This window comes from Streptomyces cucumeris (genome assembly GCF_024295805.1).
Lineage (GTDB): Bacteria > Actinomycetota > Actinomycetes > Streptomycetales > Streptomycetaceae > Streptomyces > Streptomyces cucumeris.
In genome coordinates, this window is the sequence record NZ_JANCLX010000030.1 from 9380 (window position 1) to 67050 (window position 57671).

The 57671-nt window shown below is 70.3% G+C and carries 49 protein-coding genes (1 of these 49 cut by a window edge); 16 read left to right on the forward strand and 33 right to left on the reverse strand.

What is annotated here, in order from left to right:
- Positions 1-331 precede the first annotated feature (331 nt).
- Both NMK44_RS31900 and NMK44_RS31905 read right to left on the reverse strand, forming a co-directional pair.
- Positions 332-1375 carry a TerC family protein gene (locus NMK44_RS31900; protein WP_254739432.1) on the reverse strand — a complete coding sequence of 348 codons (1044 nt, stop codon included), beginning with the start codon at positions 1373-1375 and terminating at the stop codon, positions 332-334.
- 406 nt (positions 1376-1781) lie between these two features.
- Entirely contained in the window at positions 1782-3116 is a 1335-nt protein-coding gene (locus NMK44_RS31905) for a GH1 family beta-glucosidase (protein WP_254739430.1), read from the reverse strand.
- Positions 3117-3183: 67 nt separating this feature from the next.
- Between NMK44_RS31905 and NMK44_RS31910 the strand changes: the two genes are divergently transcribed.
- Entirely contained in the window at positions 3184-3831 is a 648-nt protein-coding gene (locus tag NMK44_RS31910) for a TetR/AcrR family transcriptional regulator (protein WP_254739428.1), read from the forward strand.
- Between the two features lie 201 nt (positions 3832-4032).
- Here NMK44_RS31910 and NMK44_RS31915 read toward each other — a convergent pair whose 3' ends face one another.
- On the reverse strand, positions 4033-6099 hold the full coding sequence (locus NMK44_RS31915) for a discoidin domain-containing protein (protein ID WP_254739426.1): 2067 nt from the start codon (positions 6097-6099) through the stop codon (positions 4033-4035).
- A 239-nt stretch (positions 6100-6338) separates the two neighbouring features.
- Positions 6339-7001 (reverse strand): TetR/AcrR family transcriptional regulator, encoded by a 663-nt coding sequence (locus NMK44_RS31920; protein WP_254739424.1) that lies wholly within the window; start codon positions 6999-7001, stop codon positions 6339-6341.
- Positions 7002-7064: 63 nt separating this feature from the next.
- Between NMK44_RS31920 and NMK44_RS31925 the strand changes: the two genes are divergently transcribed.
- Positions 7065-7691 carry a class I SAM-dependent methyltransferase gene (locus tag NMK44_RS31925; protein WP_254739422.1) on the forward strand — a complete coding sequence of 209 codons (627 nt, stop codon included), beginning with the start codon at positions 7065-7067 and terminating at the stop codon, positions 7689-7691.
- A 473-nt stretch (positions 7692-8164) separates the two neighbouring features.
- Here NMK44_RS31925 and NMK44_RS31930 read toward each other — a convergent pair whose 3' ends face one another.
- Positions 8165-8935, reverse strand: coding sequence for an HAD hydrolase family protein (locus NMK44_RS31930; protein ID WP_254739420.1), 771 nt, complete (start codon positions 8933-8935; stop codon positions 8165-8167).
- A gap of 217 nt (positions 8936-9152) precedes the next feature.
- Here NMK44_RS31930 and NMK44_RS31935 point away from each other — a divergent pair, with 217 nt between their 5' ends.
- Complete coding sequence (locus NMK44_RS31935; RefSeq protein WP_254739489.1) at positions 9153-9509, forward strand: hypothetical protein; 357 nt, start codon at positions 9153-9155, stop codon at positions 9507-9509.
- Between the two features lie 414 nt (positions 9510-9923).
- Positions 9924-11756: a TerD family protein gene (locus NMK44_RS31940; RefSeq protein ID WP_254739418.1), complete on the forward strand. Its 1833-nt coding sequence runs from the start codon at positions 9924-9926 to the stop codon at positions 11754-11756.
- Positions 11757-11866: 110 nt separating this feature from the next.
- On the opposite strand, the gene NMK44_RS31945 is transcribed toward NMK44_RS31940, so the two are convergent.
- The 3 genes from NMK44_RS31945 to NMK44_RS42490 all read right to left on the reverse strand — a co-directional run bounded on the left by NMK44_RS31945 (position 11867) and on the right by NMK44_RS42490 (position 14383).
- Positions 11867-12178: a putative quinol monooxygenase gene (locus NMK44_RS31945; RefSeq protein WP_254739416.1), complete on the reverse strand. Its 312-nt coding sequence runs from the start codon at positions 12176-12178 to the stop codon at positions 11867-11869.
- A 145-nt stretch (positions 12179-12323) separates the two neighbouring features.
- Complete coding sequence (locus tag NMK44_RS31950; protein WP_254739414.1) at positions 12324-12767, reverse strand: hypothetical protein; 444 nt, start codon at positions 12765-12767, stop codon at positions 12324-12326.
- A gap of 23 nt (positions 12768-12790) precedes the next feature.
- On the reverse strand, positions 12791-14383 hold the full coding sequence (locus NMK44_RS42490; RefSeq protein WP_254739412.1) for a restriction endonuclease fold toxin-2 domain-containing protein: 1593 nt from the start codon (positions 14381-14383) through the stop codon (positions 12791-12793).
- Positions 14384-14663: 280 nt separating this feature from the next.
- Here NMK44_RS42490 and NMK44_RS31960 point away from each other — a divergent pair, with 280 nt between their 5' ends.
- Complete coding sequence (locus NMK44_RS31960; protein ID WP_254739410.1) at positions 14664-15206, forward strand: class I SAM-dependent methyltransferase; 543 nt, start codon at positions 14664-14666, stop codon at positions 15204-15206.
- 27 nt (positions 15207-15233) lie between these two features.
- On the opposite strand, the gene NMK44_RS31965 is transcribed toward NMK44_RS31960, so the two are convergent.
- Positions 15234-16256, reverse strand: coding sequence for a helix-turn-helix transcriptional regulator (locus tag NMK44_RS31965; protein WP_254739408.1), 1023 nt, complete (start codon positions 16254-16256; stop codon positions 15234-15236).
- A 102-nt stretch (positions 16257-16358) separates the two neighbouring features.
- On the opposite strand from NMK44_RS31965, the gene NMK44_RS31970 reads away from it, so the two are divergent.
- Complete coding sequence (locus tag NMK44_RS31970) at positions 16359-16757, forward strand: VOC family protein (RefSeq protein ID WP_254739406.1); 399 nt, start codon at positions 16359-16361, stop codon at positions 16755-16757.
- A gap of 24 nt (positions 16758-16781) precedes the next feature.
- Here NMK44_RS31970 and NMK44_RS31975 read toward each other — a convergent pair whose 3' ends face one another.
- Entirely contained in the window at positions 16782-17825 is a 1044-nt protein-coding gene (locus NMK44_RS31975; RefSeq protein ID WP_254739404.1) for a saccharopine dehydrogenase family protein, read from the reverse strand.
- Positions 17826-17952: 127 nt separating this feature from the next.
- Between NMK44_RS31975 and NMK44_RS31980 the strand changes: the two genes are divergently transcribed.
- The 7 genes from NMK44_RS31980 (at position 17953) to NMK44_RS32010 (ending at position 23706) form a co-directional block, all read left to right on the forward strand.
- Positions 17953-18891 carry a helix-turn-helix domain-containing protein gene (locus NMK44_RS31980; RefSeq protein WP_254739402.1) on the forward strand — a complete coding sequence of 313 codons (939 nt, stop codon included), beginning with the start codon at positions 17953-17955 and terminating at the stop codon, positions 18889-18891.
- A 358-nt stretch (positions 18892-19249) separates the two neighbouring features.
- Positions 19250-19621 carry a hypothetical protein gene (locus tag NMK44_RS31985; RefSeq protein ID WP_254739400.1) on the forward strand — a complete coding sequence of 124 codons (372 nt, stop codon included), beginning with the start codon at positions 19250-19252 and terminating at the stop codon, positions 19619-19621.
- Between the two features lie 123 nt (positions 19622-19744).
- Positions 19745-20221 (forward strand): 6-pyruvoyl trahydropterin synthase family protein, encoded by a 477-nt coding sequence (locus NMK44_RS31990; protein ID WP_254739398.1) that lies wholly within the window; start codon positions 19745-19747, stop codon positions 20219-20221.
- 49 nt (positions 20222-20270) lie between these two features.
- Complete coding sequence (gene folE / locus NMK44_RS31995; RefSeq protein WP_254739396.1) at positions 20271-20918, forward strand: GTP cyclohydrolase I FolE; 648 nt, start codon at positions 20271-20273, stop codon at positions 20916-20918.
- A gap of 1 nt (position 20919) precedes the next feature.
- Positions 20920-21393 (forward strand): nucleoside deaminase, encoded by a 474-nt coding sequence (locus NMK44_RS32000; RefSeq protein WP_254739394.1) that lies wholly within the window; start codon positions 20920-20922, stop codon positions 21391-21393.
- 75 nt (positions 21394-21468) lie between these two features.
- Entirely contained in the window at positions 21469-22896 is a 1428-nt protein-coding gene (locus NMK44_RS32005; protein ID WP_254739392.1) for an FAD-binding oxidoreductase, read from the forward strand.
- Positions 22897-23100: 204 nt separating this feature from the next.
- Positions 23101-23706 (forward strand): phosphatase PAP2 family protein, encoded by a 606-nt coding sequence (locus NMK44_RS32010; RefSeq protein WP_254739390.1) that lies wholly within the window; start codon positions 23101-23103, stop codon positions 23704-23706.
- 7 nt (positions 23707-23713) lie between these two features.
- Here the strand turns inward: NMK44_RS32010 and NMK44_RS32015 are convergent, their stop codons facing one another.
- The 22 genes from NMK44_RS32015 to NMK44_RS32120 form a co-directional block, all read right to left on the reverse strand.
- Positions 23714-25039, reverse strand: coding sequence for a glutamate-1-semialdehyde 2,1-aminomutase (locus tag NMK44_RS32015; RefSeq protein ID WP_254739487.1), 1326 nt, complete (start codon positions 25037-25039; stop codon positions 23714-23716).
- Positions 25040-25046: 7 nt separating this feature from the next.
- The gene (rfbC, locus tag NMK44_RS32020; protein ID WP_254739388.1) at positions 25047-25598 is read right to left on the reverse strand and encodes a dTDP-4-dehydrorhamnose 3,5-epimerase; all 552 of its coding nucleotides are present in this window, start codon (positions 25596-25598) and stop codon (positions 25047-25049) included.
- Positions 25595-26827, reverse strand: coding sequence for a polysaccharide pyruvyl transferase family protein (locus NMK44_RS32025; RefSeq protein ID WP_254739386.1), 1233 nt, complete (start codon positions 26825-26827; stop codon positions 25595-25597). Before NMK44_RS32025 ends, rfbC begins: the two co-directional genes overlap by 4 nt.
- Complete coding sequence (locus NMK44_RS32030) at positions 26824-27771, reverse strand: glycosyltransferase family 2 protein (protein ID WP_254739384.1); 948 nt, start codon at positions 27769-27771, stop codon at positions 26824-26826. Before NMK44_RS32030 ends, NMK44_RS32025 begins: the two co-directional genes overlap by 4 nt.
- The gene (locus tag NMK44_RS32035) at positions 27768-29066 is read right to left on the reverse strand and encodes an MATE family efflux transporter (protein WP_374215243.1); all 1299 of its coding nucleotides are present in this window, start codon (positions 29064-29066) and stop codon (positions 27768-27770) included. Before NMK44_RS32035 ends, NMK44_RS32030 begins: the two co-directional genes overlap by 4 nt.
- Positions 29063-30346 carry a DUF4910 domain-containing protein gene (locus NMK44_RS32040; protein WP_254739382.1) on the reverse strand — a complete coding sequence of 428 codons (1284 nt, stop codon included), beginning with the start codon at positions 30344-30346 and terminating at the stop codon, positions 29063-29065. The genes NMK44_RS32035 and NMK44_RS32040 overlap by 4 nt, the downstream gene beginning before the upstream one ends.
- Positions 30334-31359, reverse strand: a complete 1026-nt coding sequence (locus NMK44_RS32045) for an NAD-dependent epimerase/dehydratase family protein (RefSeq protein WP_254739380.1) — start codon at positions 31357-31359, stop codon at positions 30334-30336. Before NMK44_RS32045 ends, NMK44_RS32040 begins: the two co-directional genes overlap by 13 nt.
- Before the next feature lie 3 nt (positions 31360-31362).
- Positions 31363-32022, reverse strand: coding sequence for a PIG-L deacetylase family protein (locus NMK44_RS32050; protein WP_254739378.1), 660 nt, complete (start codon positions 32020-32022; stop codon positions 31363-31365).
- A complete protein-coding gene (locus tag NMK44_RS32055; protein ID WP_254739376.1) occupies positions 32019-32813 on the reverse strand; it encodes a glycosyltransferase family protein in 795 nt (264 codons plus the stop codon). The genes NMK44_RS32050 and NMK44_RS32055 overlap by 4 nt, the downstream gene beginning before the upstream one ends.
- Entirely contained in the window at positions 32810-34045 is a 1236-nt protein-coding gene (locus tag NMK44_RS32060) for a class I SAM-dependent methyltransferase (RefSeq protein WP_254739374.1), read from the reverse strand. Before NMK44_RS32060 ends, NMK44_RS32055 begins: the two co-directional genes overlap by 4 nt.
- A gap of 63 nt (positions 34046-34108) precedes the next feature.
- Entirely contained in the window at positions 34109-35323 is a 1215-nt protein-coding gene (locus tag NMK44_RS32065) for a glycosyltransferase (RefSeq protein ID WP_254739372.1), read from the reverse strand.
- 1 nt (position 35324) lies between these two features.
- Positions 35325-36566, reverse strand: a complete 1242-nt coding sequence (locus tag NMK44_RS32070) for an O-antigen ligase domain-containing protein (protein ID WP_254739370.1) — start codon at positions 36564-36566, stop codon at positions 35325-35327.
- Position 36567: 1 nt separating this feature from the next.
- Positions 36568-38088 carry a right-handed parallel beta-helix repeat-containing protein gene (locus NMK44_RS32075; RefSeq protein WP_254739368.1) on the reverse strand — a complete coding sequence of 507 codons (1521 nt, stop codon included), beginning with the start codon at positions 38086-38088 and terminating at the stop codon, positions 36568-36570.
- A gap of 8 nt (positions 38089-38096) precedes the next feature.
- Entirely contained in the window at positions 38097-40067 is a 1971-nt protein-coding gene (locus NMK44_RS32080) for a heparinase II/III family protein (RefSeq protein WP_254739366.1), read from the reverse strand.
- Between the two features lie 2 nt (positions 40068-40069).
- The gene (locus tag NMK44_RS32085) at positions 40070-42265 is read right to left on the reverse strand and encodes a bi-domain-containing oxidoreductase (protein ID WP_254739364.1); all 2196 of its coding nucleotides are present in this window, start codon (positions 42263-42265) and stop codon (positions 40070-40072) included.
- A 16-nt stretch (positions 42266-42281) separates the two neighbouring features.
- Positions 42282-44216, reverse strand: a complete 1935-nt coding sequence (gene asnB, locus NMK44_RS32090; RefSeq protein WP_254739362.1) for an asparagine synthase (glutamine-hydrolyzing) — start codon at positions 44214-44216, stop codon at positions 42282-42284.
- A 3-nt stretch (positions 44217-44219) separates the two neighbouring features.
- Positions 44220-45746, reverse strand: coding sequence for a Wzz/FepE/Etk N-terminal domain-containing protein (locus NMK44_RS32095; protein ID WP_254739360.1), 1527 nt, complete (start codon positions 45744-45746; stop codon positions 44220-44222).
- Positions 45743-47140, reverse strand: coding sequence for a Wzz/FepE/Etk N-terminal domain-containing protein (locus tag NMK44_RS32100; protein ID WP_254739358.1), 1398 nt, complete (start codon positions 47138-47140; stop codon positions 45743-45745). The genes NMK44_RS32095 and NMK44_RS32100 overlap by 4 nt, the downstream gene beginning before the upstream one ends.
- Positions 47137-48375, reverse strand: a complete 1239-nt coding sequence (locus tag NMK44_RS32105; RefSeq protein ID WP_254739356.1) for a glycosyltransferase family 4 protein — start codon at positions 48373-48375, stop codon at positions 47137-47139. The genes NMK44_RS32100 and NMK44_RS32105 overlap by 4 nt, the downstream gene beginning before the upstream one ends.
- Positions 48365-49690 carry a nucleotide sugar dehydrogenase gene (locus tag NMK44_RS32110; protein ID WP_254739354.1) on the reverse strand — a complete coding sequence of 442 codons (1326 nt, stop codon included), beginning with the start codon at positions 49688-49690 and terminating at the stop codon, positions 48365-48367. Before NMK44_RS32110 ends, NMK44_RS32105 begins: the two co-directional genes overlap by 11 nt.
- Positions 49691-49763: 73 nt before the next feature.
- Positions 49764-51242, reverse strand: coding sequence for a sugar transferase (locus tag NMK44_RS32115; protein ID WP_254739352.1), 1479 nt, complete (start codon positions 51240-51242; stop codon positions 49764-49766).
- Between the two features lie 551 nt (positions 51243-51793).
- The gene (locus NMK44_RS32120; protein ID WP_254739350.1) at positions 51794-52516 is read right to left on the reverse strand and encodes an SDR family oxidoreductase; all 723 of its coding nucleotides are present in this window, start codon (positions 52514-52516) and stop codon (positions 51794-51796) included.
- Positions 52517-52674: 158 nt separating this feature from the next.
- Between NMK44_RS32120 and NMK44_RS32125 the strand changes: the two genes are divergently transcribed.
- Positions 52675-53559: a helix-turn-helix transcriptional regulator gene (locus NMK44_RS32125; RefSeq protein ID WP_254739348.1), complete on the forward strand. Its 885-nt coding sequence runs from the start codon at positions 52675-52677 to the stop codon at positions 53557-53559.
- 235 nt (positions 53560-53794) lie between these two features.
- Positions 53795-54643, forward strand: coding sequence for a putative RNA methyltransferase (locus NMK44_RS32130; RefSeq protein WP_254739346.1), 849 nt, complete (start codon positions 53795-53797; stop codon positions 54641-54643).
- Between the two features lie 46 nt (positions 54644-54689).
- Here NMK44_RS32130 and NMK44_RS32135 read toward each other — a convergent pair whose 3' ends face one another.
- Positions 54690-55886 carry a hypothetical protein gene (locus NMK44_RS32135; RefSeq protein ID WP_254739345.1) on the reverse strand — a complete coding sequence of 399 codons (1197 nt, stop codon included), beginning with the start codon at positions 55884-55886 and terminating at the stop codon, positions 54690-54692.
- 206 nt (positions 55887-56092) lie between these two features.
- On the opposite strand from NMK44_RS32135, the gene NMK44_RS32140 reads away from it, so the two are divergent.
- Positions 56093-57671 carry the beginning of an nSTAND1 domain-containing NTPase gene (locus NMK44_RS32140; RefSeq protein ID WP_254739343.1) on the forward strand. It continues 2237 nt past the right edge of the window, so only the first 1579 of its 3816 coding nucleotides appear in the window; it begins with the start codon at positions 56093-56095; the stop codon falls past the right edge of the window.

Sequence of the window (57671 nt, forward strand, 5' to 3'; positions counted from 1 at the left end):
AGGTCGGTGACGGCGTCCCTCCGGGGGCGAAGATCCTGTCCGGTGTGCGGTGACTTCATGCGGTTTCTGCAGTGCCCGATCGGTGCCGCTCGCGCTGCTCTCCGGCCCGATGCCGCAGTGGCCGGCCGACCCCGATCACGCACCGTCCGGCGCCGACGTGGTGGCCGAACTGCGCTCCCTGACAGAAGAGTTGTGAACGGCTGGCTACTTCGACCCGAAGCGGCCGTGCCACTTGGACCGCAGGGGAGGCATGCCCCGGCCCGGGCGGAGCTCAACTCAGTTGTTTCTCGGGGCCAGGGGTCAGGGGGCAGGTGGCATACGGTCACGTGGTTCAGGGCGGGTCGTCGCGTGGCTCCCGCTCCGCGCCCAGGGGGCTGCCCGGTCCAGGGCGCATGGTTGCCGGATCCTCCTGTTCGTCTTCACCCCCGGGGGCCGGGTGGGCCGGGGCGGGGCGTAGCAGGCTGAGGGCGACGGATGCGGCCAGAACGATCACGATGACCGCGAGGCTGATCGGCGAGGGGATCTCCGGGATGCTGCTACTGATCATCTTGTGGGACGCCTGGAGGATGAGCTTGACGCCGATGAAGCTGAGGATGATCGCGAGGCCCTTGTTCAGGTAGTGGAAGCGGTCCAGCAGGCCCGCGAGCATGAAGTACAGGGCCCGCAGGCCCAGGATCGCGAACGCGTTGCTGGTGTAGACGATGAAGGCGTCATCGCTGACGGCCAGGACGGCGGGAACACTGTCGACCGCGAAGATCAGGTCGGCGCCCTCGATCGCGGCGACCACCGCGAGGAGCGGGGTCGCCACGCGTTTGCCGGCCTCCTTGACGAAGAACTTCATGCCCGCGTACTCGTCCCGCACGGGGACGATCTTGCGCAATAGTCGCAAGGCGAAGCTCTTGTCCGGGTCGAAGGTCTCCTCGTCGCCTTTGAGGAGCTTGTAGGTGCTGTAGAAGAGCACCGCGGCGAAGGCGAACAGCACGGCGGTGAAGCGGCTGACGACGGCGACGCCGAGCGAGAGAAAGATCCCGCGGAAGATCAGGGCGCCCATCACGCCGAAGAACAGGACCCGGTGCTGGTAGGCACGAGGGACCTTGAAATAGGCGAAGATCACTGCGAAGACGAAAAGGTTGTCCACCGACAGGCTCTTCTCCAGCAGCCACGCGGTGGTGTATTCGGTACCGGCCTTTGTGCCGAGGACGAGAAAGACGACACCGGCGAAGGCCAGTGCCAGGCCCACCCACAGGCAGCTCCAGGCAGCAGCCTCCTTGAAGCCGATGACGTGGGCGGTGCGGTGGGCCAGCAGGTCTACCGCCAGCGACCCCACCACTGTCGCGGCGAACGCTCCCCAGAGCCAGAGTGGGACCTCGAGCACGTCAGCCACCTTCTCCGTGTCCTGCCCTTGCGAACGCGCAGACCCTCATACAGGAGTTTGCGGCAATTCGCCGGACCCAGCGAGTGCAGCAATGCCCTCGGAGCGAGAAATTGAACGAGACACTACTTTTATCACCCGAGGCGGCTATTATTAAAGAATGAGTAAAGTAAAGCGTAGGGACGGCCCGCAGGAGGCGCTTGCATGCCCGGCCTGCAAGGGCGCCCTGGACACGGTCATCAAGCGGCACAAGACTCTCGGGATCTTCGTGCCCGTGTGGAGCCCCGGCCCGTGCCGCAACCCTGACTGCCCTGAGTATCGGGAAGAATCGGAGCGCGGGCGTCTGGGCTGAGCCGGCGCGAACGCCGCTGGGAGCTGCCTGACCTGTGCTGCGTCCTGTTCCGGGAGCTCAGCCGCGGTGCGCGCGGATGAGGTCGCGGTACCACGCGAAGGACGCCTTCGGGGTGCGCACCTGGGTGTCGTGGTCGACGTGGACGAGTCCGAAGCGCTGGTGGAAACCCTCGGCCCATTCGAAGTTGTCCAGCAGGGTCCAGGTGAAGTAGCCGCGTACGTCCACGCCCTGGGCCACGGCGGCGTCGACGGCCCGGAGGTGGGTGTCGAGGTAGTCGATGCGGTCGAGGTCCGCGATGGTGCCGTCCGCGGCGACGACGTCCTCGGCCGAGCAGCCGTTCTCCGTGATGTGGACCGGCGGGAGTGCCGGGTAGCGCTCCTTGAGGCCGACGAGCAGTTCCCGTAGACCGTCGGGGACGACGGGCCAGTCGAAGGCGGTGCGGCGGTAGCCCTCGATGGGGGCCTCTTCGAACGGCAGCCCCTCGGACGTCGGTGTCCGGATCCGGGTCGGGTTGTAGTAGTTGATACCGAGCGCGTCCAGGGGTGCCGAGATCAGTTCGAGATCGCCGTCCCGGACGGAGCGGCCGAGCGAGGCGTCCGAGCCGAAGGCCGACAGGTCGGGGTAGGTGCCCATGAGGATCGGATCGTTGAACAGCCGGTTGTGCAGGCTGTCATAGGCCCGCGCGGCGGTGCGGTCGGCGGGGGTGTCCGAGGCGGGCCAGACCGGGGTGCAGTTGTTGGAGATCATCACCTGGAGGCCGCGCGCCCGCAGTTCCCTCAGCGCCAGGCCATGACCGAGCAACTGATGGTGGGCGACCGGCAGGCAGTCCAGGAACAGAGTGCGGCCCGGTGCGTGGGTGCCGAGGCCGTAGCCCCAGACCATATGGATGAACGGCTCGTTGAGCGTGATCCACTTCTGGACGCGGTCTCCCAGCTTGTCGGCCATGACGGCGGCGTACTCGGCGAAGCGGTGCGCGGTGTCGCGGTTCAGCCAGCCGCCGTCGTCCTCGAGGCCTTGCGGGAGGTCCCAGTGGAACAGGGTCGGGACGGGTTCGATGCCGTGCACCAGCAGGCCGTCGACCAGCCGGTCATAGAAGTCCAGGCCCCGGAGGTTGACCTCGCCCCTGCCGGTCGGCTGGATCCGGGGCCAGGCGATGGAGAAGCGGTAGCCGGTGAGGCCCGCCTCGGCCATCAGCGCGAGGTCCTCCTCGTACCGGTGGTAGTGGTCGCAGGCCACATCACCGGTGTGCCCGTCGCGGATCGTGCCGGGGCGGGCGGTGAAGGTGTCCCATACCGACGGTCCGCGACCGTCCTCCTCGGTGGCGCCCTCGATCTGGTACGACGCCGTCGAGACACCCCAGATGAAGTCCACGGGCAGATGGTCCAGTGTCACGCACACCCCCCGAAACGCGAAACATGAGTGGTGCTCATGTTAGCCGTTGCGATGGGATGCTGGAAGCATGAATCAAGACCGCGCTGCGGGGGCGCTGCGACGGCTGCCGGTCCAGAAGCGCAGCGTCGAACGCTTCGAACGGCTGCTGGATGCCTGCGCCGAACTCCTGGACGAGGCCGGCTATGCCGCGCTGACCACCAAGGAGGTGGCACGCAGAGCGGAGGTACCCATCGGCACCCTCTACCAGTTCTTCTCCGACAGGGAGGGGCTGATCGGCGCGCTCGCCGCCCGCAATCTGGAGTCCTTCCTGGCGCGGGTCGCGGACCGGCTGGAGCGCGAGGCGCCCGCCGGCATCCCGGGCATCGTGGAGGTGACCGTCGACGAGTACATCGCCATGCGCCGGACGATCACCGGGTTCGGCGTGGTCGACTTCGGCGTGGTGGGACAGGGCCACATCCTGGAGCCGAACTGCGACAACAACACCGCGGTCGCCGGGTCGCTGCGCACACTGACCGCGTCCCTGACCGGTGTCCAGGACAACGCCGAACTCGAGATCGCCGTGCGGGTGGCCCTTGAGTGCGCGGACGGTGTGCTGCAACTGGCCTTCCGTACGGATCCGCAGGGCGACCCCCAGCTGATCGCTGAGTGCAAACGAGTCCTCATCAGCTATCTGAACGATCGCATCCGGCACCTGGCGACCCGTCAGCAGGACTAGGCCGTGGCTTGTGGATCACCTCGGGTCCGCGACGTCCGGCAACGGCACCTCCCAACTACCCCTGGGAGGTGCCGCCTGCACCAGATGCCGCGGGCTGATCCGGTAGCCGTCCGGGAAGGCACGCGGCGAGCATCGAAGAACGCTCCACCGGAGCCGGGCCAGGGCCAGGGCCCGGGCCCTGGACACCGACTCGTCGGTGCCTCAGCCGCCGTAGACGCCGACCTCGCGAAGCGAGTAGCCCCACTGGGTGCCGCGCTCCAGCCCCTTGACGCGTACGTAGCGCGCCTGGGCTTCGGTGAAACGGGCCGTGTCCAGGCCGCCGTCGCCGGAGGCCGTGGACCACACCGACTTCCAGTTCGTGCCGTCCTCCGACACCTCGACGCGGTACGACTTCGCGTACGCTCGCTCCCAGTCGAGGGTGACGCGCTTGACCGGCTGCGCGGATCCGAGATCGATCCGCAGCCACTGGTCGTCGTTCCACTCGCTGGCCCAGCGGGTGCCCGTGTCGCCGTCCACCGCCTTCCCGGGCTTGAAGCTGACGACCGGGTTCCACCACTCCGACGAGGACGCCGTCGCGGCCGCGCCCGCGGCGAGGTTCTTCCCGGCCTGGTACTTCTCGGAGTTCCCCCAGGTGCGGAGGTAGGACTCGGCTCCCGAGAAGAGGTCGTCGACGACCCCCTGACCGCCGACGATCCGGATGTCCTCGATCCAGTCCGGCACCAAGCCGTAGTGCGCGCCGCCGGCGGTGTTGAAGTCCCATGTGCGTTCGCCGGTGGTCTGCTTGTCGATCACCGAGCCGCCGTCCGTGCTGCGGAAGGGGTACTTCACCGGGTTCGGGGTGTCCCCGCCCCGTGGCGCCGGCCAGCCTCCGACACCGTTCATGTCGGTGCCGTAGCCGTAGCCGACGTTGTACTTCTCGCGCAGCGCGTCCGTGCGCTTGGCCTCCGCGCTGAAGGCCTCGGAGCCGCTCATGTACTGGGCGGCGAACCCGCCGAGCTTGTAGAGGCGTTCGGTCCAGCCCAGGTCCATCCAGCTGTGCGAGGAGATGGCGCCGGGGTACGACTCGGATTCGAGGATGTCGAAGGCCTGATCAGCGGCCTTGACGCTCATATGGTCAAGCTCCAGCATCATGTTGCGCTTCATCATGCCGCGCACCGCGTACGCGCCCAGGTCGGTCAGTCCGCGGGTGTTGCACTGCGCGCCCGAGGCGTACGAGGGGACGGCCACGCCCTTCGGGAGCCGCTTCTCCGCCTCCGGTGCCGCCGCGTTGCCGATGGGGTTGTCGTGCTGCGGGCCGCGGCAGGTCTCCGTCTTCCAGAACGTGCCGGTCGACAGGAACTGGCCCACGTTGATGGCCGTACCGAGCGTGCCGGAGTCGAAGCGCACCCCGCACAGTGCGTTGTCGAACTTGTGGCACAGGAACATGCTGCTGACGCCCAGTTCCTTCAGCTCGTCCAGGCCCCGGTCGATATCCCCCTTGCTGCACTGCGCGACGTCCAGGATCTGCTTGCAGCCGAACGGCTCCGAGGTCTCGACGCCCAGGACGACGGCCAGCTTGCCCTGCTCGATGACCTTGCGGGCCTGCGCGCTGTCCGTGACGATCCGGAACCAGCCCTTGCCCGGGCCGCCGTACATCTTGTCGATGAAGGCCTGCATGTCGTACGTCTTCTTCGCCTCGAGACGAATGGCGGTCATCTCGTCACAGCCGCGGTCCTTGAAGAAGTACACCGAGCAGATCACGCCGTTGGTGACCAGGTCGTTGACCAGCACCCGCTGGCCGCCGCGCCATGCCCGCTCGATCCAGGCGTAGTAGTTCTGCTGATGGGTCAGCGAGTCATGGGCGGGCCAGTCCTTGAAGGTGGGCCACCCATTGGGGTCGTGCTTGCCGTCGCCGCCCTTGGTGATCATGTCGAAGATGGCGAGCGAGCCGTCGGGGTAGTGCTCGGGGCAGTCCTTGAGCGCATCGGTGACGCCCTGGTCCGAGAACGGCTTGCCGCAGATCAGCCGGCCGCCGAAGCCCTCATTGGACATGATGTGGTCGTGGGCGTCGACGAAACCCCTGACGCGGCCCTGGGAGTCGGTGCCCTTGAAGGGCTCGCCCGTGACGTTGATCTGCGAGTCGGGTGCGGGCCTCGCGGACGGATCCCACCAGTTGGACTCCGCCGCGGAGCTGGGCGCCGGACCGAGCACCAGGGCGGTCACGGCGAGAAGCAGCGACACGACCGCGAGCGATCGGAGTCCGCGGCGCAGAGGTTGAACGATGGCCATCGCGTGATCCTTAAATGTGAGCGGTGCTCATATTCCGCTCTACGTTAGGGACGCGAGCCCGCAACGCCAACCCCCTGGCGGCGTTCACGTTCGGGAGTTCACCAGTCCTTGGTGCGCTTCCACGCTTGAGGTCGTCGTGAACAGCCCAGGCTGTTTCTTGAGGGTGTTTCAGGCGCCCGGTTCTCAGCGACGACTCATGAAGACGGGCGCTTGTTCACGGCGCCCCAAGGGTCGGTGGCCTACGCGTGATCAGCGCAGAGGGCGGTCGTGAGGGCCGCGCGGGCCCACTCCTCCCAGGCCTCGGGGGACCAGCCCCGGTTGTGGACGAAGAGCAGGTACAGCTCCGGGCTGAGCAGCCCGTACAGCAGGTCGGCGGCGCGGGCGGTATCGATGCCGGGGCGGACGTCGGGCTTGGAGATCAGTGCCTCCGCTGCCGCGTGCTGGACGGTGTAGCGCGGGTCGGGGTCGGCGGGCCACTGCGCGGCGATCTCCGGGTCCGTGGCCGCCGCAGCCGCGATCAGCGGCATGATCGGGGCGACACGGCCGAGGATGTCGCGTACGCCCCGCAGGTGCGCGCGCAGTTGCCCGGCCGCGGTGGGTTCGGCGCACGCGGCGCGGAACCAGTCGCGGTCCATCGTGGCGATCGGTTCGGCATCGCCCGCGATGGACGTGTCGACGACATCTTTGAACAGCGCGCGCTTGTTGCGGAACACGAAGTACACGGTCTGAACGGCCACGCCCGCGCGATCCGCGACCTCCTGGAGGCTTGTCGCGCCGTACCCCTGCGCGACGAACAGGTCCCGCGCCGCCGCGACGATCTTCTCGCGGGTGCGCCGCGAGCGCTCGGCCCGCTTGTCGGGGCGCTTGACGTTCTGTCCGTCGGATCCCTTGACCGCATCCATATCGGGAGTCTATCTCTAGAGTCAGTCACTAGAGGAAGACTCTAAATTCTTGGAGGGGTAGTGATGAGTAAGACCTGGACGGCAGCGGAGCTCGACCAGGAGGCGGCGGTGCGCCGTGAGTTGGAGGACTTCTACCGGGACGGCAAGCCGCCGTGGGACAGCGGCATCACGCCGCCCGAGCTCATGGCCCTGGTGGAGTGGCCCGGCGCGCTGATGCCGGGCCAGGTCCTCGAACTCGGCTGCGGAACCGGAACCAACGCGGTGTATCTGGCCCGGCATGGCTGGCGGGTGGCGGCCGTCGACCTGGTCGACCGCGCGGTCCGGCAGGCGAGGGAGAAGGCTGCCGCAGCCGGAGCGGATGTCACGGTGCTGTGCGGCGACGCCACCCGACTCGACGAGGTGGGCGTGCCCGGCCCGTACGATCTGTTCTTCGACCTGAGCTGCTACTGCGGGATCCCACCGCACCGCCGCGACGCCTACGCGGCCGGCCTCACGCAGCGTGCCGCGCCCGGCGCACGACTGCTGATGTTCGGGTACGGGCCCGAGGCGTTCGACGACCCGATCTCCGGCGTCACCGCCGACGAACTCAGCGCCAGGTTCACCGGGTGGCAGCTGGTCGACGTGACACCCGGCACCAACCCGGTCCCGACGTTCTGGTTCACGCTGCACCGCGCCGCCGCCGCGGCGTGAGCTCAGCCGCACCGGGCGCCGTCGGGCCGCGGATGTCGGCTGCGGTCGTTCTCATACGTGTTCATCTCGTGCGCGACGCGGAGTTTCCGCCGACGGCATGGGCGACGAGCTGGCCGGCGCGGACACGTGTGACGAGGAGGCGCCTGCCACGGACCGTCAAGTCCCGCGGACATGGCCGGACATGGCGACGCGGTACGCATCGACGTGTCGGCCTTGCGTGCGTGGGCCGCTGCCGTCGGTGCCGGTGCCGGTGCCGGTGCCGGTGACGCGGATCGCGCGTACTCGTTCCGCGTGATCCGGGATTGCCTGCGTCGACGGCACATCCGCGCGGTCTTCCCGCGGCTGGTGCACCAGATCACCAGATCCGCAACAGCCTGCGCCGGGTTCAGTGTGGCGGACGACCGCCCGGAGGCGATCGCGAGGCGTAGCGGCCATCCTCGATCGGGATGCCCAGTTGACCGACGGTACAGCCCTCAGGCCGCAGGCGTCGCGGCGGCCAAGAGGGAGATCTCGGCGGCGACGGCGTCCGGGTCGGGGGCGACGGTGACACGGGCGACGCCGTCCAGGCCTGGGTGGGTACCGACGCGGACCCCGTGCTGTGCGTTGCGCAGCAGGTCGAGGTCGTTGATGTCGTTGCCGAAGGCGTTGTACTGGTCGATCCCCAGCGAGACCAGCGCCTGCCACTTGTTCGTGGCGCCCGGGGCGAAATCGATGATCGCCTCGTCGAGGTGGTGGTTGACGGTCATCCCGAGGGTGCGGCCGGCCTCTGCGAGGGCTGTCATATCGGTCGCGTCGACCACGAGGAACTTCACGACGGCAGGGAGATCGGTGAGTTCGACCTGGCGGGCGAGGCGGCCCTGGTCGACACGGCTGAGGATCGGGTGGTCGGCCGGACCGGTGTAGGCGTAGTCCCAGGGGCCGTCGGCGAGGTAGCCGGCCCGGAACCGCTCGGCTTCCGCCAGCAGTTGGCCGAGTTCGTCGGTACCGAACGCGGCACGTGCTCGGATCTGGCCGCCGACCGAGACAAGGCTGCCGTTCCCGCCTATCAGCGTGGCGGTGGGGAACGCCCCGTCGAGGACGGGCAGAAGGTCGCGGACCGGCCGGGCGGAGGCGAAGACCAGTTGGTGGCCGACACGTTCGCAGTCCTCGATGGCTGCCAAGATCTTGCTGTCGATCATCCGTCCGTCGAAGCAGAGAGTACCGTCGATGTCGAAGACCGTGGTGCTGGCGCTGGAAATGATCACGGCGAGATGATATCGAGCCGACGCCGTACACGGCCTGTTGTCCGCTGAGGTCACGGCTCCGCACCGATACCTGCCGGCGTGCGAAGAGCACAGGAGACACGGCCGAAGGATGGTCCCGTAACGACCGGTCAGGGTGCGGAATCGCGTGGCCGCCGAGTTCGCTGCCGGTATCGTCCGCTCTCCCACCTTTCGTACGGTGACCCACGCTCAGGGAGCGATGCAGATGACCGGCCGGCAAGCAACAACTCTGTGGCGTCCCACCGGCCCCGCGGAGCTGGATCTGGTTCGGGAGCTGAACTGGCGTGCCTGGCCGCCCCGGCTGCCCGAGCAGCCGATCTTCTACCCGGTCCTCAACGAGGACTACGCGGTCAGGATCGCGCGAGACTGGAACGTGAAGCACGATGGCGCCGGCTTCGTCACTCGTTTCGAGGTCGAGTCGGGGTTCTTGAGCCGGTATCCCATCCAGCAGACCGGCGGGCAGACGATTCTCGAGCTCTGGGTTCCGGCCGAGGACCTGGACGACTTCAACGCCCACATCATCGGCGAGATCCAGGTGATCCACGAGTTCCGCTGAGGCGGGGAGACTCACTGAGTGACACGCTGACCCGGTGCGGTGATCTCGGTGTGGCTGGTGTGATCTGTGCTCGTCGCGGACTGCATCCTGGTAGCCGCACCACGACACACCATCGCTGCCCGGCCTGGCGCTGGTCCGTGTCGGCGCGGAGGGCGACATCCATGAACGCCGACTCACACATCGCATGATGCGCAGGCAAGTTGGCGAGCTGCGGGGCGCAGGGTGCGGGGCGGAAGCAGGCAACACTGCCTCTCAGCCGTCGCCGAGACCGAACGATGACCGGGACGAGCCCGATCTGCCTTCCCATCACGGATTCACCACGAACAGCACGCGAGACATGCGAAAATCCGACCCCGCCGACCTCACCACGGAGAGGCCGAGCGCGCCGCTGTTTCCGGGGGGGGGAGGCCACCTATGACCCTGCCGTCGTCGAGGCCGAAGTGGCCGACGCTGCCTGACTTCTTCCACGACTGGGTGCTCGTGGACGTGGAGACCTCCGGACTGAGACCGGGACGGGACCGCGTCCTGTCCCTGGCGATGCTCACACTGGACGCACACGGCAATCAGACGGGGGAGTTCTTCACTCTCCTCAACCCGGGCTGCGACCCCGGTCCGGTCCACATCCACGGCCTCACCCCCGAGCGACTCGCCGACGCCCCCACCTTCGAACAGGTCGCGCCGCAGGTGGGGGCTCTGCTCAGCAGTCGGGTCATGGTCGCCCACAACGCGCAGTTCGACTACGACTTCCTGGCCCATGAGTTCGCCCATGTCCGCTCCTGGGCCCCGGTCAGCAGACGGTTGTGCACACTGGCCCTCAATCGGCTGGTCGGGCCCGCGACGTCCGACCTCAAGCTGGGCACCCTCGCCGCGCACTACGGCGTGCGCCAGGAGAAGGCCCACGATGCACAGGACGACGTCCGAGTGCTCTCCGGCATCCTGCGCGGCTCGCTCGGCGCCGCCGAGCGACTGGGCTTGTCCCTGCCGCTGCTGGAGTGCCCGCCCCGCCAGGACTACAGGCCGTACGTTCCCAAGACGCCCTGCCCGTATCGCAATCCCGGCCGTATGAAGTCGGGTGGGTCGCTGGTGCAGGGCATGAAGGTCGCCATCACCGGGGACACTCAGATCTCCCGCGAGGAACTGGTCGCCCGCTCGGTGGCGGCCGGCTTGAACATGATGACCTCGGTCAGCGGTCAGACCAGCGTCGTCGTCACCAATGACCCCGGCACCGCATCCGGGAAGCTGCGTCGCGCCGCGGACGAGGGCGTTCCCCTCGTGGACGAGCCGACCTACCTGCGGCTGCTGGGAAATGTACAGCCCGGCCGCGCCAAGGGCACCGCCCGTCGGCGTCCCGCAGCCGAGATGGCCGCGAGCGAGACGACCGCACAGCCGGGACCCGGACTGAGTGTCCCGGCACCGCCTACGGCCATGCCGGTCGCGCCCACCGCCGGTACGGCCCGGTCGCTCACCGGACGCAGGGTCCTGGTCCTCGGCGGCGCCCACGACGCGGCTGCAGAAGCCCGTGCCCGTGCCGTTGCCCTTGGTGCGTCCGCGGCGGTCAATCTCTCCGCCAGTGTGACCGATGTCGTCGTGCTGTCCGGCGGCGAAGCGGATCGCCGTATGCCGCGCATCACCGCCCTCGGCCTCCCTGTCCACGACGCCGACTGGCTGCTCGCCCCCACGCCTCCGCCGGCACAGAGCGCGGCTGGGAGCCGGCCGGAGACGGGAGAGGTACTGGTCCGAGGCGCCGTCATCGACCTGCCCGGCACCGGCACGGCCTGGACGGTTGCCGCCACATGGCGTCAACAGACCGTCTGCGAAGTGGACGTCGTCGCTTTCGCGGTCGACGCGCAGGAACACGTGGCCGGGGACGAGGACTTCGTCTTCTACCGCACACCCGAGCACCCGGACGGCACCGTGCGGCTCGCCACGGACGGCCCCACGGAGCAAGCCGTCATCACGGACTTGGAGCGCCTGCCCGTGGAGATCCACCGGGTCGTCATCGCCGCCGCGATCGATGGCACCGCGACCTTCTCAGACGTCGGGGCCATCGAGATCACCGCCAGCTGCGGGATCGGCGCGGCTCCGACCGCCCGAGCCACCCTCGACGCCGCCACCACAGAGCGCACCATGATCCTCGCTGAGCTCTACCGCCGAGGAGAGAGCTGGCGGCTGCGCGCCGTCGGCCAAGGCTACGACCATGGTCTGGCCGACCTCGCCCGCGGCTACGGAGTCGATGTCACCGACTGACCCACGGGCGTTCTCCGGGAGATCCGAGCCCGTCGTCGCGCACCCGGACTCGCGGCTGGGCGCTCCCGGTCACGGGTGTCCGCCGAGCCGGTCGGACACCCGTGACGGATTCACTCGGTCACCGCTTCGTGCGGGCGATGCACGCGCATGCTCGGATGCACTTCGCGCTCGATGTGCGGCATGATCTCCGGGATGTAGATCTTCTGGATGGCGTCACCGGCGTCGTGTGCCTCCCAGTCGGCGCGGCTGGCCCAGTGCTCGACCAGGACGAAGCGGTGGGGGTCCTGGTGTGACTGGTACGCCTCCCAGCTGACGCAGCCGTCTTCTGCCAGGCACAAGGGACGCATCCGGGACAGGGCGTCGGCAACAGGATCGATGCTTGCGCCCTCGGAGACCCGGATGATGACGATGAGGTCGAACAACGTGCTCCTCAGAGGTGGGCTGTGTCTTTGCCGGTAGCGCGGAGGCTCGGACAACCAGTCACGGTAGGCGATCTTTCATCGTGCGTCCCGTTCTGTCGGTTGGCCCGCCGCGAATCCAGGTCCCCCCAGGCTGCCGCCGACGGCTTCACTCCTCGAGGAGCGCTCCGGCCAGATGCGTGGCCAATGCCTCGGCCATGGGCCGCACGCCCATCGAACGCGGCAGAACGTGGTCGTCGTAGTCGCCGTCCTCGATGGACTCCGCGTTGTTGAACAGGACACGCAAGTCGGGCTCGAGCATGGTGACAAACCAGGACATGAACTCGGCTGCGTCCAAAGCTGTGTGACCGTAGAGACTTAGCCCGTGGCTTGGGTTGTAAGCCCCATGCCGTTCGGCCTCGTTGCTGAAGGTCATCGCAAACTCAACTTCCAGGCCAGTGCTGACTTCGCTCGCAGCAGTGTTGGTTGTGCAATTGGGCCACCGATCCTCGGCTTCCTGGGCGAATCGTTCAGGAGTAACCTGCCACTGCTCACCTTCAGCTGGGGCGAAGTAGTAGTTCGTGATGACGAGTGCGGCTTCATCGGGAGTCATTGATCGCTCTCTCTTCGGTCGTTCTAACCGGGGTGGTACCGAACGCTTCCCGGCACGCCCTGTTTTGCCATCAGGTACTGCCAATACGCCATGGTTTCCGGGCCGTTCGTGATGACTTCGAGGCCTTTGACCTTGCTTCCATCAGCATTGATCGCGCGACCGTAGTCCCTGATCTCACGGTTATCACCCCCATGGTTGCTGATTTCCCATGGCTTCTTAACGTCGTCGGGGAGTTGGAGCTTTTCCAGTGTGCGTGGCGATTCGCATGAATTCGGCTTCTTGACATACTTGGCGTCGAGAGCGTATCCGTCTTCTGCTCGCAGTCCATCCGCTTGCTGGACGTTCTTCTTGCCTCCGTCAGGTGGCAAGGGAAGATCGTACTCAGGATAGCCCGCGGTATCGGCCTGATAGCGGTTGGCTGGGTCCTTCTCGGTTCGATTGTTAGCGAAGTCGTGTTGATGGAGGCCGGACATCCACTTACGGAAACGGGCCTGCTCCGCTGGGCTCAATCTCTTCGCGCCGGGCTCCGGGGGGATCGGGCCCTTGGGGTTCACGCCGGGGCGTGGCGGTTTTGGCTTCAGATGGTCAGGTCGCTCGTAGAACGCTAGCAAGACGCTGCTTGGGCCCGGGGTTCCGCCCGGAGCCTTCGCTGCCACCGGGATCGCGGGCATCGGCACACGCAAGGGAGGCGCCGGGAAGATGGACGGGAGGCCCGGGTCCCAGGGAGCTGAAGGTTCGGGCAGCTTCGCCCGGCGGCCCGATCCGTCGAGAATTCCTGGAATCCGTCCCAACCCGTTGATCTTCGTGTCGGCGCAGACTGCCTCGTTGAGGCCATGGTCGTTGTCGTTGTCATACACGGAATCGGGGGGAGACCACAGCTTATCGTTCTTGGCGTCCTCCACGTGCCCGGCGTAGGCGTCGCAGGAGTCCGCAATCTCATGGCAAGCCGTGGCGATATTCGCCAACAGTGCCTCGTTCTGAGTTGTTTTTGAGGGGCGGTCACCCCTGCCTATGAAGATGTCGAAGTAGCTGACAAATCCCGTGACTGCTTGTCCGGCCCAGTCCTTGACCAGTATCTGCTGGCCTGTCTGCGCGCTGATTCGCGTCTCATCCAGTAGTTCCCCAGCTTTACGCCAAGCTTTCCCTGCCTCCTTGGCCCTGCTCGGGTTTCCGCGCGGCCCTGTCGTGGTGAAGTCGTCCCACCAGGTCTCTTTGTCGACGACTTCCGGGAGGTCATCCTCACTGCCGGTCGGGTCGCACTGACTCGGAGCTGGACTTCTGAGCATATTGATGGCTTCGTCCGGCGAGAACTTGTTCAGCATCGATGCTGCGACCTTGCTGTCCGTCCGCAGGAAGTCGAAGGCCATTTGCATCACGTTGGCGGAGAGGTTGCCCATGGTGTACGTGGAGAAAGCCATCTGAAACACTGCTTCACGTGCGGCACCCTGGTACAACTTCGCGAAGTTGCGTCCCCCCTCGTCATCGCCGGCCATGCCTTTGGAAGCCCCCAACGCCACTACCAAGGCGTTGACGACCTCCACGAGGAAGTTCATGTGCTTGTTGAAACCGCCGGAAATGCCCACTAACTGGTCTGATTTGACGTGTACGTCTGCCACTGCTGCTTCTCCCCCAGAGCCGAACCACAACCCGAACAGCTTATCGAGAGCAACTCACGGGACCCCTGTGCGACTTGCGGAGAGGCGGGTCTGGTTCGACGCGGGCTTCCTTTCTGGCGGATAGGGGGAAAGTGCGTACCGAGGGAGAGCCCCGGCACACCAACATGGGTGTGTCCAAAGCGAGGTGCTGGGCCGTTGCTTCCTCGGGCGGGCCTGGAGCGGCAAGTGGCGTGCGACGCCGGGTCCTCGCGCGCGTCCATGCGTATGACACTCTGGCCGCATGACGTGGAACGGTGACGAGTACCAGTCGCGGTTCGACCGCATCGCCGCCGAGGGTGGGGACATTCACGGTGAAGCCGCGCTGGTCCGCTCCTTCGGGCCCAGCACGGTCCTCGACGCGGGGTGCGGCACCGGACGGGTGGCCATTGAGCTGGTGCGTCACGGGATCGAGGTGGTGGGCGTGGACACCGATGGGTCGATGCTCGCCACCGCCCGGCGGCTGGCGCCGGAGATCCGCTGGTATCAGGAGGACCTTGTCCACCTCGACCTGGCGTTGTCGTTCGATGTCGTCGTGCTGGCGGGCAATGTCCCCCTGTTCACCCCGCCGGGAACGGAACCGGCCCTGGTGGCCGGGGCGGCGGCCCATGTGCGTCCGGGCGGCCGTCTCGTCGCGGGTTTCGCCCTGGACCGCGGTTACACGCTGGACGACCACGACGCGCACTGCCGCGCGGCGGGGCTCACCCTGGAGGCCAGGTACGCGACGTGGTCCCGTGATCCTTACGCCGACGGGAAGTACGCCGTTTCCGTGCACCGGAAGCCCTGAGTGCCCGATGCCACGGGCGGTGGCATCTCAGGGGACGGGGCCTTCCTCCTGGTCGCCGTGCGCACGGGCGCGGGTCGCGAGGCGGTCGGCGAGTGCGATGACGAGGTCGCGCAGTTCGTCGGGGCGCTCGATGATGAACGGCCGGTCGAGGGCGGCGAGGAGCGGGGGCAGCCAGTCGAGTCGCTCCGCCCGTAGTTCCACGTGCCGCCAGCGCTCGGTCGCAGGGGCCGTGCCGGGTGCAGAGGCGGGGTCCTCCACGCTCGCGACGCCAGCCGGAAAGCGGGTGCGGATCTGCTCGACCGTTCCGTGGATCCGCAAGGTCACCTCGTGCCGGTACGCCGCGGTGGCGAACCCGGACAGGACACGCTGAGCCGGGTCCACTCCGGCGGGTGCCTCGAACGACCCGGGAAGGGTTCTGGCGTCCGTGATGCGGTCGAGCCGGAAGGTACGGTCCTCGTCCTCCCCGATCCCGGGATCCGTACCGGTGACGTACCACCGGCCCGAATGGGCCACGAGTCCGTACGGGTGCAGGGTGCGGTCGCTGCGGCGGCCGTCGCGGTCGGTGTACCTGATCGAGACCGGTCGGCGGTGACGCACCGCATCGGCGACGGTGAGCAGGACCCCGGCGTCGGGGGTGGCGAACTCGCCGGACGGTTCCGTGAAGGCGAGGGATTCCAGGACCGTGGCGAGCCGGCGGGCGAGGCGCTCGGGCAGTACCCGCCGGATCTTGGCCGCCGCCGTTTCGCTCGCGGTGGCTGTCGTCGTCATCAACCCCGTTCGGCGGCCGGCGACCAGTCCGAGCAGTACGGCGAGCGCCTCGTCGTCGCTGAGCATGAGCGGAGGTACGCGGTAGCCGGGGGCGAGGCGGTAGCCGCCGTAGCGGCCGCGCACCGCCTCGACGGGTACGTCGAGGTCGATCAGCTGGTCCACGTATCGCCGCACGGTGCGTCCGTCCACGCCGAGCCGGTCGGCGAGTTCGGCCATCGTCCGGGTGCCGCCCGACTGCAGCAGTTCCAGGAGCGTGAGCACGCGGCCGGTGGGTCGGGACATGTTCCGAGGCTAGCGCGAATACTGGACGGAATCTGTCCAGTATGTGTTCTAGCGTCCGAGGTGCAACGGCTCAACGCATCTCACGCATCCAGGGAGAGCATCATGGACTTCGTCTCGATCCGGGTCATCACCGGTGATGTCGCACGCCTCGTCTCGTTCTACGAGAAGGCCACCGGGGTCTCGGCGGCCTGGGCCACCGAGGACTTCGCCGAACTCAAGACGCCCGGCGCCACCCTCGCCATCGCGAGCACACGTACCGTCCCGCTGTTCGCGCCGGGCTCTTCCCGCCCGGCCGACAACCACAGCGTGATCATCGAGTTCCTGGTCGATGACGTGGACCGCGTGTACGAGAACCTGACCGGCTTCGTGTCCGACTTCGTCAACGAGCCGACCACGATGCCCTGGGGCAACCGGTCGCTGCTGTTCCGTGACCCTGACGGCAACCTCGTCAACTTCTTCACCCCGGTCACCCAGGCGGCCATGGAGAAGTTCGCCCGTTGAGACCGGGCGCACTCGCGGGCGGGATCAGGCGTTCTGCTGCTGCGGGTGCAGGTCGAGCGCGAAATGCGGGGCGAGCGCCCGGAGGAAGTCGGGGGCATCGAAGACCTCGCCGGCGGTGACGACGCCGACGGCCTTGGTGCGGCCGGTCAGGACGCGCTCGAGGGCCTCGGCGACGAGGGGTGCGGTGACGGCGTAGATGTCCTGGCCGGCGGCCGTGGCCCGGCGTTCGGCTCCGCCGGAGCGCACGACCACGTCGACGAGGAAGGTCTGGTCGGAGCGCCCGCTCTCGTCGGCGGCGGTCGGGGCCGGTGTGTGGGAATCCGCGATGTCGCGGACCGCCTCGGCGCTCATGTAGGTGGTCACCTCGGGGATGGACAGATGCTGGGGAACGGTGACGACGTCCGCCATCGTGAACTCCCCGATCACCTGCCGGGGGCCCATCGGTTCCGGGAAGGCCCACTCCAGGGTGGGCGCGGCGTCGGTGCGGCGCTCCCACTGTCCGCCGCTGTAGCGCAGGCGGTGGTCGCCGCGCCGCTCGCGGGAGACCGCGCCCGACAGCCGGGTGCCGGTGGTGGGGTGCCAGCTGCTGAGCCCGTAGACGATGTGGGCCTCGTCGGCCTCGGTCCAGTCGCCCATCGCCGCGGTGGCCAGCAGGTCGCCGAGGCCGCCGAAGAAGGCCATGGCCGGGACGATCACCGCGCCCGCCTCCCGGGCCCGCTCGCGGTAGTGGGCGAAGGTGTCGAGGTTGGCCTCGAGCTCGGCGGCCACGTCCAGGTAGGGGATGCCCGTGCGGAGCGCGGCCTCGATGACGGGGCCGGTGGTCGAGGCGAAGGGGCCGGCGCAGTTGATGACCGCCGCCGTGCCCGCCAGGGCCCGGTCCAGCGAAGCCGGGTCCTCGACCGATGCCACCCGGGCCTCCAGCCGGTGCTCGCGGGCCAGTTCCTCCAACGGCTGCGCGTTGCGCCCGGACAGCACCGGCACGAACCCACGCGCGGCAAGCTCCGCGACCACGAACCGCCCGGTGTGACCGTACGCGCCGAACACCGCCACCAGCTGACCTGACCCCATGACACTCTCCTGTGCACTCGAACGCCCGCCGCGATGTCGAGCCGCCGCGGTCTGACACCCACATCCTGTCCGTGCGGCGGCACCCCTCACGAGTGTCGGAAACGACATGCCGCGTACAGTTTCGGACATGGCTGCTGTCGCCCTCGCCGTCACCGACGGCATGCTCCACTACGAACTGTCCGTGGCCGTCGAGATCTTCGGATCCGACCTGACCCACATCGTGGATCCCTGGTACGACTTCACCCTCTGCGGAAGCGGTCCGGTACACGTCGGCCGTTTCCGTCTCGAACCCGACCACGGATTCGACCACCTCGCACAGGCGGACACGGTGATCGTCCCCGGCTGGGCCGACACCGACCGCGAACCGCCCGCCGAGCTGGTCGAGGCGGTACGTGCCGCCCATGAGGCCGGTGCCCGGGTGGCCTCGCTGTGCACGGGTGCCTTCGTCCTCGGCGCGGCGGGACTGCTCGACGGCAGGCGCGCCACCACGCACTGGGCCCACACCGATGAGCTGGCCCGGCGCCACCCGGCGGCCACCGTCGATCCGGACGTCCTCTACGTCGACAACGGCGACGTCCTCACCTCCGCGGGCAAGGCCGCCGCCATGGACCTGTGCCTGCACCTGGTCCGCCTCGACCACGGCTCGGCCGACGCCAACAAGATCGCCCGACGTCTGGTCATCCCACCCCATCGCGACGGCGGCCAGGCCCAGTTCATCGCCACCCCCCTCCCCGCCCCGGGCAGCAACCATCCGCTGGACGGGCTCTTCCCCTGGGCGCTGGAGCGGCTGGACCAACCGCTCACCGTGGAGGATCTGGCCCGCCAGGCCCGTATGAGCTCCCGCCACCTCGGCCGCCACTTCAAGCACCTCACCGGCACCACACCACTGCAATGGCTCCACGCCCAGCGCATCCGCCACGCCCAGGAGCTACTGGAGACCACCAACGCCACCGTGGACACCATTGCCGCCGCCACGGGCATGGGCACCGCCACCACCCTGCGCCGCCACTTCCACCGCAGCGTCGGCGTCCCGCCCGATGCCTACCGCCGCACCTTCCGCCCCTGAGGCGGCGGTAAATCCTAGAAAGAACCCCACTGTTCAAGCACCCCTCACATGTGTCGGCAACGTCCCGGGACACGCTGTCCGGAGTGTCCGCGGTGGCGGGCCCGCCAGGTGGCACGGCGATGCGGAATCCCGCGACACCGCAGGTCACGGCGGCGACGTTGCCGCGGATCGCGGTGGACGCGGGACGTCGTCACCCGGCGGGACGCGGTCGTGTGTACCTGATGAGCCGCTCCGGGTCACCGAGGCGAAGGCTGAACCGATGGGAATCAGTCACCATCATCCAGTTCGGCTCGCAGCTTGATGGCGAGGAATCGACCCTCCTGCGACACATGTCGCACGGCTGATTGGGGAATTCGCGATGACCGATGCACTGCCGGGTCGCGCCGTGAGGTCGTCGGTGTGGGTGGAGGAACGTCTGCCCGGCTACCACCGCTACCCGGCCGCACCGCCCGCGCGCTCTCATCTCGCCAGCCGGCATCGGCATGTCTTCCGTGTGCGCGCGGACGTCCTGGTCCGTCATGACGACCGCGATATCGAGTTCATGGATCTGGCGGAGGAGTTGCGGCAGTGGTGGGGCGCCGGGGAGCGGGAGTTGGGCTCGGCGTCATGCGAGGCCGTGGCGCGGGAGCTCGGCGACTACCTGATCGGCAAGGGACTGCCCGTGCTGGAGACCGCTGTGGCGGTGGTCGACGAGGGCGGAGCCAGGGTCACCTGGAGCGTCGCCGACTGAGTCGCGGTGCCTGCGCGACGGGTCGAGTACAGGTGGGCTCCCGTCGGCGTCGGTCCCGATGCACGTGCGCACCCCCACCACATCGCGGCCTCTCCGGCCGACTGACACCGTACGGAGGTGCGCATGACGCACTCGGTAACCGTTCGCCACAACTTCGAGACAGCTCATCGACTGCCCCATCTCGGCGGTAAGTGCACGAACCTCCACGGTCATTCCTGGTGGTGTGAGGTCACGGTGTCCGCACCGCGGACCGACCGCGGCACCGTGGCCGAGTTCGGCGACTTCAAAGCCGGGATCAGGACGTGGATCGACACATGGCTCGACCACGGCACCATGCTGGGTGCCGCTGACCCCCTCGTCGGCGCACTCGGCGAGGAGAAGTGCAAGATCTTCCGGTTCGGAGCGCAGGACGATCCCACCGATGCCGAGAAGCTGGCGGCGGATCTGACAGCTCCCACCGTGGAGAACGTTGCCGAGCTGGTGTTCCGCGTGGCCCGGGCAACCCTGGAATCGATCTCCCATGCCAGCGGTGCGTCGATCACCCAGGTCAAGGTGTCCGAAACACACGTCAATGCCGCGTCCTACCGACCCGTTCCGTAGGACGCGTAGGACGCGGCATGGACTTCGCATTCCATCCGAGGAGGGCACGATGACATCAGTCGCCAACGACCCAGTGGTGCAACTGGGTGCGGAGAGCGGGCTGTCGAACGGTATCGACGACGGGAACCGGCAGATCGAGACGCTCGTGCGTGAGCTGATCGGCTTGATCGGTGAGGATGTGGAACGGGAGGGTCTGAGAAAGACTCCTGAGCGGGTGCGCAAGGCGATGCAGTTCCTCACGGAGGGGTACGGCGTCAAGGTCTCCGACGTCATCGGGGACGCGATATTCGAGGAGGACACCCACAATCTGGTGGTCGTCCGCGACATCGAGTTCTACTCGCAGTGCGAGCACCACATGCTGCCGTTCTTCGGCCGCGCACACATCGCCTACCTCCCCACCGGAAGGGTTGTCGGGCTCTCCAAACTCCCGCGGCTGGTCGACATGTTCGCCCATCGCCTCCAGGTCCAGGAGCGCCTCACCGAACAGATCGCGGACGCGCTCGACGTGGCCCTCGCCCCGGCCGGTGTCGGAGTCGTCGTGGTCGCATCCCATATGTGCATGATGATGCGGGGTGTGGAGAAGCAGTGCTCGTCGACCTACACCTCCTCCTTCCGCGGGCTGCTGGAGACCGGCCCCGCACGCTCGGAATTCCTGCACCTGGTCGCTCCGGCCGGCGCGCGATATGAGCGGAGTTGAGATGTCGTATTCCGATGAGGACACCAGCCTCATGCGCATCGCGCTCGATCAGGCACACAGCGCCATCCGGGCCGACCAGTTGCCTTTCGGGGCCTGCGTCGTCGTGGCGGGGCAGGTCATCTCCGCCGCACACAACACGGTGTTCGCCGATCAGGACGTCACACGGCACGCCGAAGTCAACGCGCTCCGGGAAGCCTGCCGGGCGCTCGACCGGATCGACCTGGCCGGCGCGACGGTCTTCACCTCCTGTGAACCGTGCCCGATGTGTCTGGCCGCGTGCTTCTGGGCCGGTGTATCCCGGATCGTGTATGCGGCACGGGTGGCCGACGCCCAAGCCTGCGGCATCCGCCAATTGGCCAACGCCCCGGAGCATCTGACCGCACTCGCCGAAGCGGGGATCGAGATCATCGGCGATGTCCTGCGGGAAGAGGGACGGGCTGTCTTCGCCGGACTGGAGACCGTTCCCGTCTGCTGATGTCCGGACCAGGCAGGAACGGTGACGCAAGAACACCCACGCGCATGCTGACATGCTGAGGAGATCCCGCGCGCTATGAGCAGCACACTCCTTCCCCCGGACAGCCGCGGCCGGGAACTGTGGTGCGGCGAAGCCGGCTACGAGACCGCTCGGCGCGACGCGGTGTGGAACGCCCGAAAGCCCGACCGTGGCCCGGACCTCATCGTGCAGGCCGCATCGGAGCAGGATGTCAGCGCGGCGATGGACTACGCCCGCGGCCGGGGAATGAAGGTCGCGGTCCGGGCAGGTGGCCACAGTCTGTGGGGCTCGGCCTTGCGGGAGGGCGGGCTGCTCATCGACCTCTCCCGGATGCGTGAGGTCTCGATCGACCCGCGACAGCGCACGGCCACCCTGGAGCCCGGCGTCACGGCGCTGGACCTCGCCACGGCGCTGGCCGAGCACGGGCTGGCCTTTCCCGTGGGGCACTGCGCCACTGTGGCCCTCGGCGGGTATCTGCTCGCGGGCGGGCTGGGATGGAATCTCGGCACCTGGGGCCCCGCCTGTTCCAGTCTGGAATCACTGGAACTCGTCACCTCTGCAGGTGAGGTGGTCACTGCTGATGCCCACCACAACGCCGATCTGTTCTGGGCGGCCCGGGGGGCGGGAACCGGCTTCTTCGGTGTCGCGACCCGGTTCACGGTGCGGCTGTATCCCGCACCACCGGCCATCCGGACCAGTTCCACGGTCCATCCACTGACAGCGGCCCCGGCTGTGGGTGCCTGGCTCGACCGGGTCGCACCGGTCCTCCCGGACTCGGTGGAGCTACGGGTGCTGATACGCGCGAACGCCCCGGCCACCGGCTCCCTCGGCGGGACCGGCAGCCTCGAGGTCGGCGCCATCGCGTTCGGCGACTCGGCCGGCGAGGCCGACGGCTCACTCCACCAGGTCTTCCATCAGCTCATGGCCGAGACCGGGGCGGCCAGGGCCCCCAGCGCGACGACCACACTGCCCGGACTGCTCGACGCGAGTCCGCCACTCCTGCCGGACGGCCGACGCTACAGCGGAGACGCGCTGTGGTCCGACGCACCCGTAGGGGATCTCCTCCACCACATCGCCCGGGCGGCAGCCGACGCGCCATCCGATGAGTCGGTCATCCTCGTCTGCCCCTCGCCACCGTCCCTCCACGGCGGTCGCCTGCCCGACGCCGCCTTCTCGATGGCCGGGAAGACTCTGGTCCTGCCGTATGCGATCTGGGCCGACGAGACCGCCGACCAGCGGAACCGAGAGTGGCTGAGCGCCCTCACCACCACCCTCGGACCCCTCGCCCACGGCCACTACGTGGGTGAGGCCGATCTCGATCGCGACCCGTCGCGCAGTGTCCGCTCCTTCGCGTCGGCGAACTGGGAGAGGCTGCAAGCCCTGCGGGCCGTACACGACCCGCAGGGCATCTTCCACTCGTTCCCCGGATCGGACGGGCAGCCCCGGCAACGACCGGCCAACATCCCGTCATCATGGGAGACTTGAGGCACGACAAGCCCCGACATATACGTCCAGTCGTGCGTGGTCTTCAAGAGGGCCTGGAGCAGGGGAACAGGAAGGCGCTGATGTATGGCTGCCCACCGGTCGGCTGAGAAGCCGCACCCTCATCCGGAACACCGACAGCCGACCGGGGGCGGCAGGCCGTCGGGGTCCGCCGGCCTGGCCCCGGCGCCGCGTGCGTGGCTCGGGATGATCGCGGCTCTGGCCGCGCTGGTGGTCGTCGTGCTCGGGGTGCTGTTCGCCGGGCAGAGCGAGCCCGGCACGGTGGACCGGTGGATCGTCGAGCCGACGGCGGACAGTGTGCGCGGGCCGTGGCGGAACGTCGCGCTGGCGATGGACTTCTGGGGGGAGCCCGCCGGGGCGGCGATGCTGGTGCCGGCCGCCGTGGCGGGCTGTCTGCTGCTGCGGCGTCCTCGCGCGGCGGTGTTCATCGTCGGCGCCGTCGGGATGGCCGTGGGGGCGACCACACTGCTCAAGCATCTGATGGGGCGCACCATCCACGGCGACGACAACCTGTCCTACCCGAGCGGGCACACCGCCTTCCTCACCGCGCTCGCCCTCGCGGTGGCGCTGCTCGCCACCGGCCGGTTCGGCCTCGGCAGGGTGGCCGGCACATCACTGGTGCTCGCCGTCGCGCTGGTGGCCGGTGCCGCGATGGGATGGGCGCAGGTCGCCCTGGGGGCGCACTACCCGACCGACGTCCTCGGCGGCTGGTGCACCGCGCTGGCGGTGGTACCGGCCACCGCGTGGGTGGTCGACCGGGTCGCCGACGACGTTCGGTGGGAGGGCCGCTGACATCGCCTCAGGCCAGTCGGCGGAAGACCGGCCTCACCGGCCGTCCGCCCAGCCACGGCGTGGGGTCGGCGGCGTCCAGCGCCTTCCGGTACACCGCACACGCTTGGGCCACCACATCGACGGTGTGGTCGATGTCGGCGTCGTCGAGCGCGCTGCTCACCACGAACGACGGGGCCAGCACCCCGCCCGCGAGGAGTTGTCGCAGGAACAGGGTGCGGTAGTGCTGTGACGGCTGCCGGTTCTCGTCGAGGGTGGCGAAGACCAGGTTGCTGGCCCGGCCCCGGACGACGATGTGGTCGCCGACGCCCATACTGGCCGCGGCGTCGCGCACACCGGCCGCCAGCCGTTCGCCGAGGGTGTGCAGCCGCGCGGTGATGCCCTCCTCGGCATACGTGGTCTGCACGGCCATCGCGGCGGCCAGCGAGTGCGTTTCCGCGCCGTGCGTGGTGGACAGCAGGAACACCCGCTCGCCGGAGTGGCGCAGCCCGCCCCGCTCCATCAGATCGCGCCGTCCGGCCAGCGCGGAGACGGCGAATCCGTTGCCCAGCGCCTTGCCGAACGTGGAGAGGTCGGGGACGGCGCCGTACAGGCCCTGCGCGCCCGCCTCGGACCAGCGGAAGCCGGTGATCATCTCATCGAAGATCAGTACGCACCCGTGCCGGTCGGCCAGCTCACGCAGGCCCGCGAGATACCCGGGCGGCGGCTCGGTGTGGGTGGCGGGTTCGAGGATCAGGCAGGCGATCTCCCCGGCGTACCGGGTGAGCAGTTCCTCCGTGGCGGTCAGGTCCCCGTAGGGGAACGTCACGGTGAGTTCGCCGGTCGCCGCCGGAATGCCCGCGGACATCGGCGTGGTGCCGATGAACCAGTCGTCGACGGAGAAGAACGGATGGTCGGCGCAGAGGGCCACCCGCGGGCGCCCGGTGGCGGCGCGGGCGAGGCGCACCGCGGCGGTGGTGGCGTCGGAGCCGTTCTTCGCGAACTTCACCATCTCGGCGGTCGGCACCGTGGCCAGGAAACGTTCCGCGGCCTCGACCTCCATGATGGACGGCCGGACGAAGTTGCTGCCGCGGTCGAGTTCCCGCCGCACCGCCTCGGTCACGCGTGGGTGGGCGTGGCCGAGGCTGACCGACCGCAGGCCGGAGCCGTACTCGATATAGCGGTTGCCGTCGATGTCCCACACATGAGCGCCGCGGCCGTGGCTGATGACGGGGGCGAGGTTCTCCGGGTACTGGTCGTCGCCCTTGGCGTAGGTGTGCGCGCCCCCGGGGATCAGGGCGTGCAGCCGCTCGTTGGCCGCCTTCGACCGGGGCAGCCCGAACTCTTCGGTGTCCACGCTCACGTCAGCTCTCTTTCTGCTTCAGGGCCTCGGCGAGGCGCGGAGCCTCCCGGTCCCGCCGCGACATCGAGACGGCCGGCAGCGGCCACGCGATGGCGAGTTCCGGGTCGTCGAAGGCGATCGTCACATCCTCGGCCGGATCGTGCGGGCGGTCGATCCGGTACGAGGTGTCGGCGGTGTCGGTCAGCGCCTGGAAGCCGTGTGCGCAGCCCGCCGGGATGTACAGGGTCTTCTGCGTCTCACCGGACAGCTCGAAGGTCGCGACGTTGCGGTACGTCGGTGAGTCCGGCCGCAGATCGATGACGACGTCGAAGATCTGTCCGTACGAGCAGCGCACCAGCTTGGCCTCACCCGCGCCGGAGCGCAGATGCAGACCGCGCAGTACGCCCCGGACCGAGCGCGACACGCTGTCCTGGACGAAGGCGTCCGGGTCCAGGCCCACCGAGCGGACCACGTCGGCGTCGAAGGTGCGGCAGAAGAAGCCGCGTTCGTCGGCGTACGGGGTCGGTTCGAAGAGGTACGCGCCGGAGATCTCCGGGATCGCGGTCGCTTTCATGATGTCTCCTGCCGGGCGTGTGCGTGTGCGTGTGCTTGGGCGGCCTTCGGGAAGAGTGCCTTGGTCAAGGCGGTGAAGTGGTGCTCGAGTTGGCGGGTGACGGCCGCGTTCCGCTCGCTGAGGGTCCGCCGCAGCTCGGCCGATCGCTTCTCCAGCGCCCGGAATTGCTCCAGCAGCCGGTCGGCGTCGACCTCGCGGGCCGGGTGGCAGTAGGTGTCCAGCCCCATCCGGGCCATGAGCGAGTCGCTCTTCGCCGCGTAGGTGAGGGCGAGCGTGGGTGTGCCGGTCTTCAGCGCACAGATCAGGTTGTGGTACCGGGTCGCCACCACGGTGTCCGCAGCGGCCATCTCCGTCATCAGGTCGGCCAGCGAGGCCGCCTCGGCAGCGGTGACCAGCGGCGAGTCCACCGCGTCGAGGATGGCGGCGACGACCGTGGCATCGCATGCGTCACCGGTGAGCAGCCGGACCGGCCTTCCCTCCTCGGCCAGCGCGCGGACGAAGCGGATCGTGCCGTCGAGATAGCGGCGGTGGATCTCCTCGGCACGGGCGCGGTCGTCGTTGCCACCGTGGAAGTCCATGACACCGACACAGACCAGGCCCGGCGGGCCCGAGGGCGCCCCCGCCGGTGACGTCGGCAGGGCGAACGCGAGGTCCGGGTGGACCTCGTCGCGCGCGGTGTCCACGCCCATCTCCCGCATCGCGTCACGGGACAGGGTGTCCCGGTACGACCGGTACGCGGCCAGCCGCGCGGACCGGCGCACCAGGGCCCGGGTCGCCCGGTCGCGGATCGCGGCGGCGCCGACGCCGACCAGCGCGACCTTGGTGCCGAACAGCCGGCCGGACGCGCAGAGCAGGAACAGCGCGTACGGGAAGCCCCACGGCCGCAGCGGCAGCGTGGCCTCCAGGACGCCCATGCCCGGCACGATCACGACGTCGTGCCTGCGCACCCAGGCCGCGGTGCGGACCGCGTCGACCAGCTTGCCCAGTCCCTTCCCCGCGATCGAGCCCGCACGGGACGCGGTCCGGTACTCCCCGCGGTACCAGTGCAGCCGGGTCGCGGGGATCCCGTACCGGGCCGTGACGACCTCGGGTCCGCCGCACAGCGCGTCCACGATCGCGTCCGGGTGCTCGGCGCGCAGATACCCGAGCACGGCTTCCAGCGATCCGTCGTTGCCGAGGTTGCCGGAGCCGAGCAGGCCGAACACCCCGACGCGTACGGGGGGTCTCATGGTCGCCGCCCCTCACGTCCCGCGACGAGGTCGTCGACGGAGACGGTGAGCCGGTCCGGATCGACCGGGGCGCGGTCCTCGACCCGCTCACCGGCGCCCGGCCGGACCCGGCTCGTCATCCAGTCGCCCAGGTGGCGGTAGCACGCGCGCCGGTCGGCCGCGGACAACGGCGCCCGCCGGATCGCCGAGACGAAGCCCAGGACATACTCGGCGAGCAGCCGGGGCGTCGGATGCAGCGCGCCCGCCCGGCGCGGATCCAGATTGACGCACCGGGAACGCTTGGAAGGGTTCGCCCGCTCGGCGCGGGTGGGGTGGTCGCGGCGGAAGTACAGCAGCTCCGGCACCTGATGGAAGGGGCCCTGGAGGACGAGCTGGGCGACGAACGTGCGGTCCGCGTGGTGGTAGCTGTCATGCGGCCGCACCCGGCGCAGCATGTCGGCACGCATCACCCCGTAGAAGTCGTCGCCACCGGGCTCGAACAGGAAGCTGCGGAAACGCTCCGGAGCGTCGGGCGAGGCGGTGGCGAGCTTGTACTCGTAGGGGACCTTGACCTGTCCTTCGCCGTCGATGACCGCCTGGTCGGAGTGGGCGAGGACGATCTCCGGCCGTTCGTCCAGCGCCTCCACACAGCGGCGCAGCAGGTCCCGGGCGTAGAGGTCGTCGTGCGAGGCCCACTTGAACAACTCGCCGCGGCACCGGGTGAAGACGTAGTTGTGGTTCGGCGCGGCGCCGATGTTCCGGGTCAGCCGCAGGTAGCGGATACGCGAGTCCTGCGCGACGTACTTGCGGCAGATCTCCTCGGTCCCGTCGGTCGAGGCGTTGTCGGAGATGACCAGCTCGAAGTCCTCGTAGGTCTGCCCGAGGAGGGCGTCGAGCGACTCCGCGAGGTACTCCTCGCCGTTGTACACGGGCAGGCCGATGCTCAGCCTGGGTCGGGCGGTCATGGCGTCCTCACTTCGGGAATGGAGTCCTGGTGGTGCCCGCGCAGGGCGGAGCGGAGCTGGAGCCACCACACGGCGGAGCCGGTGAGGGTCGCGGTGGCGACGCCCCAGGCCGAGCCGACCGTGCCGGCCAGGGCCGCGCCGCCGAGCCCGCCCGCCACGTAGCAGGCGGACGCGAAGAGCTGGCAGCGCAGACTGCGCCGGGCCGCGGCGAGCGCGCGCAGCCCGGCCGCCGCGCCGGTGCCGAGGCCGGCGCCCGCGACACCGAGGGTGACCGGCACGATGAGCTGGGCGGCGGACGTCCAGACGTCGCCGAGCACAAGCTCACCGAGCCGGTCCGGCATCAGCAGCAGCGCCCCGCCCCAGAGCAGCGCGGCGACGGCCTGCCCGCCTCCCAGCAGGAAGCAGAATCTGCCCAGGCGGTCCGGGGCCTGCCGCAGCACCCGTGCCGCCTCCGCGACGGTGACCAGCGAGAGGCCCATCAGCACGGCGAGGAACGGGCCGAGCAGCAGCTCGGCACCCCGGACCGCACCCACCGCGCCGACCCCGGCGATCGCGCCGAGCCCGTACGCACGCAGCTGGCTCGCGCCGCTGAGGCTGACGTTCTCGACGAGGTACCGGTAGCCGAGGTCGCGCTGCTCGCGGAGCCATACGCGGGCCTGGGCCGTGCGGGGCAGGATGCCGGACTGGACGTAGCCGTACCCCGCGGCCACCGTGGCGGACGCGCCCCAGGCGAGCACGAAGGCGGCCACGCTGCCCACCCGGGCCGCCACCACCATGGCCGGGACGAGCGCGACGCCCCACACGAGGTCGTTGACGAACGCCTTCTTCCCCGTGCCCGCGGCGAAGAACGCGTACCGCCAGGCGTCCTGGAGCAGCAGTCCCGGCAGCATGACGCCGAGACAGGCGAACGCGGGCCCGACCTGGCCGCCGAGGGCGAGGCCGGCCACCAGACACCCCGCGCCGATCGCGGCACCGACGCCGAGCGCGGTGCCCGACGACCGGGCCACCGCCCCGCGCCAGGCCGTGTCCGGCACACCGCTGAAGCGCACCACGAGCGGGTCGGTGGCCAGGCCCCGGGAGACGTTGAGCACCACGCCGTAGGTCACCCAGGCGAGGCTGAACACGCCGAACGCGGTCACCCCCAGCGAGCGGGCCACGTAGATCCCCACCGCGAAGTTGCTGATGCTGGAGGCCGCCTGGTCGGCCAGGCCCCAGGAAAGACGGCCGGCGAAGGCCCGCCGGGTGGATCCCGCCGGTGCCGTCGCCCTCTCCTCCTCGGTGGTCATCCGCGTCATGCCTTGATCAGACCGGCGCCGTGCAGGGCGTCGGCCGCGGCGGCGACGGTGTCGAACGGCAGCCCGGACCGCTCGGCCACGTCCAGCAGACCGTGCTCGCCGTCGGAGAGGCTGAGCACCCAGAGCATGGCCATCTGGGCCTGCTTCGCGTCGCTGCGGCCACCAAGGGAGTCGTACAACCCGCGCCGCCCCAACTGCGGTTCGCCGTACGGGCTGAGATTGACGTACCGCCGGTTGCGGTCGAGTACCGCGAACGCCTCGCGGCAGACGGCGAGCGTGTCCGCCATCGCCTCCGGGGAGACGAAGTCCGGGTTGTCCGCCGAGGTGTGGTACTCGGGGTACCCGGCGTACGGGGTCCGGCTGAGCGACCCCACACCGAGGTCGAACCCGGGGGAGCAGTACTGCCGCTCGTCGTAGCCGTACGGGGTGAACTCGTCCACGCGGTGCGGGCGTTCGGACGCGGCGAGCACATACTGCAGCACCCGGTCGATCTCCGCGTCGCCGCGTCTGCTCCGCTTGTACGTCAGATGGCCCGTATCGCCGGCGCAGGCCAGCACCAGCCCGTGCTTGACCTGCTCGATCCGCTCGGCGTTGCGGGCCAGCCAGGTGATCGCCCCGATGGTGCCGGGCGCGTAGATGAACCGGTAGGTGTAGTACGGCGTCTCCCGCGCCAGCGCACGGGCCAGGAACGTGGCCACCGCGATACCGGCCAGGTTGTCGTTGGCCAGCGACGGGTGGCAGACATGGCAGGAGACGATCACCTCGTCGGGGACCTGACCGGGGATCACATGCTCGGCATAGGTGAGGTGGCCGTCGGCGAGCGTGGAGTCGATCCGCACCTCGTAGTCCCCGTCCGGCAGCGCGTCCAGGGTCTCCTGGGCCAGACAGAACCCCCACTGGGGTGTGTAGTAGCTGGTGCGGTACGGCACCAGCGACGGCTGGTCCGGAAGGGTGTGCAGATGGGCGCGCAGCTCGGTGAGCGGCATGGTCCGCGCCACCGGCACGCTGTAGCCGAGCACATGCAGACTGGACGCCCGGAAGTCGACGACCCGGTGGCCCGTGGAGTCGGCGATGTACGCGTCCCGGATGTTCCACTCCTGCGGGACCGTCCAGTCCAGCACCTGGGTCCCGGTCGGCACCTCGTGCATCCGCAGCGGGACATACTCGCCGACGATCTCCAGGGTGGCGCGCACCCCGTCGCCGGTGATGCTCCGGCACAGCGGGTACAGCCGCTCCACCAGTGCGTGCATCTCCTCGCCGACCGCCGTCACCGGCGCCACCGCAGGGTGTCGTCGACGGCGCCGGACCCGGACGCCGCGCGCAGCACGGCCAGCCGGGTGAAGCGTTGCTCGAAGTCCTCCCGGGTCAGACCGAACTTCCGGTAGGCGTCGGCGAGTTCGAGTGCGCCCCGTTTCACCGTCCACTCGCATTCGAACCCGGGTATCGCGGCGCGGAACCGGGAGAAGTCCACCCGGTACGAGCGCGGATCGGCACCGGTCTCCCCGGTGATCACCACCTTCGCCCCGGACACCGCCTCGGCGACCTGTTCGGCGATCTCGGCGACCGTGACGTTGTTGGTCTCGCTGCCGATGTTGAACGCCCGGTCGTGCACGGCTTCCCGCGGCGCGGTCAGCGCGGCCGTGAAGGCCCGGGCGATATCGGCGGCGTGCACCAGCGGGCGCCAGGGGGTGCCGTCGGAGAGCACCAGCACCTCGCCGGACAGCAGCGCGTGGCCCACCAGGTTGTTCAGCACGATGTCGGCGCGCAGCCTGGGGGAGTGGCCGAAGGCGGTGGCGTTGCGCATGTACACCGGGGTGAAGTCACCGTCGGCCAGGGCGTGCAGATCGTCCTCCACCCGCACCTTGGACTCCGCGTACGGCGTCACCGGGCGCAGCGGGGCGTCCTCGGCCACCAGGTCGTCCCCGCCGGCGGCGCCGTACACCGAGCAGGTCGACGCGTACAGGAAGCGCCGCACCCCGGCGTCGCGGGCGAGCCGGGCCAGCCGTACGGACGCCCGGTGGTTGATGTCGTAGGTGAGCTCCGGCGCCAGCGATCCCAGCGGGTCGTTGGAGAGCGCGGCCAGATGGATCACGGCGTCCACCCCGGCCACGTGGTCGGCCGTGACATCACGCAGGTCCACCCGGTGCCCGGAGGGGTCCGCGGGTGACGGGCCGAGGACGCAGTCGGCGAACAGTCCGGCGTCGAGACCGACGACCTCGTGTTCGGCGGCCATGAGGACCGGGGCCATCACGGTGCCCAGATAGCCCTGGTGTCCGGTGAGCAGTACGCGCAAGGTTCAATCCCCCAGGTCGAGAGCGAGGTCGAGAGTGAGTTTGGTGACGGCGAACGCCTCGGCGTAGCGCTCCTGGCATTCGATACCGCGGATCCGTGCGAGACCGAGGAAGGCTTCCCGGTCGTACCAGGGCCGGTGCCGCTGCGAGGGGTAGTGCTCCTGCAGCAGCCGCACCTTCTCCTCCGCGGTCCGAGGTGACAGCGGCTGGTAGGCCACCGGACGGCCGAGATCGCCGTCCCATTTGACGATCTCGTAGCCGAGCACCAGGTGGTCGCGGAACGCGGTGGGCAGCAGCCGCGCCAGGCCGCGGTGGTCCTGGTGGGCGTCATCGGTGCGCGGGGCGAGGATCAGATCCGGTTCGGTCCGCCCGCGCAGTTCCTCGACCGCGGCCTTGGCCTCCTCCCAGTGCGCGGGGATCCGGCCGTCCGGCAGCTTGAGGACGGTCAGCCGCAGGTCGGCACCCGGGCAGAAGGCGGTGAGCGCTGCCCGCTCCTCCTGCTCCCGGTCGGTGCCACCGCCGGAGAGCACCAGCGCGTCGACGCGGATGCCCGGCCGTGCGCGGCACATCGCGAGCAGGGTGCCGCCCGCGCCGATGGCGATGTCGTCGCAGTGCGCGCCCACCGCGACGATCCGGTCCGGGCGCCCGGCGCCGAGCCGGATCACGCCCGCGCCCCGGCGGTGTCCCGCTCCCACACGGCCCACGGGCGGTCGCCCCGGGCGTAGGCGTGGTCGAGCGCGGCCCGTTCCTTCACGGTGTCGGTCGGCTTCCAGAAGCCGCGGTGCTGATGTGCCACCAGCCGCCCCTGCTTGGCCAGTCCGCCACATCCGTCGGCGACCAGGTCCCCGTTCTCCGGTATGTGGTCGAAGACCTCCTGGCGGAGCACGAAGTAGCCGCCGTTCTCCCACAGCGGCAGTTCGCTCACCGCGGTGATGCCCCCCACCAGGCCGTCCTCGCCCAGCTCCACGCAGTGGAACGAGGACTGCGGCGGCACCACCATCATCGACGCCCCGGCGTCGCGCCAGGCGAACCGGTCGATCATCTCCGGCAGCGGGGCGTCGGTGAGCACATCGGCGTAGTTGGCGAGGAACATCTCGTCGCCGTCCAGATGGTGCCGCACCCGGCGCAGCCGCTCGCCGATCGGTGACTCGATACCGGTCTGCGCGAACGTGATCGTCCAGTCCGAGATATCGGTGGACAGCAGCTCGGTCCGGCCGCCGCGCAGCACGAAGTCGTTGGACGTCGTCTCCTCGTAGTGGAGGAAGAAGTCCTTGATGTGATGGGCCCCGTACCCCAGGCACAGGATGAACTCGGTGTGCCCGAAGTGCGCGTAGTAGCGCATGACATGCCAGATCAGCGGCCGCGGGCCGACCATGGCCATCGGCTTGGGCACATCGTCCGCGGCACCGCTGCGCATCCGCATCCCGTAACCGCCGCAGAACAGTACGACCTTCATCGCTCGACCTCGACAATGCTCAGTTCCGGGATGGGGAAGACCAGCCGGCCGCCCCACTCGTGCACGAAGGACAGCTGCTCGACCAGCTCGTCCCGCAGGTTCCACGGGAGGACGAGGACGTAGTCCGGCCGGTCGGCGGCTATCCGCTCGGGCGGCAGGATCGGGATACGGGTGCCCGGGGTGAACCTGCCGTGCTTGTAGGGGTTGCGGTCGACGGTGTACCGGAGCAGATCGGGCCGGATACCGCAGTGGTTGAGCAGGGTGTTGCCTTTGCCGGGGGCGCCGTAGCCGACGACCGTCTCGCCGCGCTCGGCCGCGGTGATGAGGAACTTCAGCAGGTTCCGGCGCACCGTGGCCACCCGGGCGGAGAACTCGGTGTACCCGGACAGCTCCTGGAGCCCGGCGGCCTTCTCCCGGCCCAGCACATCGGCCACCGCCTGCGTCGGCTCACCGGCCACCTCGGCCGGCCGGGCCCACAGCCGGATGGAACCGCCGTGCGTGGGCAACAGCTCGACGTCCACGAGCGTGAGCCCGCCGCTGGCCAGCGCCCGGATCGCGGACGCGACCGTGTAGTACTGGAAGTGCTCGTGGTAGATGGTGTCGTACTGGTTCTCCTCGATCAGGGTCAGCAGATGCTGCACCTCGATGGAGACCCAGCCGTCGTCGGCGACCAGGGCGCGCAGCCCCTGGGTGAACCCGACCACGTCGGGGATGTGCGCGTACACGTTGTTGGCCACGACCAGGTCCGCCGGGCCGTGCTCGGCGCGTACGGCCGAGCCGGTGTCGGGGCTCAGGAACTCCGTGAGCGTGGGCACACCCGCGTCCCGCGCCGCGGCGCCGACGTTCACCGACGGCTCGATGCCCAGACAGCGGATCCCCCGGTCCACCACATGCCTCAGCAGATACCCGTCGTTGCTCGCGACCTCGACCACGAAGGCGTCGTCGCCCAGGCCCACCCGCTGTACGGCGTCGGCCACGAACGTGCGCGCGTGCTCCACCCAGGAGGTCGAGTACGAGGAGAAGTACGCGTACTCCTTGAACGTCTCCTCCGGCGTGATCAGCGGCGGGATCTGCGCCAGCCAGCAGTCGGTGCAGACCCGCAGGTGCAGCGGGTACGCGGGCTCCGGCTGGTCGAGTCGGTCCGCGGCGAGAAAGCTCTCACACGGCGGCGTCGCCCCCAGATCGACGACGCTGGTCATCGCTTCCGAGCCGCAGAGTCGGCATCGTGTCATCTACGTGTCCCCATCCCCCCGCCCGCGCGGGTGTCCCCGCCGCGAGCCAGTGTGTGTCGTCCCCTACCGGCGGCGGGCTGTCCCCGCCTCGCCGGACCGCCCCGCGATCGCGGTGCGGTACCCCTCCACCAGGCGTTCCAGCCCGACGGCCGGGCTGAAGCCCTGCTCGTACCGGCTCCGGGCCGCCCGGCCCATCTCCCGGTTGCGGTCCTGATCGGCCGCGATCCGGCGTATGCAGGACGCGAGCGAGGCGGCCTCGCCCGGCCGGTGCAGCAGCCCGGTCCTCCCGTCCTCGACAAGTTCGGTGAAGGCGCCGTGACCGGCGGCGACGGCCGGGACCCCCGCCGCCATCGCCTCCACGACCACCAGGCCGAACGCCTCCAGCCACGTCGAGGGAGCCACCACGGCCACCGACCTGGCGAGGGCCTTCCGGGTCTCCGCCGTGTCGTACAGGCCGGCGTAGCGCACATCGTCCCGGCCCGCCGCCCAGGCGGTCACCTCCCGCTCCAGCGGCCCCGCCCCGGCGATCACGAGCGGCACCCCCACACCGCCGCCCGCCGCGATCTCGTCCCACGCGGCCATGAGCAGCCGCACCCCCTTGGCCTCCGCGAGCCGGCCCAGATAGAGCAGATGCTCACCGGCGCCCGTGCGGCGGTCCTCCGGGTCCGGCACGAAGTTGTGCTTCACCGCCAGCCGCTCGGCCGGCATACCGGACCGCACCAGGACGTCGCGCTGCGCCGCGGAGATGCAGAAGAACCGGTCCACACCGGACCACCACCGCCGCCGGTTGACCGACAGGCTGACCGCGAGCGGCACCGTCGCGAGGCGGGAGCTCCGGTAGCAGCCGTGCCGGACGGCGGGCAGCGGCGCCCGCCCGACGCACTCGGTGCACGGCCGGCCATCGCGCTGCAGTGTGCCGGGCGGACAGACCTGGGTGTAGTTGTGCAGGGTGGCGACGGTGGGCACACCGGCGTCGGCGCAGGCGGCCAGCACCGCGGGCGACAGCAGCGGGAAGACGTTGTGCACATGGACCACATCCGGCCGCTCGGTGCGCAGCCGGGCGGCGAGTTCCGCGCGGACCGCCGGGTTCCATGGCACCAGCAGCGGTACCGCGACCTTGCCCGGCAGGGACCGGGCGCCGATGTCGTCGCTGCGCCGCTCGAACACCTCCACCCGGTGGCCGGCTCCGCGCAGCAGCGCCACCTCCTGGTCGACGACCTTGTTCTCACCGCTCGGCTGCGCCGAGCCGTACCGGTTGTGCACCACGAGGACGTGCATGTCAGATCACCTCCGATCTGCGAGCCCACTTGGGGACGCGTGGCCGGGGAACGTCGGGCGTCGAGGAGGGAGTTGCCGCGGCGGGTGCCGCGAGCAGCGAGGCGGCCACGGCCAGATGCAGCAGATACGGCGAGGCGTCGCCCAGACCGGCCTCGGTGTACGACGCGATCGCGCAGTAGCTGATCAGGAAGATCGCGCAGGCCCTCGACAGTGACGGCGGCCGCAGCAGCGCGACCCCGCCCAGCACGATGATGATCGCCGCCACCAGGACGACACCGGTCATGCCCTGCTCGTTGTAGACGGCCAGCCAGCTGTTGTCGATCGGCAGCCCGCCGAACGACTTGTCGCCCAGGCCCATGCCGAACAGATACTCCGAGGTCGTCCGGGGGGCCGCCAGCAGGGCGTCCCAGACCTTGGCCCGGCCGGTGAGGCTGGTGAAGTTCTCCTGGCTCTGTCCGCGCAGGAACCACGCCCGCAGCGCGGAGGCGAACCCCACCGCGACCACGGCGGCGCACACCACCGCCCAGACGAAGAACCGGCGGGCGGCCGCGCTGGTCAGGACGAGCGAGCCGATCGCCAGCGTCAGCCCGATGAACAGTCCGAGCGTGGCCGTCCGGGTGTGGGTCAGCGCGAGCAGGACGAGTGACGGCACGATGACCACCACCGCGCTGGTCCGGTCGGTCCGGCGGCCCAGGACGAGCAGTACGGTGAGCCCGATGATCACCGCGGCGTACTGTCCGATCTGCGGCGGGGTGAGTGGCCACAGCGCGCCGACCAGCCGCCCGCCGTAGAGCTCCGGCATCGCGGCGCCCGGTGAGATGAGCGCGCCCGCGGCCACCGACCCGAGGACCACGAAGTACATCCGGATGTGGTGCCGGACGAACGTCAGGCTCCCGTCCCACCAGCGGCTGAGCAGCCACAGTGTGGCGATGAAGAGGGCCAGCCGGCCGCAGCGGAACAGCGCGCCGAACCCGGATGCCATGTTCGCGCTGGCGATCAGGCTCGGCACCAGCAGCAGGGTGAGCAGGAGCACATAGGCGCTGGCCCGGATGCGCAGCCGGAGATTGACCGCGAGTGCCAGCGCGAACGCGGCGGCCAGCGCGCCCATGGTGGCCATCTGGATGAGGGAGCGGGGGAGGGGGATGATGGTCTCCGCCCCGGCGGAGCCGAGCGTATTGAGGATCAACAGCCCCCAGGCCGTTCCGACGATCTTCGACGGGTGGCCGGTGGTGCCCGTGCTCATCTCAACCACCGCCCTGTGCGCGGAAGGTGCTGCCCGTGTCCTGCTGGTACGGGGTGCCCTGCCACTGTCCGGAGTCGAGGATCCGGCTCGGGTCGTGGGCCACGAAGTTCCACGGTCCGAGGTAGACGTTGTCGTGCCACTGGTTGTGCTGCTTGCGGGTGATGGCCTCGGCCACCCGCTCGCCCTGGTACGGCGACCAGTCCGGATAGGTGCCGTAGTTGGCCAGCAGCGCCATGCGGTCGCACTTCACCGTGCAGTCGACGACGGACTTGTCCAGGACGAAGCGGTTGCCGTGGATGTCCACCCGCTGGGTCTTCCACCGGCAGTCGGCGTAGAGCGGTGCGGTGGCGATCGCCCGCCCCGCGCAGCGGTCGGTGTCCTTCACCAGCAGGGTGCAGTCACCGGAGGAGGTGTTGGCCGGGCTGTTGCAGAACCGGTCGGCGTTCTCCCACAGGGTGATCCCGGACCAGTTGTTCTCCAGTACGTTCCGATAGATCTCGATCTTGTCCGTGCGGGCCCGGATCCGTGGTTCGCCACCGGATTCGGACAGATAGATGGTCCCGAACGGGAAGCTGTCGCCGCGGTCGGCCGCCTTGCGGCCCTCGACCCAGTTGTTCCGCCGGATCGTGTTCTTCCGGATGACCGCGTTGTAGCTGGTCTCGTAGATCAGCGCGGCACCGTCGTTGGCCTCGAGCACATTGCTCTCGATGCGGAAGTCGTTGTTGTTGGTGTCCGCCCACAACCCGGCTCCACGGTTGTCGTGCACCCAGTTGCCGCGTACGTCGGCGCCGTCGACGGCCCAGAACTTGATGCCCCCGGTGCAGCCGCAGCCCTTCCGCCGCCGCTCCCAGTCGCCGGTGTTGTTGCCCGTGATCTCGTTGCCCTCGACCACCAGACCGCTGATCCGGCCGGTGGCCTTGTACGCGTTCATGCCGTACTGGCCGTTGTCGCGCAGACAGTTGGCGCGGACCCGCTGGCGGGCACCGGCCATCAGCCCGGCACCGGAGTTGTTCCGGATCGTCGTGTGCTCGATCACCCATCCGTCGGCCGAGTCATGGTTGACCACGCCCTCGTCATGCGGCGCCACGAAACCCCGCACGGTGAGGTAGCGGATGGTGACGTCGCGGGCGGTGCCGCCGAATGCGTACTGGTTGGTCTTCCGGCCGTCGAGCACCGCGCCCGGCGCGCCGAGGTAGCGGTTCCCCTTCTTGGGGATGACCTGGGCATAGCGGTCGGGGTCCAGCCTGTGCCTGCCCGGCCGGAGCCAGAACGTGGTCTTCGGCGGGCTGCTCTTGGTCTTCGCGGCCAGGTCACCGGCGACCGCGGGGTCGACCGTCACCGCGCCCGCCGGGGCCTTGGCCGGTCCGGCCGCGGGCTTGGCGCACACCCGGGCCACCGACGTGGGGGGCGCGGCAGCAGGCTTCGGCCGCGCGTCCGGCGTGCTCTCACAGCCGGTCGCCGCCAGCAGGGCCAGCGCCAGCGGTGCGGCCGGCAGAGCCCAGTGCCGCCACTTGATCCCCACACGTCCTCCTAACCGTGGAACCTGAGTACGGTGGTGAATTCCCCCGACAGCGCGGTGCCGTCGGCGAAGCCGGTGCCGACCAGCGTGGTGGCGGGTTCCTTGCGCCCGAAGCCCGCGGAGTACCAGCCCAGCGGCGGGTCGGTCTCGCCGCGGTGCGCCCGCCAGGACAGTTCCCCGGGCAGGTCGAGCACCGCGGAGCGGTCCTCGCCGTCCCGGGTCCAGGTGAGCACCGCCCGGCTCCCCACCAGGTCCGCGCTGATCGCCGGGCCGAGGTGGAACGCCAGCCGCACCTCCCGGCGGTCGCCGCGCACCTCGTCGATCACGAGCAACTCCCGCTCTTCGGCGCACAGTTCCACCCGGCGGCGGTGCACGGAGCCCGGGTAGCCGTCGTGTTCCGCGCACCAGCGGGCCGTCCCCCCGTCGGAGGCGCCGGGTGTGTCCACGGCCAGGACACGGCTGCGGGCATGCCGGGTCCACAGGAACGGGCCGCCGGAGACGGACTGGTCGACACCGTCGATCTGCAGGGTGTTGTGGCCGAGGGTGGACCGGAAGTACTGCCGCCACGCGGGCTGCCCGTGGTAGCAGTACGTCCCCGGGTCGGCGAGCACATCGACCCCGTCGTGCCGGACCTCCACGGACAGCGCGTCCGCGTGGGCATGCGCGGCGATGGACAGGAACCCGTGCGGACCACCGTCGCAGCGGCACCAGATCTCGCCCGGACCCCGCAGGATGGTGAGCCCCGCGTCGGCGAAATGGGCCGGGCGGTCCGCCGGACGGGTCACGGCCGGTGCGCTTCCCGGTGCCGGGTACGGCCGGATGAGCGCGGCGAGCAGCGGGGTGCGGACATCGGTGCCGGTCACCGCCGGCCACCAGGCGAGCCGGCCGAACACGGCGTCCCCGGTGGCCAGCAGCGAGCCCCAGCGGTCCGTGCCCGCCCCGTCCACGACCAGACCGTGCCCGTCGTCGGCGTCCCCCTGGCGCGGCGGCCGCAGCCGGCTGTCCACGACGGCCGCGAGCGCGTCGGTCATCCGCAGCAGCACCTGCCGGATCGACGCGGGGACCGGTACGCCCGCGGTATCCGCCTCGGCCACCGCGGCCAGGCCCAGCTCCAGCACCAGTCCGTGGTACTCGGTGGCCAGCTCACGGTTGAGACCGGAGCCGAAGGTGTTGTTCCGTAACTGCCGCTCCAGCGACCGCAGCGCGCCGGTCCGCCAGCGCGCCGAGGCGGGGAACCAGTCGAACGCGCAGGCCGCGGCGAACTGCCCGGCGGCCTCGGCGATGATGTGGTTGTTCGCCGAGGACCCCCGGCTGGGGAAGGCGGCCAGCCAGCGCTGGTGGTGCCAGATCTGGTTCAGTGCCACCGGGTTGTCCTCGAACAGCCCGGCCGCGCCCGGCCAGCCGTCGAGCAGTCGGCGGATCCACACCCAGGACAGCAGCCGGATCCCCAGCTCGATCCCGCTGGTCCAGTGCACCCCGCGCAGTGGCGCGTTGGCCGACCACCACCGCCGCAGGTGTTCGGCCACGCGCTCGGCGTACCGCTCGTCCCCGGTGACCGCGTAGGCGGCGGCCAGCACGGTGAGGTACTGGTGCCGGGACAGCTCCCAGATCTGCTTGATGTCCCCGACCGCGTCCTCGTTCCGGTACGGCACATCGAAGGCATAGCCCCACGGAGCCCGCCGCCCGGTCTTCGGGTCGTACCACCAGTCCGGGGCGGCAAGGTCGTCGCGGACCACCCCGAAGTACTCGATGTGTCCGGCCATGAGCCGGTCCGCCTCGGCGATGAGGCGCTTCGCGGCGTCCGGTGGCACCGCGGCGGTCGTCCCGGCGGGCAGGACCGCGGTGAACCGGGCGCCGGTCACCTCCGGGCAGTCCGGCGGCGACGACCTCCACTGCCGTCTGCGCACCGCGTCGCCCACCCGGCCGCCGACCTCCCGCGGTCCCATCCGGGACAACCGCCGCAGGTACCAGCCCGCGCTCATGCTCACAGGGCCCTCGCCAACGTCACCGGCGCGCCGCCCGCCAGGCCGGTCCGTACGGCGAGGGTGGCCGACGTGGTGGCGACCAGCGACTCCAGCGGCACCGGCATCGGCCCGCCGGTCCGCACGGCCTTGACGAACGCGGCCAGTTCGGCCGACTGGCCCTTGTCCCGGGCCTTGGGCAGCCGTGAACTGACCCATCGCCTGCGGCGGCCGTCGTACACCGAGGCACGGACGAAGTCGTCGAGCTGCAGCACCTTGCCGTCCGCGAGCAGGTCCAGCGTCTCCTTGGGGAAGGCGGCCGCGCCGGTGGTGACGTAGGCGATGGTGGCGGTGGAGCCGTCCGGGTAGCGCAGCACGATCTGGAGGTCCTCGTTGCCGGCCGCGGCGACCGCGTACACCGAGACCGGGTCGGCATCGAGCAGCCAGCTCGCCGTGTCGATGAAGTGTCCGCCCTCGCCGGTGAACCGCGATCCCTCACTGCCCTGCTGGAGGTACCAGCTACCGTGGTCCAGGCGGCCCGCGTTCACCAGGTAGCGCAGATTCGCCGGACCGGTCCGGGCGCCGAACCGCTTCCTGGCCTCCTGCAGCAGCGGTGAGAACCGGCGGTTGAAGCCCACCTGCAGCCGGTCGTTGCCGGACTCCTCCACCGCCGCCAGCACATCGGCGAGTTCGTCCTCGGTGAGGGCCAGGGGCTTCTCGACGAACACCGCCTTGCCGGCGAGCAGCGCCTTGCGGGTCAGTGCGGCGTGCGAGCTGTGCCGGGTGACCACGAACACCGCGTCGATGGACGGGTCGCCGAGCACCGCGTCGAGGTCGGTGGTCGCCGCGGCGAAGCCGAAGGTGCGCTGGGCGTTGGCCGCGGACAGCGCCGTCGTGGTGACGACCGCCGAGAGCTGCACCCCGTCCCGCTGGGCCAGGTGCGGCAGCAGCATCGACGACGCGTAGTTGCCCGCGCCGACGAACGCCAGCCGCACCGGGCCCGTGGGCTTACGGACCGGGGTGGCCACCGCGCCACTCCGCCGCACCTGCGGCACGGCCACCTCGGGGGCCGGTACCTCCTCGGCGTGGCCGGAGCCGTCGGGGTAACGGAACAGCACCGCAACGGCCTTGAGGTCGCCGTCCTTCAGGCTCCGGTAGGTCTCGACGGCATCGTCGAAGTCCGCGATATGGGAGATCAGGGGCTCCACATCGACCCGGCCACGGGCCATGAGATCGAGGAAGCACGCCAGGTTGCGGCGCTCGGTCCAGCGCACATAGCCGATCGGGTAGTCGCGCCCCTGGAGTTCGTACTCCGGGTCGTAGCGCCCGGGGCCGTAACTGCGGGAGAACCGGACGTCGAGCTCCTTCTCGTAGTACGCGTTCCACGGCAGGTCCAGGCTGCACTTGCCGATGTCGACGACCCGGCCGCGGTCCCGGCTCAGCCGGGCGGCCAGCTCGACGGGCTGGTTGCTGCTGCCGCCGGCGGCCAGGTACACCTGGTCCACGCCGTGGCCGCCGGTGAGCTCGGCGACGGACGCCTCCACGGCCGCGGACTCGGGATCACCGCAGGCCACGGCGCCCAGCCGCTCGGCGAGTTCACAGCGCGCCGGGTCGGGGTCGACGCCGACGACACGGACTCCCGAGGCGGTGAGGAGCTGCACCACGAGCTGACCGATCAGCCCGAGGCCGATGACCAGGGCCACCTCGCCGAGCTGCGGCTCGCCCTGGCGGACGCCCTGCATCGCGATCGACCCGACGGTGCCGAAGGCCGCGTGGCGCTGCGCCAGACCGTCCGGCACCGGGGTGTAGAGGTTCTTCGGCACCCAGTTCAGCTCGGCGTGCAGCGCATGCTCATTGCCGGCGCAGGCCACGAGGTCGCCGGCCTTCACATCGTCGATCCCGGCGCCGACCTGCTCGACCACTCCGCACAGGGAGTAGCCCAGCGGTGTGTAGGAGTCCAGCTTGCCCATCACCTTGCGGTAGGTGGCGGGCACCCCGTTGGTGGCCACGCTCTGCATGACCTTGGCCACCTGGTCCGGCCGGGAGCGGGCCTTGCCCAGCATCGACATGCCGGCCTCGGAGACCTTCATCAGCTCGGTCCCGGTGGATATCAGCGAGAAGGCGGTCCTGACCCGCACACCGTCCGGCTTGCATCCCGGTACCGGGACGTCGAGCAGCGCCAGCTCGCCGCTCTTGTAATTCTGTACAACCTGTTTCACCCGAACTCCTGTTGTTCTACGCCGTCAACTGAGTGCTCCGGCCGGAGCCGGAGGTCGCGCCGCGGTACCAGTACTCGAGGGTCAGCACATGCCACAGATGCTTGGAGAAGTCCCGCTGCCCGGCGGCGTCCTCGGCGACCATGCGCGCCAGCGCGTCGCGGCGCAGGAAGCCGGAGTTGACGAGCACACCGTCGTGCACCACCTCGCGCACCAGCGGTGCCAGGTCCCGGCTCATCCAGGCGCGCAGCGGGGCGCTGAACAGGCCCTTGGGCCGGTACACGATCTCCCGGGGCAGGATCGAGGTGGCCGCCTCCTTGAGGACGGCCTTGCCCTGCCGTCCCACGATCTTGCGGTCGCCGGGGACGGCGAACGCCGCCCTGACCACCTCGACGTCCACGTACGGCACCCGCACCTCGGTCGACGCCGCCATGCTCGACCGGTCCGTGTATGTGAGGTTCAGGCCCGGCAGGAACATCCGGGCGTCGCCCAGGCACATACGGTTGACGAAGTCGTCCAGGTCGTTGTCCTGGTAGACATCCGCGTGCTCGGTCAGCACGTCGTCGACCGTCCCTGCCAGGTCCGGATCGACCAGGGCGAGCAGCTCGTCCTGGTCGTACATGGTGTAGCTGCGCCGGAACGCGGTCTCCTCCGGCAGATCGGCGAAGGAGAGGAACCGCTTCGCGAACCGCACCGACCGGTACCCCCGGCGGGCCGTCGCGACCGGCAGCCGGTCCACGGCCCGGGACAGACCGCGCCGCAGGGGCCGCGGGACGCGCTGGTAGCGCAGCGCGAGCAGATTGGCCAGGTGCTTGCGGTAACCGGCGAACAGCTCATCGGCACCCATCCCCGAGAGCATCACCTTGACCCCGGCCTCCCGGGCGGCCTGGCAGATCAGGAAGGTGTTGATCGCGGCGGGGTCGCCGATCGGCTCGTCCAGGTGGTACGTCATCCGCGGCAGCAGATCGAGCACATCCGGAGCGATCTCGATCTCCCGCAGATCGACGCCGAACCGCCCGGCCACCTGCCGGGCGTAGCGCAGGTCGTCCGGCATCGCCTCGAACTTGGCGTCCTCGGCGCGGAATCCGATCGTGTAGGCGGCGATCCCGGGCTGGTGGCGGGCCGCGAGCGCGGTCAGCCAGCTCGAGTCGAGACCGCCGGAGAGGAAGGTCGCCACCGGTACGTCGGAGAGCAGGTGCCGTCGGGTCGACTCCTCGACGATGGCGGCCAGATCGGGCCGCTCACCGCCACGGGCCCGCTCCCGGCCCTCGGCGGCGACGTCCTTGAGGTTCCAGTACCGGCCGCGCCGCACACTGCCGTCCGGCCGGATCCGCAGCCAGCTCCCCGGCGGCAGCTTCTCCGCCTCACGGAACGCGCAGCGCGAGTCCGGCACCCAGTAGTACAGCAGCGAGGCGACCAGCGTCGCATGGTCCACCTCCAGCGATCCGCCGGTGGCGGCGGCGAGCGCCTTGAGCTCGGAGGCGAACACCAGCCCCTCGCCGCGCCGGAGCAGGAACAGCGGCTTGATGCCGAGCTGGTCACGGGCGAGCACCAGCTCACCGGTGCGCTCGTCGAAGATCCCGAACGCGAACATACCGCGCAGCCGGGGCAGACAGTCCGTGCCCCAGCGCCGCCACGCCTCCAGCAGCACCTCGGTGTCGGAGGTACCGCGGAAGCGCACCCCGGCGGCCGTCAGCTCGGCACGCAGCTCGGGCGCGTTGTACAGCTCGCCGTTGTAGGTCAGGGCGAGGCCGCCCGAGACCATCGGCTGGGCGCCGGTCCCCGACAGGTCGATGATGGCCAGCCGACGGTGTCCGAGCTGCACTTCGCCGTCACCGGCGGGGTGGCCGTACCGGCCCGCCCCGTCCGGACCGCGGTGGGCGAGGGTATCGGTGAGCCGGTCGGCCACGGCCTTCCCGTCCGGCCACCGGTATGTCCCTGCGATGCCACACATGTCCTACCGCGCCTCCTGGTCGTTGGCCGGGACCCGTGCGGCCCATATCGGCCGCTCGGTCCGCAGCTGGCCCATCCCGTTCTGCCGGGCCAGCCGCTCGCTCTGGCCCCGCAGCGCGATATGCAGCCCGTCCCACAGCGTGCCGTCGGTCCGGTCCCGCGGATCGGGATCGATCAGCACCACACCGATCACCGGAATGCGCTGGTCGGCGAGTTGCCGCGCCACGGTGTGCAGCCATGCGGCGCTGCCGTGCCCGGCCCGCACGACCAGCACGGTCTGGCCGCCGAGGTACTGCAGATCGGTCCACGCCGTACCGGGCGCCACCGAGCCGACGCCGAGCTTGCGCGCCTGGCGCGGTACGGTCGCGGCACGCTCGCCGCCGATCACCTCCGGATCTCCCGGCTTCCGGCGGCAGTTGGCGAGCTGCGGACCCGGCAGACCGTCGACGATGACCACCGGCCCGTCCGCCGCCAGTGCCCCGGCGAGGTCCACGGCGATCAGACTCGCAGTGCGCGCACAGCCCAGTTCCAGCAGCGACACCGTCTCCGTGGAGCCGCGTACGGTCCGGGCCAGGGTCGTGATGAGCCGCTCGTGTGTCGCCCGGGTCCGCCGGCGCTGCCACGGTCTGCCCGGCCTGCGGGACACCCGGCGCAGCTCCGCGATGACCGAGGCGCCCAGGTTCGCCGCGATCTCCCGGCGCAGCACGGGGCGGTCCGCCACCACCGCGCCGACCGCGGCCACCGCGAGCCCGAGGACCAGCCCGAGGACCAGCCCGATCACGGCGTTGGTGACCGCGGCCTTGGGCAGGGAGTGCCGCACCGCGTGCGGGGCGTCCACGATCTGTGTGCCGGCGACCAGCTTGGGCGTACCGATGCGCGCCTCCTCGGCGCGCTGGTCGAAGTCGGCGATCCGCGAGTTGAGTTCCGCCCGGCGGGCGTAGAGCGACTCGATGCTCGCCGACGCTTCCGGGCCGCTCTCCGGCGACCGGTCCCCGATCGCCTTGTTGACCTTGTCGAGCTCGTTCCGCATCCGGTCACGCTGGTCGAGCAGGGCCTTGGACTCGGCCTTCGCGGTCTCCCGCATCCGCTTCACATGGTCCGCGACGAACGTGTCGGCCAGTGCCTTGGCACGGGCCACCGCTTCCGCGTCGCTGTCACCCGTCACATCGATCTGCAGCAGGTTGTTGGTCAGACCGGTGCCCCGGTAGTCCTGCATGAAGTCTTCGGGGTTCCCGGGGGAGCCGAGGGCCTGCAGGGCCTTCCCGGCGATCCGTGTGGTCCCCAGCAGCTCGACATCGGTGCGGATCAGCGTTCCGGTGTCATTCGGCTGGTCCTCCTGATGCGCGACCAGCACCTTGGTCACCGCGGTCGGCGCCGGCGGCATCAGGACCGCCATCGCCGCGCCGACGAGCAGCCCCAGCAGCGCCATGGAGCACCACAGACGGCGGCGTCTGCGCACCGCCACCACCAGTGCCTGCAGATCCAGCAGCGGAGCGGCGGCCGGCGACTCCGGAGTCGTATGCGTGGTCACCCTGAACCTCCCGTCGCGCCGTCGCCCACCGCGAGTGCCGGAGCGGCGGTTCCCCGGCGGTGTCCGGCGGACCGCTTGGGACGGGCCCGGACCGTACCGGCGAGGACGATGCCGACGACCTCGTGCTTGGCGTCCGCACACGCCTCGGCGACACCGGAGAGCTCCCCCGCGGTCCAGCTCCCCGCGCTGACCACGACCAGGGCACCGGACTCCTCGCCACGGTCCGGCACCATCGGCTGGGACACCGAGACCCCCACCATCCGCAGCACGGGGAATCCCCCGCCCGAAGCGGCCGGGGAAGTGTCGCTCCCGGCCTCGGCGACGAGCTGCCCGGCGGCCCGGCGGGCGATCTCGTCGCCGTCCGGGACGACGACCAGCAGCCTTCGGGAGGTGGGCAGTTGGTCCCGGAGGCGGGTGCACACCCGCCGGTAGCGGATCTGCCGGCCGGCCTCGTCGCCGGAGGTCCGCGGGACCGGCAGATCCCACCGGACGTCGGTGCCCAGCAGCCGGCGGATCCGGTCCCGTGCGCCACGGCCTTCCGGCCGGTACGCGCGCCGATCACCGGGTACGTCGACGGTACCCAGCAGCGTCGAGCCCAGGGCCGCGGCGATCTCCGGTTCGGTGCGCAGCCGGCGGCCGGCCCGTGCGGCGGCGAGATGGCCGATGACCGCGAACACGAAGAACAACAGCGCTCCGCCGACGATGAGTTGGATCCTGGTCGGCGGCGCTTCGCCGTCCGGCGGGGCCGCCGGACCCATGACGACCAGGCTCGCCCTGTCGGCCGCCGGGTCGGCGTCGTCCAGCTTCTTCATGGCTTCCTGGAGCGTGGTGCGCAGCTTCTCGAGCTCGGTGCGGGCCTGCACACCCTCCACGGTCCGCCCCGGATCGGCGGCGTCGGCCAGCTCGGTGATGCGGCGGCTGGTCTTCACCACCATCTGCCGCAGTGCCTCGGGCCCGGTCGCCGCGTCGGCGTCGGTGTCATCGCCCACCAGCCGCGCGGCGAAGCTGACGAACTGCTGGACCACCTGGTCGGAGAGGCGCTGTGCGCGTTCCGGGGTCTCGGCCGTGCCCGAGATCTTGATGATGTTCCCCTCGGCGGCCCGGGCGCTCACCCGGTCCCGCAGCTCGCCGCCGCCGACCCCGCTCCAGCCGAGCGAGGCCGCCGCGCGGTCGAGCACCACCGAACTGGTCGCGATCTCCGCCTGGGTCAGCAGCTCGCGCTCCTCCCACGCCCCTGGCAGCAGTACCGACGCCGACGTGGTGTAGCGCGGCGGGAACAGCAAGGAGGTGCCGTAGCCGACGAGCGCGCCCAGCAGGGCGAGGATGGTGAGCAGCCGCCACCGCCGACGGATGATCCGCCCGATCGTGACCAGGCGTATTGCGTCCTCACTCAACTGCGCTGCCTCTTCCCTGAACGGTAGGGGCCGCAGGCGGCGGCGTAGGCGGCGAGCAGCGACGCCTGCGAGTTCCGCCAGGAGAGCTGACCGCCGATCCGCTCCTGGCCGATCTTGCCCATCCGGGCCCGCTTCTCCGGATCGTCGAGCAGCCCGGCGATGAGCCCGGCGAACTCGGCCTCGTCGTCGGCGGCCGCGTAAACGGCGGCCTCACCGGCCGAGACACGCGCCTCCTTCAGGTCGAACGAGACGATCGGCCGGCCCATCGCCATGTACTCCAGGACCTTGTTCATGGTCGACACGTCGTTGAGCGGATTGCGCGGGTCGGGGGAGAGACAGACATCCGCGGTCGACAGGTAGCGCACCAGGTCGGCGTCCGGAACACGCCCGGTGAACTGCACCTGCTCCGAGAGCCCGAGCCGCCGCGACAGCGCCACCATCGCGTCGAAGGCGTCGCCGGAGCCGACGAACACCGCGTGCCAGTCGGTCCGTCCGAGCTCGTCGCGCAGCTTCGCCAGGGCCCGCAAGGCGTAGTCGACTCCGTCCTGAGGGCCCATGACGCCGAGGTAGCACAGCAGATGGGGCTTGCCGCGCTTCAACTCCTCCTCAGGCGGCACCGGTTGGAACCGTTCGATCGCGGGTGCGCTGCGCACCACGAACACATCCTCCGGGCGCTTTCCGCCACGGCGCACCGCGACGTCCCGGTAGCTCTCGTTCGTGGCCAGCACGATGTCCGCGGCCCGGTAGGTCCGCCGCTCCAGCGCGCACACGGCGCGGTAGAGCAGGTCCTTGCCGCGGTCGAACCGGGACAGGTACAGCTCCGGCACCAGGTCGTGCTGGTCGAAGACGAACCGCGCGCCGCGCTGCCTGAGCCACCGTGCCGCCAGGAACAGCAGGTCGGGCGGGTTGCAGGCATGGACCACATGGACCGGGCCGACCTTGCGGGCCAGCCGGGCCGTATGCCACAGCGCCGATCCGTACTCCCGCAGGTAGCCGGCCGGTCCTCCGGTGGCCGCGCGCAGCGGGTAGCGGTGGATCCGCACCCCCTCGATCAACGCCTCCGGCTCCGTGTCCCGCTTCTCGCCCCGGGGACAGATGACGTGGACCTCCCAGCCCGCGTCGCGCAGCGTCGTGCACTCCTGCCACACCCGCCGGTCGAAGGGCACCGACAGGTTCTCCACCAGGATCAGCGCACGCCGGCCCGACCCGTCACCGCTGACTGCGTTACCAAGCAAGGCCCATGTACCCCGGTTCGGCCCGGCGCGCCTCGGCGTCGGGAAGGCGGATGAGATCGACGATGACCGGGCTCCCACCATGGGGCAGCGCCGACAGCACGGCCTGGTCCCTGGTCCCCACCAGGCACACCTCGGCGTGTTCGAGCACCTCGTCGACGGAGTCCGCGAGCAGGTGCCCGAGGTGCGGCAGCCGGGTCTCGATGTACTCGCGGTTCGCGCCGAGCAGCCGGGAGAGGCTCACATTGGCGTCGTAGATCCGCAGGTCGTACCCCTTGCCGAAGAGTCTCTCGGCCAGCTCGACGAGCGGGCTCTCACGGAGGTCATCGGTCCCGGGTTTGAACGACAGCCCGAACAGCCCCACCCGGCGCTTCCCGGTGCGCTCGACCAGCTCCACCGCGCGCTGCAGATGGTCGGCGTTGGAGGGCAGCACATGGGCGAGGATGGGCACCGAGACATCGGCCCGCCGCGCCGCGTGGACCAGGCTGCGTAAGTCCTTGGGCAGACAGGAGCCACCGAAGGCGAAACCGGGCCGCAGATAGGCGGGGCTGATGTTCAGCTTGCGGTCGGCCAGGAACACATCCATGACCTGGTGCGAGTCCACCCCGAGCGCCTGGCACACCGCGCCCAGTTCATTCGCGAAGCCGATCTTGAGGCCATGGAACGCGTTGTCCGCGTACTTGATGGCCTCGGCCGTCGGGATCGGCACCCGGAACACCTCGCCGGGCAGCTCCTCGTACAGCGCCGCCACCACATCGCCGCTGGCCGGGTCGAGCTCGCCGATGACGGTCTTGGGCGGGTCGAAGAAGTCCAGCACGCTCGTGCCCTCGCGCAGGAACTCCGGGTTGACCGCGACCCCGACGTCCACCCCGGCCGTACCACCGATGTGCTTCTCCAGGATCGGCACCAGCAGGTCCAGACAGGTGCCCGGGAGCATGGTGCTGCGGAAGACGAGGGTGTGCCGGCCCCCTTGTCCGGCCCGCTCGGCCAGCGCGGCGCCGATCTCCTCGGTGACCCGCTCCAAGTACGTGGTGCACAAGCTGCCGTTGGGCTCCGACGGTGTGCCCACGCACACCAGCGACACCTCGCTGCCCATGATGGCCTCGCGGACGTCGACGGTGGCGCGCAACGTCCCGGCCCGTACGACCTCGGCGGTGAGCTCGCCGATCCGCTCCTCGACCACCGGGGCCTTGCCGTCGTTGACCAGGTCGACCTTCACCTGGTTGACGTCCACCCCGATGACCTCGTGACCCATACTGGCCAGGCACGCGGCCGATACACAGCCCACGTAGCCGAGCCCGAAAACGCTGATCCTCATGACGCGTTCCTCCCCCACGGCAGACCCTTGTGGCCTGCGGTCCCCGCGTCGGCCGGACGACGGCCTCCGCGCATCAGTACGCCCCCTGTCCGTGGAGCACCGCACGAAGCGTCTTCCACAAGATCACTGTGTCCAGGGCGAGCGACCAGTCCTCCACGTACCGCAGGTCGAGGCGGACCGCCTCCTCCCACGGCAGGTCGCTGCGCCCGCTGATCTGCCACAGGCCGGTGAGCCCGGGTTTGACCAGCAGCCGCCGCCGGATGTCCGGGCCGTAGGCGGCGGATTCCTCCGGCAGCGGCGGCCGCGGGCCGACGAGCGACATCGATCCGGTGAGCACGTTGAAGAGCTGCGGGAGCTCGTCGAGCGAGTACCGGCGCAGCACCGCTCCCACCCGGGTCACCCGTGGATCCCGGCGGACCTTGAACAGCAGCCCCGCGCCCTCGTTGAGGTCGGCCAGTTCGCCACGTGCGTCGTGGGCCCCGGTGACCATGGTGCGGAACTTGAGAATGGTGAACTCGCGGCCGTCCTTGCCGACCCTGCGCTGGCGGTAGAACGCCCCGCCCCGGCTGTCCATCAGTACGAGCAGCCCGACGAGCACCATCAGCGGCGCGAACAGCATCAGCAGGACCGCCGCGCCGACCCGGTCGACGACCCCTTTGACCGCCCGGCGGCCCCCGGTGAAGGTGGGCATGCTGACCCGCAGCAGCGGGATCCCGAGCACCGCGTCGATATGCAGCCGCGGGCCGGCCACTTCCATCAGCACGGGGGCCACGACCATCTCGGCCTCGCTGCCCTCGAGATTCCAGGCGAGCCGTTGCAGCCGGTCCGGTGACCAGTGCGGATCCGGGGTGACCGCGACGACCCGGTAGCCGTTGCGGCGGACATGGCCCGCGACATCCGCCAGTCGGCCGACGACCGGCACACCGTCCAGCCGGTCACCGTCGGGCCCGAGACCGTCCGTCGTGCACACCGCGTCCACGCGCCAGCCGAGGTGCGGGAACTTACGGGTCCGGGTGATCAGGTCGTGCACGGTGGCCACGCTCCCGGCGGCGAGCACCGGTCGCAGACACTGGCCTTCCTTCCGCTGTTTATGCAGCCACAGGCGCAGCAGATACCGCGCGGTCATGGTGACGAGCGCGATCGCGGGGATCGCGACGAAGATCCAGAGCTTGATGTTGCGCGAGGTCAGGGCGATACCGCCGAGTGCCAGTACGACGGTCGCCGTGAACAGTGAGCGTCCGAGCCGGCGGAACTCCTCCGCGCCCTGGCCGAGTACGGCCGGAGCCCAGGACCGGCTCACCGCAAGCGCCCCCAGCACCAGCAGTTCGGTGCCGAACGCGAGGATTCCCCACTTCTCATGCCAGTTGGCCGCGTCCCGGGCCCCGAAGAAGTTGCCGATCGCCGCCACCACGATGGCGGTGGCCACGGTGTCGCTGGTGATCACGGTACGGCGGTACCGATGCTCCCAGTCGATCGCGGGCTGGCTGATTGCCCCGTCCGCCGGACGCCCGCGCGCCGGCGGAAACGGGCTGACTAATCCCCCTCGCCGCACAGAACCCCCCAGGTCCCCAGTGGTTCGACGTGTTCGCCTAACACTGTTCCTCCCCCCGGGAGGCCCCCGCCTCCCGACCGTTCCTCCCCTCGGGAGGCCCCCGCCCCCCGCGCACTGTTCCTCTCGCCGGGAGGCCCCCGCCTCCCGCGCACGACGTACCGGCTGATGCAGTGCTGATGTGAACAACCCACCCTGGCGGCAGCGGTGCGCATGCCCTGCCAGGCTCTCGAGGTACGCGGGAACCCGTCTCTGCCCCGGGTGCTCCCCACACCCGGGGCCCCCTCTCGGGCCCCAAGAACTGATCACCCCCACGCCGGGCGCGGAGGGTGCGATTGCTGTCTTGCCGTGGTGCCGGACGTACAGATCATTACTGGTCGCCTCGTGCCCGAACAGCTGAAGCACGGTCAATCTAGACCATCAGGGCCAGTATGAAGAGAGGATGTGTGTAATTTGTGGTCAAACATTGAAACTGCATTTTTTGATCGACGACCGCATGGCTTGAGTCCGGCTCGAGCGCCCGCCGCGCCCGGCCCCTCCCGGGCGCGACCAGGTCATGCTTCCTGGCCGGTGGCGGCGAGGACGATCTCGCGGATGGTGACGTTCCGCGGCTGCCGATAGGCGTAGCCGATCGCCTCCGCCACGGCCCGCGGGTCCAGGGCGCCGCCCGCGGACTCCTTCCACGCCTCGTAATCCGTCCGGATCTGCTCGTCGCTGGTGTGCGAGAGCAGCTCGGTCTCCACGGCGCCGGGGGCGATGGTCACCACACGGACACCCCGGGAGGCGACCTCCTCGCGCAGGTTCTCCGACATGCCATGGACGGCGAACTTGGTGCCCACGTAGGCGGTGTGGTTCGGGAAGGTCTTGCGGCCGGCGATGGAGCTGACGTTGATGATCGTGCCGTTGCCACGGGCGAGCATGCCGGGCAGGACCGCGCGGACGCCGTACAGCACGCCCTTGACGTTCAGGTCGATCATCCGGTCCCACTCCTCGGCGGGCTGGTCGGCGAGCCGGCCCAGGAGCATGGCCCCGGCGTTGTTGACGATGGCGTCGGCCGGTCCGAACCGTTCCTCGGCCTCCTGTACCGCCGCTTCGAGCGCGGTCCGGTCGGTGATGTCGACCTTGCGGCACAGGGTGTCGGGCAGGCCGAGTTCCCGCAGCTTCTCCAGCCGCCGGGCGAGGAGGAGCAGCGGGTGTCCCTCGGCGGAGAGGAGACGGGCGGTGGCCGCGCCGATACCGGAGCTGGCACCGGTGATGACGATCAGGGGCTTGGACATGGTGATCCCTCATAAGACGGGTGGAAGGGTGGGCCGTCTCCAGAACACCACCCGGCGAAGGGCGCCGGGTACCGGCAGCGGAGGGAGGGCCCACCGGGGGTCCGGCAGACCCCCCTTCGCCACCCGGTGGCGGCCGCACCCCGTCCTATCCTGGAACGATGAGCACGTCAGCGGGGCGCGAGCCCAACGGTGAGCTGCGCGACTTCCTGCGGTCGCGCAGGTCCCGGATCAGCCCGGCCGAGGCCGGTCTTGGCCCGGGCGAAACCGGGCGGCGCCGGGTGCCGGGGCTGCGCCGCGAAGAGGTGGCGCGAATGGCCGGAATCAGCGTCGACTACTACATACGCCTGGAGCGCGGACGCAATCCGAACGTCTCGGCGTCGGTGCTGGACGCCGTGGCGCGTGCGCTTCGCCTGGACCGGGCCGAGCGGGCCCATCTCTTCGATCTGGCCCGCCCGAAGCCGGGTCCGGCCCGCCGCCGCCCCGTGCCGCCGCAGCGGGTGCGCCCCGGGCTTCTGCGGCTCCTCGACTCCCTGACCGACACCCCTGCGATGATCATGGGGCACCGGCTGGACGTGCTCGCCGCCAACCCCCTCGCCAAGGCGCTGTACACCGACTTCGACGCACTGCCGCACCGTGACCGCAACCTCGCCCGGTTCCTCTTCCTCGACCCCGCCGCCCACGGTCTGATCGCCGACTGGCAGACCGCAGCCCGTGGCACGGTGGCGGCCCTGCGCCTGTACGCCGGGCGCCATCCGCACGACTCCCGGCTGACCGAGCTGGTGGGCGAGTTGTCCGTGCACGACGAGGACTTCCGCCGGTGGTGGGCCGACCACGATGTGTTCGCGTACACCCACGGCACCAAGCGCTACCGCCACCCCCTCGTCGGTGAACTGGCCCTGGAATACGAATCACTCACGCTGCCGGACGACCCGGACCAGGCCCTCTACCTCTACACCGCCGAACCCGGCAGTCCCTCCGCGCAGGCGTTGCGGCTGCTGGGGAGCTGGTCGGCGACGGACCTCAGCGCCGGGCGGATGCCATGACTTGTATCGTGGTGGTGTGGACTTCATGAGCACCCCGCACCGCTGCTTCCACTGATCGGGAGGCTATGAGGGCGTTGCCGGACGGCATCGCCCTCCTTGGCGTGCCTGCCGCATGATCCATCTTCCGGCGCTGCCCGTATCGAGCGGCCGACGCCGATCCGTTCCTCCGGGGACGGCCACCTTCTGAGCGCGCGCAGGCACGGTCCCTTCCTTTCACCGTTGCCAGGAGTGTCTTGTGCCCGTTCCGCTTCCCCCTGCCCTCGCATCGTTCCTCGATCTCCTGCGCTGTCCCATGTGCGGCGCCCCTCTCCACCCCGACCGCGGCGCCCTGCGCTGCCCGGCGGGCCACACCTTCGACATCTCCCGGCACGGCTATGTCAGCCTCCTGACGGGCACCCGCGCCACCAGCGGCGACGACGCGGCCATGGCCCGGGCCCGGGACCGGTTCCTGGCCACCGGCAGCTACGCGCCGATCCGCCGGACCGTGGCGGAACTGGCGGCCGGCACCGCGCCGGAGCGGAACGCCGTAGTGGATGTGGGATGCGGTACGGGCTACTACCTGGCCGGTGTCCTCGACCGGCTGCCCGACGCCCGCGGTCTGGGCCTGGACACCTCGGTGCGCGCCCTGCGCGCCACGGCCCGCGCCCATCCGCGGGCGGCTGCCGCGGCCTGGGACGTCTTCCGCCCCCTCCCGCTGGCCGACGGGATGGCCGATGTCGTGCTGGACGTGTTCGCCCCGCGCAACCCGTCCGGGTTCCACCGGGTGCTGCGCCCGGGCGGCCGGCTGGTCGTCGTACGCCCGACCGCGCGGCACCTGCGCGAACTGCGCGGCCGGGTGCCCGGGATGGTGGCGATCGACCCGACCAAGGAAGACCGTCTGCACACGGCGCTGGCCCCCTTCTTCGAGGCCGCGGATACCGAACGGGTCGAGTACGTCGCGCCGTTGACCGAGCTCGAGGCCCTCGACCTGGTGGGGATGACGCCGAGCGCACGCCATCTGAACGGTGCGGACCTGGCCGGGCGCGGTCTCCTGCCCGACCAGGTCACCGTCTCCGTTCTGGCCACCGCCTACCGGCCCCGCTGACGGCAAGGGGATGGGCCGGTGCCGGCCCATCCCCTCCCGCTCGTCGTTACTGGCGGGTGGTCAGCAGTGACCCGGGACCCACCCACTGGGAGCCCCTGGCCGGGCGCGAACCGATGACGTCGATGGTCCGGCCCGAGACCGAGATGTCGCTCACCGTGTACGGCGTGGTGCCGTCGGCGGGCAGTTTCATCGACACCCAGCGTCCGCCGGAGTAGCGGAGCGCGGTACTGGTGTCCCTCGTCTTCCGCTCCACGACGACCGGGCCGTCCTGACTCATCGCGGCGCTGACCAGCTCCCTGACCCCTGTCGGCAGGGGGACGTTGGTCCACTTCTTGCTCGTGCCGTCGTAGCGCAGCGCCAGCGCCTGCCGTGTGCCATCGGACGTCTGGGTCGTACCCACGGCCCACATCTGCCCGCCCGGCCCGCGGACGATGTCATTCAGCCTCGCGGACGTGCCACCGAGGCCAGGAACGGCGACCTTGTTCCAGCGCACGCCGTCGTAGTGCAACACCACCGGCTTCACGGGCGCTGCGAAGCCCGTGCCGCCCACGGCCCACACATCGTCAGCGGCGACCGCGGTGACGGTCTGCAGATACCACGGTGAGCCCGCGCCTCCCGCACCGACGTTCGGCAGCTTCTGTGCCTTCCAGCGGGTGCCGTCCCAGTGCTGGAGCGTTCCGGCGTAGATGCGGCGGCCTCCGGTGTGTACCTCGGTCCATCCCGCCGCCCAGGCATCGTCGGCGGCGCGAGTGTCGACGGAGGTGAACCCGGCACCCACGGTCTTGCGGGGCACCGGAGCGACGACGGACTTCCACGCCGTGCCGTTCCAGCGCTGTGTCACGATGCCGCCGACTCGTTCGGTGAAGTCACCGACCAGCATGCCGTTGCGCGCCGACGTGGCATCGACGTCATTGAACCGGAGGTCATCGCCCCGGGGTACGGGTGCCGTCTTCACCTGCTTCCAGCCGGGGCCCTTGCGTTCGTCGCGCTCCCACAGGGTGGGCACCATTTCGGCGTCGTCATTCCCCGGGGGGACGAACCGCGCCCCCGCCACCCATGTGGTCCGCGCGTCGGGCCGCGTGGAGGCCAGGAGCGTGGCGTCGCTCGGCGTCACCCTCGACTCGCTCCACCCGGCGGGCTGCGGTGAGGCCGCGAACGCCGGCATCGTGCTCGCCGCCAGCGTCAGCGCGGCACACGCCACCATCGCCCCGCGGATACCGCGGGTACTGATCAACTCTTTCACGTTGCTGTCTCTCCTCATCGACGTCAGCGGACGGCCCGTGGGGCGCTCCCTGCGAGGGGCCCGGAGCCGACCGCTCCGCCATTCCAGCGGCTGTACGGTTGTTCGGCAGCCCCCGTCCGAAGGACCGAACAATCGTGAATGCGCCGGTAGTCGGGCCGGCCCGGGGAGCGGGACAGCACGGTGGGGGACCGGGGGAGGGGGAACGGGTGGGGCGTCGTGAGAGGCCGGTGGACCCGAGCGCGGGTCCGGTTGAGCGCTTCGCCTACGAGCTGCGCAAGCTCCGTCAGGAGGCCGGTGGGCCGACCTACCGGGCGATGGCGCAGCGGGCGCGGTACTCGGTCACGACCCTGTCGCAGGCGGCGGCGGGCGAGCAGTTGCCCTCGCTGCCGGTGGCGCTGGCGTACGCCGAGGTCTGTGGCGGGGACCGGGCGGAGTGGGAGGAGCGCTGGCGGGAGGCGGCCGCGGAGGCGGCGGAGTCGGCGGCCGTGGAGCGGGCCGGGGACGACGGCGCCGACCCGCCTTATCGCGGCCTGGCCCGCTTCGAACCGGGCGACCACGAGCGCTTCTTCGGCCGCGACCGGCTGGCCGCCGATGTCGTGGAGCTGGTGCGGAGCCATCGGTTCACCGCCGTCTTCGGCCCCTCCGGAAGCGGCAAGTCCTCACTCCTGCGCGCGGGCCTGATCCCCGCCCTCCGGGACCCCGGGGCCGGCGGCGGTGCCCGGTCGGCGGCACCGCCGCCCGCCGTCATCCGGCTGCTGACCCCGGGCGAGCACCCGGCCCGCACCCACCGCGCGGCGCTGACGGCGAAAGCGGGAGACGGTGACACCTGGCTGATCGTCGATCAGTTCGAGGAAGTGTTCACGCTCTGTCAGGAAGCGGTGGAGCGCAGAGAGTTCATCAACGCGCTGCTCGCCGCATGCGATCCGGGGAGCCGGCTGCGCGTCGTCATCGCCGTACGGGCCGACTTCTTCGGCCACTGCGCCGCACACCGCGGGCTGACGGCCGCACTGCGCGATGCCACGCTGCTCGTCGGCCCGATGGGACCGGCCGAGCTGCGCGAGGCGATCGTGAAACCGGCCGCCGCGGCGGGCCTGATCGTGGAGCGGTCGCTGACCGCCCGGATCGTGGCCGAGGTCGCCGATGAACCGGGCGGTCTGCCGCTGATGTCCCACGCCCTGCTGGAGACCTGGCGGCGGCGGCGCGGACGGACGCTGACGGAGGAGGCGTACGAGTCCGTCGGCGGTGTCCACGGTGCGATCGCCGCTACGGCGGAGCGGGTCCACGGTGAACTGTCCACACCCCAGGCGGAGCTGGCCCGTCGGATCCTGCTGCGGCTGATCACCCCGGGCGAGGGGGCACAGGACACCAGGCGCCCGGTGGACCGGGCCGAGTTGGAGGGGGACGGCACACCGGAGGATGCGCCGGACGACACCTCGGTGGTGCTGGAACGTCTGGTCCGGGCCCGCCTGGTGACCGTCGACGACGGGGTGGTGGACCTCGCACACGAGGCGCTGATCACCGCCTGGCCGCGGCTGCGGGGCTGGATCGAGGAGGACCGCGGACGGCTGCGCGTCCACCGGAAGCTGACGGAGGCGGCGCGGGCGTGGCAGGGGCTGCGCCGGGATCCCGGCGCGCTGTACCGCGGGGCACGGTTGGCGGAGGCGGAGGAGGCGTTCGGCCCGGCCCGCGAACGAGCCGCCCTCACCTCCCTGGAGGGGGCGTTCCTCACCGCGAGCAGCGACGGGCGGCGGCGCGAGCGCCGCCGGGTCCGCGCCGTGGTCGGCA

What these genes read in the sequence shown, in the direction of transcription:
- asnB (WP_254739362.1), bottom strand. Translation starts at nt 44,216, where the DNA reads ATGTGTGGCATCGCAGGGACATACCGGTGGCCGGACGGGAAGGCCGTG.
- NMK44_RS32110 (WP_254739354.1), bottom strand. Translation starts at nt 49,690, where the DNA reads ATGAGGATCAGCGTTTTCGGGCTCGGCTACGTGGGCTGTGTATCGGCC.
- NMK44_RS31965 (WP_254739408.1), bottom strand. Translation starts at nt 16,256, where the DNA reads ATGTCCCGACCCACCGGCCGCGTGCTCACGCTCCTGGAACTGCTGCAG.
- NMK44_RS31970 (WP_254739406.1), top strand. Translation starts at nt 16,359, where the DNA reads ATGGACTTCGTCTCGATCCGGGTCATCACCGGTGATGTCGCACGCCTC.
- NMK44_RS32065 (WP_254739372.1), bottom strand. Translation starts at nt 35,323, where the DNA reads ATGCACGTCCTCGTGGTGCACAACCGGTACGGCTCGGCGCAGCCGAGC.
- NMK44_RS31985 (WP_254739400.1), top strand. Translation starts at nt 19,250, where the DNA reads ATGACCGATGCACTGCCGGGTCGCGCCGTGAGGTCGTCGGTGTGGGTG.
- NMK44_RS31960 (WP_254739410.1), top strand. Translation starts at nt 14,664, where the DNA reads ATGACGTGGAACGGTGACGAGTACCAGTCGCGGTTCGACCGCATCGCC.
- NMK44_RS31980 (WP_254739402.1), top strand. Translation starts at nt 17,953, where the DNA reads ATGGCTGCTGTCGCCCTCGCCGTCACCGACGGCATGCTCCACTACGAA.
- NMK44_RS32030 (WP_254739384.1), bottom strand. Translation starts at nt 27,771, where the DNA reads ATGACCGCCCGACCCAGGCTGAGCATCGGCCTGCCCGTGTACAACGGC.
- rfbC (WP_254739388.1), bottom strand. Translation starts at nt 25,598, where the DNA reads ATGAAAGCGACCGCGATCCCGGAGATCTCCGGCGCGTACCTCTTCGAA.
- NMK44_RS31935 (WP_254739489.1), top strand. Translation starts at nt 9,153, where the DNA reads ATGCAGATGACCGGCCGGCAAGCAACAACTCTGTGGCGTCCCACCGGC.
- NMK44_RS31910 (WP_254739428.1), top strand. Translation starts at nt 3,184, where the DNA reads ATGAATCAAGACCGCGCTGCGGGGGCGCTGCGACGGCTGCCGGTCCAG.
- NMK44_RS32000 (WP_254739394.1), top strand. Translation starts at nt 20,920, where the DNA reads ATGTCGTATTCCGATGAGGACACCAGCCTCATGCGCATCGCGCTCGAT.
- NMK44_RS31990 (WP_254739398.1), top strand. Translation starts at nt 19,745, where the DNA reads ATGACGCACTCGGTAACCGTTCGCCACAACTTCGAGACAGCTCATCGA.
- NMK44_RS32055 (WP_254739376.1), bottom strand. Translation starts at nt 32,813, where the DNA reads ATGAAGGTCGTACTGTTCTGCGGCGGTTACGGGATGCGGATGCGCAGC.
- NMK44_RS32080 (WP_254739366.1), bottom strand. Translation starts at nt 40,067, where the DNA reads ATGAGCGCGGGCTGGTACCTGCGGCGGTTGTCCCGGATGGGACCGCGG.
- NMK44_RS32120 (WP_254739350.1), bottom strand. Translation starts at nt 52,516, where the DNA reads ATGTCCAAGCCCCTGATCGTCATCACCGGTGCCAGCTCCGGTATCGGC.
- NMK44_RS32025 (WP_254739386.1), bottom strand. Translation starts at nt 26,827, where the DNA reads ATGAGACCCCCCGTACGCGTCGGGGTGTTCGGCCTGCTCGGCTCCGGC.
- NMK44_RS31925 (WP_254739422.1), top strand. Translation starts at nt 7,065, where the DNA reads ATGAGTAAGACCTGGACGGCAGCGGAGCTCGACCAGGAGGCGGCGGTG.
- NMK44_RS31920 (WP_254739424.1), bottom strand. Translation starts at nt 7,001, where the DNA reads ATGGATGCGGTCAAGGGATCCGACGGACAGAACGTCAAGCGCCCCGAC.
- NMK44_RS31950 (WP_254739414.1), bottom strand. Translation starts at nt 12,767, where the DNA reads ATGACTCCCGATGAAGCCGCACTCGTCATCACGAACTACTACTTCGCC.
- NMK44_RS31940 (WP_254739418.1), top strand. Translation starts at nt 9,924, where the DNA reads ATGACCCTGCCGTCGTCGAGGCCGAAGTGGCCGACGCTGCCTGACTTC.
- NMK44_RS32010 (WP_254739390.1), top strand. Translation starts at nt 23,101, where the DNA reads ATGATCGCGGCTCTGGCCGCGCTGGTGGTCGTCGTGCTCGGGGTGCTG.
- NMK44_RS32070 (WP_254739370.1), bottom strand. Translation starts at nt 36,566, where the DNA reads ATGAGCACGGGCACCACCGGCCACCCGTCGAAGATCGTCGGAACGGCC.
- folE (WP_254739396.1), top strand. Translation starts at nt 20,271, where the DNA reads ATGACATCAGTCGCCAACGACCCAGTGGTGCAACTGGGTGCGGAGAGC.
- NMK44_RS31915 (WP_254739426.1), bottom strand. Translation starts at nt 6,099, where the DNA reads ATGGCCATCGTTCAACCTCTGCGCCGCGGACTCCGATCGCTCGCGGTC.
- NMK44_RS32005 (WP_254739392.1), top strand. Translation starts at nt 21,469, where the DNA reads ATGAGCAGCACACTCCTTCCCCCGGACAGCCGCGGCCGGGAACTGTGG.
- NMK44_RS32035 (WP_374215243.1), bottom strand. Translation starts at nt 29,066, where the DNA reads ATGACGCGGATGACCACCGAGGAGGAGAGGGCGACGGCACCGGCGGGA.
- NMK44_RS32060 (WP_254739374.1), bottom strand. Translation starts at nt 34,045, where the DNA reads ATGACACGATGCCGACTCTGCGGCTCGGAAGCGATGACCAGCGTCGTC.
- NMK44_RS32125 (WP_254739348.1), top strand. Translation starts at nt 52,675, where the DNA reads ATGAGCACGTCAGCGGGGCGCGAGCCCAACGGTGAGCTGCGCGACTTC.
- NMK44_RS31975 (WP_254739404.1), bottom strand. Translation starts at nt 17,825, where the DNA reads ATGGGGTCAGGTCAGCTGGTGGCGGTGTTCGGCGCGTACGGTCACACC.